At 47.4% G+C, this 57,671-nt stretch carries 39 protein-coding genes (2 of these 39 only partly in view); 25 read left to right on the forward strand and 14 right to left on the reverse strand.

Annotation, left to right across the window (positions count from 1 at the left end; translation table 11 throughout):
* The 4 genes in view from AC58VC_RS13050 to AC58VC_RS13065 are tightly spaced (at most 21 nt apart) and all read left to right on the forward strand, a layout consistent with a single transcriptional unit that may run on beyond the window.
* Nucleotides 1-370, forward strand: partial view of a response regulator gene (locus AC58VC_RS13050; RefSeq protein ID WP_497369200.1) — the final stretch only. The gene continues 1,250 nt to the left of window position 1, outside the view; 370 of the gene's 1,620 nt are visible here — the last part of the coding sequence; its start codon lies off the left edge, out of view; the stop codon is at nt 368-370.
* A gap of 21 nt (nt 371-391) precedes the next feature.
* Nucleotides 392-1,459 carry an NAD(P)-dependent alcohol dehydrogenase gene (locus AC58VC_RS13055; RefSeq protein WP_497369201.1) on the forward strand — a complete coding sequence of 356 codons (1,068 nt, stop codon included), beginning with the start codon at nt 392-394 and terminating at the stop codon, nt 1,457-1,459.
* A 21-nt stretch (nt 1,460-1,480) separates the two neighbouring features.
* Nucleotides 1,481-2,569: a Gfo/Idh/MocA family protein gene (locus AC58VC_RS13060; protein ID WP_497369202.1), complete on the forward strand. Its 1,089-nt coding sequence runs from the start codon at nt 1,481-1,483 to the stop codon at nt 2,567-2,569.
* Between the two features lie 16 nt (nt 2,570-2,585).
* A complete protein-coding gene (locus AC58VC_RS13065) occupies nt 2,586-4,793 on the forward strand; it encodes a glycoside hydrolase family 88/105 protein (RefSeq protein WP_497369203.1) in 2,208 nt (735 codons plus the stop codon).
* Here the strand turns inward: AC58VC_RS13065 and AC58VC_RS13070 are convergent.
* The 3 genes from AC58VC_RS13070 to AC58VC_RS13080 are packed head-to-tail and all read right to left on the reverse strand — an operon-like array spanning nt 4,777 to nt 8,085.
* Nucleotides 4,777-5,640, reverse strand: coding sequence for a transglutaminase family protein (locus tag AC58VC_RS13070; protein ID WP_497369204.1), 864 nt, complete (start codon nt 5,638-5,640; stop codon nt 4,777-4,779). The genes AC58VC_RS13065 and AC58VC_RS13070 overlap by 17 nt on opposite strands.
* Nucleotides 5,637-6,596: an alpha-E domain-containing protein gene (locus AC58VC_RS13075; RefSeq protein ID WP_497369205.1), complete on the reverse strand. Its 960-nt coding sequence runs from the start codon at nt 6,594-6,596 to the stop codon at nt 5,637-5,639. Before AC58VC_RS13075 ends, AC58VC_RS13070 begins: the two co-directional genes overlap by 4 nt.
* 31 nt (nt 6,597-6,627) lie before the next feature.
* Entirely contained in the window at nt 6,628-8,085 is a 1,458-nt protein-coding gene (locus AC58VC_RS13080; RefSeq protein WP_497369206.1) for a circularly permuted type 2 ATP-grasp protein, read from the reverse strand.
* Nucleotides 8,086-8,433: 348 nt separating this feature from the next.
* Between AC58VC_RS13080 and AC58VC_RS13085 the strand changes: the two genes are divergently transcribed.
* Together AC58VC_RS13085 and AC58VC_RS13090 are read left to right on the forward strand one after the other, a co-directional pair.
* Nucleotides 8,434-10,647 carry a methyl-accepting chemotaxis protein gene (locus tag AC58VC_RS13085; protein ID WP_497369207.1) on the forward strand — a complete coding sequence of 738 codons (2,214 nt, stop codon included), beginning with the start codon at nt 8,434-8,436 and terminating at the stop codon, nt 10,645-10,647.
* 134 nt (nt 10,648-10,781) lie between these two features.
* Nucleotides 10,782-11,312: a hemerythrin domain-containing protein gene (locus AC58VC_RS13090; protein WP_497369208.1), complete on the forward strand. Its 531-nt coding sequence runs from the start codon at nt 10,782-10,784 to the stop codon at nt 11,310-11,312.
* Between the two features lie 288 nt (nt 11,313-11,600).
* Here the strand turns inward: AC58VC_RS13090 and AC58VC_RS13095 are convergent, their stop codons facing one another.
* The 3 genes from AC58VC_RS13095 to AC58VC_RS13105 all read right to left on the reverse strand — a co-directional run bounded on the left by AC58VC_RS13095 (nt 11,601) and on the right by AC58VC_RS13105 (nt 17,136).
* Complete coding sequence (locus tag AC58VC_RS13095) at nt 11,601-12,266, reverse strand: DUF559 domain-containing protein (protein ID WP_497369209.1); 666 nt, start codon at nt 12,264-12,266, stop codon at nt 11,601-11,603.
* A 121-nt stretch (nt 12,267-12,387) separates the two neighbouring features.
* A complete protein-coding gene (gene trhO / locus AC58VC_RS13100) occupies nt 12,388-13,293 on the reverse strand; it encodes an oxygen-dependent tRNA uridine(34) hydroxylase TrhO (protein WP_497369210.1) in 906 nt (301 codons plus the stop codon).
* Nucleotides 13,294-13,377: 84 nt separating this feature from the next.
* Entirely contained in the window at nt 13,378-17,136 is a 3,759-nt protein-coding gene (locus tag AC58VC_RS13105; protein ID WP_497369211.1) for a response regulator, read from the reverse strand.
* Between the two features lie 163 nt (nt 17,137-17,299).
* Here AC58VC_RS13105 and AC58VC_RS13110 point away from each other — a divergent pair, with 163 nt between their 5' ends.
* The 9 genes from AC58VC_RS13110 to AC58VC_RS13150 all read left to right on the forward strand — a co-directional run bounded on the left by AC58VC_RS13110 (nt 17,300) and on the right by AC58VC_RS13150 (nt 27,606).
* Nucleotides 17,300-19,006, forward strand: coding sequence for a methyl-accepting chemotaxis protein (locus tag AC58VC_RS13110; RefSeq protein ID WP_497369212.1), 1,707 nt, complete (start codon nt 17,300-17,302; stop codon nt 19,004-19,006).
* Nucleotides 19,007-19,114: 108 nt separating this feature from the next.
* Nucleotides 19,115-20,233 (forward strand): stalk domain-containing protein, encoded by a 1,119-nt coding sequence (locus AC58VC_RS13115; RefSeq protein ID WP_497369213.1) that lies wholly within the window; start codon nt 19,115-19,117, stop codon nt 20,231-20,233.
* A 157-nt stretch (nt 20,234-20,390) separates the two neighbouring features.
* Nucleotides 20,391-20,717 (forward strand): SPW repeat domain-containing protein, encoded by a 327-nt coding sequence (locus AC58VC_RS13120; RefSeq protein WP_161408899.1) that lies wholly within the window; start codon nt 20,391-20,393, stop codon nt 20,715-20,717.
* Between the two features lie 57 nt (nt 20,718-20,774).
* The gene (locus AC58VC_RS13125; protein WP_497369214.1) at nt 20,775-22,847 is read left to right on the forward strand and encodes a class I SAM-dependent methyltransferase; all 2,073 of its coding nucleotides are present in this window, start codon (nt 20,775-20,777) and stop codon (nt 22,845-22,847) included.
* 113 nt (nt 22,848-22,960) lie between these two features.
* On the forward strand, nt 22,961-23,728 hold the full coding sequence (locus AC58VC_RS13130; protein WP_497369215.1) for an NUDIX domain-containing protein: 768 nt from the start codon (nt 22,961-22,963) through the stop codon (nt 23,726-23,728).
* Nucleotides 23,729-23,798: 70 nt separating this feature from the next.
* On the forward strand, nt 23,799-24,341 hold the full coding sequence (locus tag AC58VC_RS13135; RefSeq protein ID WP_497369216.1) for a cysteine hydrolase family protein: 543 nt from the start codon (nt 23,799-23,801) through the stop codon (nt 24,339-24,341).
* Nucleotides 24,342-24,404: 63 nt separating this feature from the next.
* Nucleotides 24,405-25,238, forward strand: a complete 834-nt coding sequence (gene nadE, locus AC58VC_RS13140; RefSeq protein ID WP_497369217.1) for an NAD(+) synthase — start codon at nt 24,405-24,407, stop codon at nt 25,236-25,238.
* Between the two features lie 6 nt (nt 25,239-25,244).
* Nucleotides 25,245-26,690, forward strand: a complete 1,446-nt coding sequence (locus AC58VC_RS13145; RefSeq protein WP_497369218.1) for a nicotinate phosphoribosyltransferase — start codon at nt 25,245-25,247, stop codon at nt 26,688-26,690.
* 85 nt (nt 26,691-26,775) lie between these two features.
* Nucleotides 26,776-27,606 (forward strand): aldo/keto reductase, encoded by an 831-nt coding sequence (locus tag AC58VC_RS13150; protein WP_497369219.1) that lies wholly within the window; start codon nt 26,776-26,778, stop codon nt 27,604-27,606.
* 510 nt (nt 27,607-28,116) lie between these two features.
* Here AC58VC_RS13150 and AC58VC_RS13155 read toward each other — a convergent pair.
* Together AC58VC_RS13155 and AC58VC_RS13160 are read right to left on the reverse strand one after the other, a co-directional pair.
* A complete protein-coding gene (locus AC58VC_RS13155) occupies nt 28,117-28,908 on the reverse strand; it encodes a hypothetical protein (protein WP_497369220.1) in 792 nt (263 codons plus the stop codon).
* 607 nt (nt 28,909-29,515) lie between these two features.
* Nucleotides 29,516-31,051 carry an FAD-dependent monooxygenase gene (locus AC58VC_RS13160; RefSeq protein WP_497369221.1) on the reverse strand — a complete coding sequence of 512 codons (1,536 nt, stop codon included), beginning with the start codon at nt 31,049-31,051 and terminating at the stop codon, nt 29,516-29,518.
* A 294-nt stretch (nt 31,052-31,345) separates the two neighbouring features.
* Here AC58VC_RS13160 and AC58VC_RS13165 point away from each other — a divergent pair, with 294 nt between their 5' ends.
* Entirely contained in the window at nt 31,346-31,576 is a 231-nt protein-coding gene (locus tag AC58VC_RS13165) for a hypothetical protein (protein ID WP_497369222.1), read from the forward strand.
* A 125-nt stretch (nt 31,577-31,701) separates the two neighbouring features.
* Here the strand turns inward: AC58VC_RS13165 and AC58VC_RS13170 are convergent, their stop codons facing one another.
* A complete protein-coding gene (locus tag AC58VC_RS13170) occupies nt 31,702-33,138 on the reverse strand; it encodes a SpoVR family protein (protein WP_497369223.1) in 1,437 nt (478 codons plus the stop codon).
* The gene (yhbH, locus tag AC58VC_RS13175) at nt 33,135-34,292 is read right to left on the reverse strand and encodes a sporulation protein YhbH (RefSeq protein WP_497369224.1); all 1,158 of its coding nucleotides are present in this window, start codon (nt 34,290-34,292) and stop codon (nt 33,135-33,137) included. The genes AC58VC_RS13170 and yhbH overlap by 4 nt, the downstream gene beginning before the upstream one ends.
* 276 nt (nt 34,293-34,568) lie before the next feature.
* Between yhbH and AC58VC_RS13180 the strand changes: the two genes are divergently transcribed.
* From AC58VC_RS13180 to AC58VC_RS13190, 3 genes are read left to right on the forward strand one after another with little or no spacing between them, the layout of a single operon-like run.
* Nucleotides 34,569-35,612 (forward strand): FecCD family ABC transporter permease, encoded by a 1,044-nt coding sequence (locus tag AC58VC_RS13180; protein WP_497369225.1) that lies wholly within the window; start codon nt 34,569-34,571, stop codon nt 35,610-35,612.
* Nucleotides 35,612-36,643, forward strand: coding sequence for a FecCD family ABC transporter permease (locus AC58VC_RS13185; RefSeq protein WP_497369226.1), 1,032 nt, complete (start codon nt 35,612-35,614; stop codon nt 36,641-36,643). Before AC58VC_RS13180 ends, AC58VC_RS13185 begins: the two co-directional genes overlap by 1 nt.
* Before the next feature lie 29 nt (nt 36,644-36,672).
* Nucleotides 36,673-37,530, forward strand: a complete 858-nt coding sequence (locus tag AC58VC_RS13190) for an ABC transporter ATP-binding protein (protein WP_497369227.1) — start codon at nt 36,673-36,675, stop codon at nt 37,528-37,530.
* A 51-nt stretch (nt 37,531-37,581) separates the two neighbouring features.
* Here the strand turns inward: AC58VC_RS13190 and AC58VC_RS13195 are convergent, their stop codons facing one another.
* Nucleotides 37,582-38,802, reverse strand: a complete 1,221-nt coding sequence (locus tag AC58VC_RS13195; RefSeq protein ID WP_497369228.1) for a HupE/UreJ family protein — start codon at nt 38,800-38,802, stop codon at nt 37,582-37,584.
* A gap of 316 nt (nt 38,803-39,118) precedes the next feature.
* On the opposite strand from AC58VC_RS13195, the gene AC58VC_RS13200 reads away from it, so the two are divergent.
* Nucleotides 39,119-45,364: an S-layer homology domain-containing protein gene (locus tag AC58VC_RS13200; RefSeq protein WP_497369229.1), complete on the forward strand. Its 6,246-nt coding sequence runs from the start codon at nt 39,119-39,121 to the stop codon at nt 45,362-45,364.
* A 185-nt stretch (nt 45,365-45,549) separates the two neighbouring features.
* Nucleotides 45,550-46,383 (forward strand): hypothetical protein, encoded by an 834-nt coding sequence (locus AC58VC_RS13205; protein ID WP_497369230.1) that lies wholly within the window; start codon nt 45,550-45,552, stop codon nt 46,381-46,383.
* 394 nt (nt 46,384-46,777) lie between these two features.
* Here the strand turns inward: AC58VC_RS13205 and AC58VC_RS13210 are convergent, their stop codons facing one another.
* From AC58VC_RS13210 to AC58VC_RS13220, 3 genes are read right to left on the reverse strand one after another with little or no spacing between them, the layout of a single operon-like run.
* Nucleotides 46,778-47,854 (reverse strand): aliphatic sulfonate ABC transporter substrate-binding protein, encoded by a 1,077-nt coding sequence (locus AC58VC_RS13210; RefSeq protein ID WP_497369231.1) that lies wholly within the window; start codon nt 47,852-47,854, stop codon nt 46,778-46,780.
* 32 nt (nt 47,855-47,886) lie between these two features.
* Nucleotides 47,887-49,362: an LLM class flavin-dependent oxidoreductase gene (locus tag AC58VC_RS13215; protein WP_497369232.1), complete on the reverse strand. Its 1,476-nt coding sequence runs from the start codon at nt 49,360-49,362 to the stop codon at nt 47,887-47,889.
* Nucleotides 49,363-49,400: 38 nt separating this feature from the next.
* Nucleotides 49,401-50,762 (reverse strand): LLM class flavin-dependent oxidoreductase, encoded by a 1,362-nt coding sequence (locus AC58VC_RS13220; protein WP_497369233.1) that lies wholly within the window; start codon nt 50,760-50,762, stop codon nt 49,401-49,403.
* 367 nt (nt 50,763-51,129) lie between these two features.
* On the opposite strand from AC58VC_RS13220, the gene AC58VC_RS13225 reads away from it, so the two are divergent.
* The 4 genes from AC58VC_RS13225 to AC58VC_RS13240 form a co-directional block, all read left to right on the forward strand.
* On the forward strand, nt 51,130-51,909 hold the full coding sequence (locus tag AC58VC_RS13225) for an ABC transporter ATP-binding protein (RefSeq protein WP_497369234.1): 780 nt from the start codon (nt 51,130-51,132) through the stop codon (nt 51,907-51,909).
* A gap of 69 nt (nt 51,910-51,978) precedes the next feature.
* Nucleotides 51,979-52,815 carry an ABC transporter permease gene (locus AC58VC_RS13230; RefSeq protein ID WP_497369795.1) on the forward strand — a complete coding sequence of 279 codons (837 nt, stop codon included), beginning with the start codon at nt 51,979-51,981 and terminating at the stop codon, nt 52,813-52,815.
* 217 nt (nt 52,816-53,032) lie between these two features.
* Nucleotides 53,033-55,363: a helix-turn-helix domain-containing protein gene (locus AC58VC_RS13235; protein ID WP_497369235.1), complete on the forward strand. Its 2,331-nt coding sequence runs from the start codon at nt 53,033-53,035 to the stop codon at nt 55,361-55,363.
* A 113-nt stretch (nt 55,364-55,476) separates the two neighbouring features.
* On the forward strand, nt 55,477-57,671 hold the 5' portion of the coding sequence (locus tag AC58VC_RS13240) for a glycoside hydrolase family 95 protein (protein ID WP_497369236.1). The gene runs 193 nt beyond the window's last position; the window shows 2,195 of its 2,388 coding nt (coding positions 1-2,195); its start codon is at nt 55,477-55,479; its stop codon lies off the right edge, out of view.

The raw sequence follows: 57,671 nt of genomic DNA on the forward strand, positions 1-57,671 counted from the left end.
GTTGACTGCCAAAATATCCATTATTTTCAGCAGCAGGCAATGGAAAGGTAACAGTAAACACAGACAAGCTGTTGATTTCATGACACAATATATTCATGAGCATTACGCGGATGATATGACGCTTGCTGATCTGTCGGATAAGGTGTATATCTCGCGAAATCATTTGTCGATCATTTTCAAAAATATGACCGGTGAAACGTTCAATACCTACTTAACGCGCGTGCGTATTGAAAAAGCTAGGGAACTGCTGCTCGAAAGGAATATGCTTGTTTATGAAGTGGCAGAGCGTGTGGGCTACAAAAACGTGCCCTATTTCAGCACACTTTTCAAAAAATTTACTGGCATGAATCCGACAGAACTGATTAAATAATGGTCGAGGGAGAGAGAAGAAATGGTTGGACAACTACCTGCAAAAATGAAAGCGGCTGTCATGACGAAGCCAGGAACAATCGTGATCGAGGAGCGTCCGGTCCCGCAAGTTGACGCGAGTGAAGTATTGGTCAAAGTGATGGCTGTTGGTGTTTGCGGTTCGGATGTTCATTATTTTGAAAATGGCAGAATTGGCCGCTATGTGGTCGAGAAGCCGATTATTCTTGGGCACGAATGTGCGGGCGTTATTGTGGCTGCAGGGGCTTCGGTGACTAACGTGAGCCTTGGCGACCGTGTTGCCATCGAGCCAGGCGTTACTTGCGGGCACTGCCAGGCTTGCAAGGAAGGCCGATATAATTTGTGTCCAGATGTGCAATTCCTGGCGACTCCGCCAGTGGATGGTGCCTTCGTTCAATATATGAAAATCCGCGCGGACATGGTATTTGCCATTCCGGAACATTTGTCCTTCGAGGCAGCGGCGCTCAATGAACCTTTCTCTGTTGGCATTCATGCGGCTAAGCGCTGCAATCTTCAGCCTGGCTCTACGGTTGCCATCATGGGCATGGGGCCGGTGGGCTTAATGGCCGTTGCTGCAGCTAAATCGTTCGGCGCGAGCCGTATTATCGTCACTGACTTGGAACAGGTGCGCTTGGATGCTGCCAAACGTATGGGCGCGACGGACGTCATCAATGTGAAGGAAACCGACGCTGTGCAGCGAATTAAGGAGCTGACGGATGGGTTTGGTGCGGATGCCGCTTGGGAGACAGCGGGCAATCCGAGAGCTTTGCAATCTGCGCTCTATTCCTTGCGCCGCGGCGGTAAGCTTGTGATCGTGGGCTTGCCGGCACAGGATGAAATTGCCCTTAACGTCCCATTCATCGCTGACAATGAGATTGATATTTATGGTGTTTTCCGGTATGCCAATACGTACCCGACAGGCATTAAATTTCTTGCCGGAGATGGGATTGATGCGTTGGCGCTCATTACAGACCGCTATCCGCTTGAGCAGACGCAAGATGCGTTGGAGCGAGCGATTCATAATAAAAGCGGAAGTTTAAAGGTCATGGTCTATCCGAACGAAATCCTATAAACGTAGAATGGGGAGGTAGTTATGATGAAACCAGTGAAATTCAGCTTGATCGGTGGTGCCGGCTTTCGCGCGCAATATTTTCTGCGAATTGCGCAGGCGCTTCCTGAGCGGTTTGAAATTAGCGGCATGGTTGTCAGAAGTGAAGAGAAAGGCAAGGAAATGGAAGTGAAGTGGGGGACAGCGACATATCGATCGCTTGAACAGCTTTTAGAAAACGAACATCCAGATTTTGTCGTCGTGTCCGTCTCTCCTTCACAAAGCTTAGACTACCTTCTGACGTTGGCGGAGCGGGGGATCCCCGCTTTGTTGGAAACGCCACCAGCCCCTGATTTGGGAGGACTTCAGCTACTGCATGAACGATTAACCCTTAAGGGTGCTCGTGTTCAGGTAGCGGAGCAGTACCACTTTCATCCAGCTCAGCAAGCGCGATTGGAACTTATTCGTACAGGGCAGTTGGGTAAGATTACGGAAACAACGGTTTCCATCTCACAAACGTACCATGCCGTCAGCTTAATTCGGAAAATGCTAGGGGTCAACTTCGAAGATGTTCGCATTAAGGCAATGCGTTTTCAGTCAGAATGGGTTCAAGGTCCAAATCGCAGCGGTCCGCCAACGGAAGATAAACTCATTCCTTTACAGAGAGATCTGGCTTGGCTGGATTTTGGCGATCGTCTAGGCATTTATGATTTTACGAAAGACCAGCACCGCTCATGGACACGTTCCAATCATTTGTCCGTTAGAGGAGAACGCGGGGAAATTTTCGATAATCGGGTTCTGATCCAGCAGGAATCATGTACAGAGCTTCGCATGGAGCTGCAGCGCATGAACAGAGGTGAGCTGGAAAATGCAGAAGGATATTACCTGAAAGGCATTCTCTGTGGTGATAAATGGGTCTACGAGAATCCGTTCGCGCCAGCAAGGTTATACGATGACGAAATTGCTATTGCGACATGCCTGCAGAAAATGGCCGAGTACGCCTTTGGCGGGCCTAGCTTCTATAGCCTTGAAGAGGCTTCGCAGGACCATTATCTCGGGATGATGATCGAGAAAGCTATTTCAAGCGGAGAAACAATCACGACAGAGCCCCAGTGTTGGGTGCCTAAATCATAAGTGAGGAGCAAGCTGGATGCCTACCTATTTCCCCTATGAAGCGAGCTTAGCTAACAAATTGAATGACAACATCCCGGAAGCGCTCGAGACGGTTGCTAATCGGTATATGGCGAATAATCCGGCTTATCCTTTTCAAATGAGAGCCTTTCATGAGAACGGTTTCATCCAAACGAAGAAAGGTTTGTATGATCTGGATTTGAATGCCAAATTCCCTGCTGCTAAGCTTGGGCAAATCGGATATGTCTATGCCATGTTATGGAGCGACGAAGAAGCAGAGTGTCATCTATCCATGCGTGTGGAGTCGCCAACAAGCCTTTATATCAATGGCAAGCAAAGCTATCGTTCGAGTATCGGGGAGGAAAGAGACAGCGGTCTCCGCACTACGTTAGTTACCCCCTTGCTGCAAGGCTGGAACAGCTTTCTTGTCAAAATAAGAAAGTCCCCGACAGGCTTCGGATGTAAGCTTGGATCGACCAGCAGCAAATGGGCGCCACTTCATTTCATGTCTCCTTTTGCCGGGAGACGAGGTCAAGCGGGTTGGATTTATTCGGATTTAAGTGATGTGGATGTGCTCTCTGAAGGAAACGAGCTCTCCCCTCTCCAAGCCGAGGAAAGCACGGGAATTAACTGGTATCCTACGCAAAATAACGGGCATACAGCTCTTCCTAATAATGATGGATGTACCCATCTTTTCGGGCGTGATTCAGGTAAGGTAGCTTACGCATGGACCAAGCTGATTATACGTGAAACTGGCGGAACAGTTTGCACGCTTAGAGGTAAGGCAGCCGGTGGAACTCGAATTTGGGTCAATGATCGTGAACTGCTGAGCCAGCTTGTAGAAGGTGATATTCATATTGAATGGCAAGCAGCCTATGGTTCTTATGATTTGGTAGTGGAGTCATGGGCCGGCGAACACCATTGGGGCTTTACGCTTGAGGCGCTTATGGGCGAAACACGTTGTGACTTAAGCCTTCCGTATCCTGTGCAAGGGGCTTCCGGCAAATGGATGTATCTTGGTCCATTTGAAGATTCCTTACTTACCGCCCCAAGCGAGATAACGGATCTGCAGAAACTATTTGCCAACCGTGAAGGCGGAGTGTATTGGAAGCTCGAAAGTGCGGGGTTATGCGTAAGGCCTTACTTGGAAAATAAGCTTTTCGGAAGATGGAACTATCATCTTGGCGTTACCTTAAACGGATTGCTGCGCACCAGCAAGCTGCTAGGACGTGAAGATATTCGGAAGTATGTCGCGAAGCATATCGATCAATGCGTAAATATGTACGAATACTCGCTTTTTGATCGTGATAAGTATGGGTATCAATCCCTCAACCAGCAGCTCGTCGAGTTGGATTCTTTGGACGATTGCGGTGCTTTTGGAGCTGCCATTCTGGAGTTATACAGCCAGACGCAGGACCGGGCCTACTTGCCACTGCTCAAAATCATTGCGGATTATATTGAAAATGAGCAAATGCGAAGAGAAGACGGGGCATTTTATCGCGGGGATGATACGATGTGGGCGGATGATTTGTACATGAGTACGCCTTTCCTAGCGGGCTATTACAAGCTTACCAGTGATCTCACATACATCGACGATGCAGCTAAGCAATTCCTTTTGTTCAAAAAGTATCTCTACATGCCGGAACTTCAAATTATGTCCCATGTGTACGATTTCAAACATGAGACACCGACGTATGTGCCATGGGGTCGTGGAAACGGGTGGGTGTTGTTCTCCCTTGCTGAGGTGCTCGAAGCATTGCCAGTTGATCATGTAGATCGGGAACCACTGCTTGTTTTCTACCGAGAACTATGCGAAGGTTACCTTCGTTTGCAGGGAGCTAATGGTTTATGGCACCAAGTGCTGACCGACGCTGAATCTTACGAGGAGACCTCTTGTACAGCCATGTTCATATATGGCTTTGCAAAAGGGGTGCGCCACGGTTGGCTGCTTGCGTCAGACCCCTACATAGCTGCTGTTCATCAGGCATGGCAGGGTCTAACCAGCCACAGTGTGGACGAGCTGGGCAACGTACACGGTGTATGCCGAGGATCGAACTTCTCATTCACGGAGGCTTACTACAAATACGATCTCCTCTGGGTCGAGAACGATACACATGGAACGGGGATCGTGATGCTAGCCGGAGATGAAGTGCGAAAAATGTTCGATCTTCTGGCAAAGGAAATCTATTCATCTCCTATTTCAGAGAAACTTACTCAATCAGTTTGACGTCTACAATGACTTCAAGGTCTTGCCCGCCGCCCCCACGATATACCCCTTTGACAGGAACAATATCATTGTAGTCGCGACCATGCCCTAACTTGATATAGCGCCAATTGACCTCGCAGTCGTTGGTGGGGTCATACCCAAACCAACCGCTGCCTGGGATCAGGCATTCAACCCAAGCATGGGAGGCTTGCGTAAATTCAGTGCTGCCTCCTTGCAAATCGCCGACAAAGTGATAGCCGCTCACATATCTTGCTGGTATGCCCTTATCCCGGCAAACGGCGATCATCAAATGCGAATAGTCCTGGCATACGCCTCGCCTAAGCTTCAACATTTCACCTACTGTGGTCTGTACGGACGTAGCAGAGGGATCATACGTGAAATCGCGATGAATCGTTGTATTGATGGTACTTAGCAAGTCATATAAGGAAATGTGTTGATCGTTAATGGCATCGGAATAGGTCTTGATTTCGTTTGTGAGCCCTGTATAACTTGTAGGCAGTAAGTATTCAGCATATTCATTTTGGAAATCATCACTGAGCCGCAGCGCCTTCTCCTCATAAGGAGAGAGTGCTGCACTCGGGATGTTATCGTTATCGTGCGTCACAACGGTAGATCTCATTTTGATGGTGAGATCACGATGGATTTTATTCACGGTGAAGGCATGCACCCGGTTATGGAAGTAATCCGAATACGTAAAAAAGGCAGATACAGGTTCGGTGGTAATACTGTGTTGATAGCAGGATTGCCGGTTGTCCGTCAGTGGTGTTAAACGAATTTCATTGACACTGTCCTGCGCCGTATCTCTGTAGGAATAACGTGTGATATGCGTAATCTCCAGCTTCTTCATGCGATGACCTCCTCCCTGGAGGGAAAAAAGACTTTGGACATCCGCATGCCCATCAGGTTGCACGATTCACGGAGAGCCTGTAAGGTCATTTCCAATTTACCGGATAAAATATCTTCCTCATCCATGCAGGCCAGGTTAGCTTTCACTTTACCTGCCAGCTTGGCTAGTTTGTGTACCGTCATGTTCAATTCGGGATCTTCGAGCTGGATGCTCTTTAAGGAACGTTCCAATGCTTGAAATGAGTAGCTGATTGATCTTGGAAAAGCCTCGTGCAGCATCAGGAATTTGATAATGTTGGTTAGGTTAACCGTATCCGCATACTCTCTACGGAACGATTCATAACCGCTGACTGATTTGAGAACAGAGAGCATAAGCGGGTAGGAGGACATTTCCTCTTTGGCATAATCCTGGCATAAGGATTGCAGCAAGCGAAGCAAATTTTCTGCACGCTCCAAATATCGTCCTGCTTCTATGAAATGCCATTCATTTTGGCGCGGCATGACAGAGGTGGCGGCCCCGTGAAACATCGATAAATTGTCACGGACAAATCGATAAAATAAATGCGGTGAATCACTCGTGATATCGCGGACATCTTTTTCTTTTAGCCACAAATATAACCCATTCATGATATCCCACAGCTCTGCTGGCATCTTCTCGCGAATATTGCGAAGATTGGTCCTCGCATGATTAGTGCAGGCGAGCAAAGAGTTCACATTATTTTTATCAAGTGTAATGTATTGAAGGACGTACTGCTCCGTGCAGCTGCTATATTGCTCGTTAAAAACAGCCCTATCGCCGATTGTATCGATTAACCGGCTCCAAATTTGACCGCTGCTGCTCTCCCGTTCTTCGCGGATATGATAATACACATCAATTAACCTCGCGTGATTCTCTGTTCTTTCCGTATACCGACCAATCCAGAATAAAGCTTCCGCTGTTCGTCCCATCATCACCATGCTTCGCTGGCCTCCCATCTAAATGTGGATTCTACGAATTCGTTACCCATGTGTCTTTGCAGCCTCCGCCTTGGGAGGAGTTCACAACGAGTGAACCTTCTTTAAGCGCTACCCGCGTAAGTCCGCCGGGAATGACCTGAATTGTTTCACCTGCGATAACGAAGGCTCGGAGATCAATATGCCGTGCAGCCATTTGGCTATCCATCATGACGGGTGCTCTCGACAGCTGAATGGTTGGTTGCGCGATATATCGATCAGGGTTCGCTATGATTTTCAGCCTGAAATCCGCCAGTTCACTGTCCGAAGCCGTTGGTCCGATGAGCATGCCATATCCGCCCGAGAGGGACGTTTCTTTGACGACCATTGTGCTGAGATGTTGGAGCACATGCTCACGTTCTTGTGGTCTGGAAAGAATGTACGTAGGTACGTTATTCAGAATGGGTTCCTCGTTCAAATAGTAGCGAATCATATCCGGAACGTAGGCATAAATGGCTTTGTCGTCCGCTACGCCAGTACCTGGAGCGTTCACTATGTTGATGTTGCCGGCACGGTAGGCATTCATGATGCCTGCAACGCCCAGTAGTGAACTTGGGTCAAAAGCAAGTGGATCAAGGAAATCATCGTCAATTCTACGATAAAGCACATCGATTTGGCGAAGTCCTTTGATGCTGCGAATGTACACCTTGTGATCGATGACGACAAGATCGTTTCCTTCTACAAGTTCAATCCCCATTTGCTGAGCAAGGAAGGTATGTTCGAAGTAAGCCGAATTATAACAACCTGGAGTAAGCAGGCCGATGACAGGATCTTTTTTCCCAGAGGGACTAAGTCTGCGCAAAGCGGATAGAAACACATTTAAACTTTGTTCAATATCTTGGATGGAATGGCTGAACACGAGCTCGGGGAATAAGTGCGTCATGATGGAACGGCTCTTATATAAGTAGGAAAATCCTGACGGCGACCGGAGATTGTCTTCGAGAACAAAGTATTCGCCGTGCTCGTCGCGGATTAAGTCGATGCCAGAAACGGTGACGTACACATCATTAGGAATGGAAAGACGCATCATTTCAGGCCGGAAATAGCAGTTCGAGAGAACCATTTTTCTTGGAATGATGCCATCCTTGAGGATGCATTGGTCATGGTAGATATCCTTAAGAAATAAATTCAGCGCCTTCACGCGTTGACTAAGCCCTTTTTCAAGCTTGAGCCACTCATCCCTTGGGATAATACGTGGAATTGGATCGAAAGGAATCGTGCGTTCGAGCGCCTCGGTCTGATCAGGACTGTAGAGAGTGAAGGTAATTCCTTCTTCCATCATCCGTTTCATGGTGGCTGTTTGGCGCTTGTTCAGATTGCCGGATTTCATCGTCATGAACTGCCGGAACACCGTTTGATAATGGGAACGGACCGAATAGGCGTTCATAAACATTTCATCATAAAAGGGATCGGGATCATAAGGTGTGGTGACCAGATTCTCAGGTTTTGACATCGCAGCTTCCTGGTTTCTTGACTATGCATTCGGAAGCTAAATGGAGATAAAGGCCCGAAGCAGAAACCAGGCCTCCTTTCTGATCTTCATTCTTAAATTGTGTTAGAGAATATAACGTAAATTGATGGCGAGGCCTACATTTTCTTATATTGTAAATTTTTCAGAAAATTATGTCAATATAGCTGACTTAAAATTAATATGACCGTTAATCCCTTATAGGTCAAAAGTATTAAAGAATTTCGAAAATTCCTATTTTTGTCTTGCGTTACGACAGAAACAACTATAAAATGTCGAATAAGGTAAATGTTAAAAAAATTCACACACTATGTGAATATAGGGGGATGGGGTATGTTTGATTGGCTAGGTTTTCGGAAAGGATTGCCGCTGTGGTGGTCATATCGGTTGAATCGTCACCTTAAGGAAGATGTGGAACATATTTTTGAAGGGATAGCTCAAACGCGGACAGACATATTGCGAAGTTGGGTGGAAACGTATTGGTCTCATCTGGACAGATTGCATGCGATGTTATCCGAGTCGGCTTCAAGTTCAGCTTCTTCGCAGATTTCTCAGGATTCAGCAGTTATACAGAAAATGCTCACTGCTGCGCTGAAGAGTGGGGCTGATTTTTCGGAAATTTTTATATTAAATGAAAGAGCTGGTGTGATTTTCTCTACTTACCCTGCTCATGTTGGGAAGACGTATGTAGCCGGAAGCGGACTTCTGAAGGGGCTAGAGGAGACACGCAGAGGGGAGAAATGTTTATTTGGGCCTTTTACTGACCCGCTAACCTTGCAAATCGGTCCAAGCACTTCGCCGTTTCATGATGCTATGACGATGGCTTTTATCTTACCTTTGGTGAAGAATGGCGAGTGGCAAGGGGCTATTTGCGGTCGTGTGCCTAACGATGTGCTCGGGGATTTGATTCAACGGGAATCCGGACATGTATATCCAGACTCAGGCGACAATTATTTGTTCATGGCGAAGCCGGTGTTGAACAAGCAGATTGCTCCAGGGACGGCATTGTCCCGAAGTCGGTTTGAGGATCTGACTTTTACGCATGGCGATAATTTAAAAGACGGCGTACGCACGGATTTCGGTATAGTCGGCGTTAAGGAGCATACGGAGCTGGAGCTGATCTTCACAGATCCTGCAACAGGACAGCTGCACCCGGGTGTTGCAGGGACCATTGCCAAAGGAGACAACCTGTTTGTAGAATTTCCGGGCTATTCGGATTACCGGCACATATCGGTTATAGGGAAAGGAGTCACGTTCCAACTGCCGCATTGCCCTGATATATGGGGGATGATGTGTGAAGGGGATCTGGAAGAGGTATACCGGATTCGCAGCATGGATTGGAAAATGTTCAGCTTACAAATTAGATTCATTGTAGGATTTATTTTGTTATCAGGTGGTGGCTTTTGGCTATTAAATGGCCATGTCTCAAGCGGGCTGGGCACGGCGATTACAGCTGCTGCGAGTGCTATATATGGTTGGATCGGCTCCAGTATGATCAGACGCAAAGGCAGCAAGCCGGTTGTCAAACAGCTTGCCCAGATTAATAAGTTCATCCGTTTAAACGCGGAAGGCAGCGGGGACTTGACACAACGCTTGCGCGTGCAGGAGTTTGCTGGGGATGAAACCCGGGAGCTGGCGAAATGGATCAATAATATGATCGATTCCCTCGAAGGTGTCATGTTGCAAGTGAAGCAAGCAGCGGCTGAGGTTCAAACCAGTCAAGATCGGCTTAATGAATCGACCGGCTCGACAGAGCAATCGACAGGCCGTATGAGCACCCAGATACATAATATGATTCGTTCTTTACGCGGACAACTTAAGGACATTGACGTGGCTAAGGATGTTACGCAAAATATGAGCGGCACCCTGCGCGAGTTGGAAGAAAAAGCATCGGATCAAATAGCGGTAGCCCAGGATGAAGTCGGCCGTATCGGAGACAAGATGGATCAGATTTCAGCTAAGGTAGCCGAAACGAATCAGACCATTCAGACGTTCTTGCTTACTACGCAAGAAATACCAACGCTTTTGAAAGTTATTGAGGAAATTTCAGCGCAGACGAATCTTCTCTCCCTGAATGCTTCAATTGAAGCAGCGCGAGTTGGCGAGCACGGCAAAGGTTTCGCCGTCGTTGCAGGCGAGATTCGTAAATTGGCCGAGCTGACGAAGAAGTCGACGACGCAGATCAATGAGACGATTGAACAGATCGAACGCCATGCGAATGAAGCCTTCATCTCGATGGAGGAAGGCACCAAGGTCGTATTGGAGGGGACGCAAATTGTTGCGGCGGCCTCCGAAATTCTAAGCAGCGCGAGCGCCCATGACACGATGAAAACACAAGTGGTGGAGGAAGTGGTAGCGCTGATGGAAAAGGTAGCGGGCGTGAGCAAGGAGAACCGCCAAATCTCCGCGGAGGTGGAGCAAACCGTGCAAGAGCTGCTGCAGGATATGCTGCACGTGCGCCAAACGACGGGAGATGTCGGGGCGATAACGCAATCACTGCTCCAGCTCATGAACCAATTCCAATTAACGGAAAGCCGTATTCGATAAATGTTCTAATCAATCCGTATTCCTTCGCATGATAGCTGACCCCACCTGCATAGAATGATAATGCAGAAAGGTCAGCTTTTTTGCGTTTGCTCACGAATAAAGTTTTCGGAAGAGAACTCAAAGGAGGATGTAGAATGAAAGACCGTTTGAGCATTCAAACGAATAGGGAGTATATTGCGGATCCGGGCTATTTTCCCATACTCGTAGAACGTCTGAAGGAGGAACACTTGCAGATGCGCGGGCAGCTTGCCGTAATCCGCACCATGGCTGCTTCCTTGTACTCCCTGGGGGATTGCTCAATAGGCATGTGTAAGCTGATTGAACTCCAAGATCTGATTCTTTCTCTGGTGGAAGAGCTGGAGCAGCATTCGGAATGGGAGGAAAGCGAGCTGTTTCCTCTCCTGCAATCGTATTTGCCTCAGACGACTGCGCTATCGGTTTCCCGTTCTGTTACAGTTCTAGAACAGGATCATGACTTGGCTAAAAGGGTTGTGCAAACTTTCGTAGACGGTGTGAATGCGATGAAAGTGCCGATAGATGAAGAGTTCCTGCATGTGATGGCGTCGGAGTTGATGACGGCCTGCTTAATCCTTCTCAGGCATTTCACCTTGGAGGAGGAACTTGTGTATCCGCTTGCCGATCGCATTGTGGAACAATTATCTTAAGTACATAGAAAAGGGTCTTTCTCAAGTTAAATGACTTGCAGATAGACCCTTTTTTTATGTTTGCAGTTCACTAAGCTAGTAAGGCAACCGAGGGTGCTTATTTATCCGAATAGCCCAGCTTATGCTTTCATAAGCAAGCTAGGCTTGTTTATTGTTTGCTAATGTGCCCAATTTGTAAGGTAGTACAGACATATAAGCGTATACTGTGGTCTTATCTCATGAGTTACCTCGAGAATAATAAGGATAAGGAATATTTGTTTGCTTATTTATTTATAGATGGATTAACCACTATTCGCAGTAGACTCGTTGTGTGTTAGACAGCTTGTAAGAGCGAATGCGTGTTGTACCGGAAACAGGCATTAATAGTCCCGCACGAGCAAGCCTGCGCAGAAGACTACCAGCATGGTTTCTACTGATGCTAAGCCTCTGTGAAATGATTTTTGGTAAGAGGGGGTCGTTGGTTTGTCCAGCGATTCTCAGAATTTCTTTTTCTTCCAATGTTAGCGACGGAGCGGCATGTTCCTCACCAAACCAACTTCCCATCATTTGCAGGATCAATTGCTGGCATTTACGCGGTTTTTCTTTTATTTCATCATAGGCGAAGCGTAGCACTTTCCACCCGTCAAGAATGAGATGGTTTTGACGAGTTAATTGATCAGCGAACTGCCAACGATTTATATCCTTATGATGTGCACTGTAACCATCAATTTCTATACAGACCAAATGTATTCCACGCGTATAAGCGAAGTCCAAATATCGAACACCGTCCTTAAAGTCCGAAATCTGATATTCGGCATGAAGAAAATCAAATCGACCGACAGCCGGAAACCAAACCTGCTTGAGGAACAACTTCTCAGCATGACCATGACCGTCCTGAAGTCGCTTTAGAGAATCACCTGACCTCGTCCGTAACTGCATTTGCAAAAAATTCTCATAGCAAGCGTCAAATAACATACCTATGCCCCCTATTTGTTCATAACATTTAAAGAAAAAACCGCCCATCTCCAATTTGGAGAGAGCGGTCCTTGTGCTTCACGACCATGATTCTATAATGAATATTTCACATGAAAGAGATTTAAGCCTCAAGTGAGCTAAGTGTCTTCTCTTCGCATTCCTTGGAGCAGAAGCTGTTGTGCTCCTCTTCGCAAGCCTCGCAGCATACATGCTTCAGATGGCACAAATCGTTCGCACAGTTGATGTAGCGATCCTCAGGCTTGCCGCAGTGGTAGCATTTGCCCACGACGATATCCTCATCCGTTCGGTTGATAGGGACCGAAATCCGCTCATCGAACACGTAGCATTTGCCATCAAAAAGGCGTCCCTGTACGTCTTCATCTTTCCCGTAGGAGACAATGCCGCCATCGAGTTGATAAACCTCTTTGAATCCTTCCTGAATAAGAAAGCCTGACAACTTCTCACAGCGGATTCCGCCAGTGCAATAAGTGAGAATCGGCTTGTCCTTAAATTCATGGAGATTGTTGCGAATCCATTCTGGGAATTCGCGAGTCGTTTCTACCTCAGGGCGAATAGCGCCACGGAAGTGACCAATTTCGTACTCGTAATGGTTGCGCCCATCGAGGACGATAACGTCATCTTGTTGAAGCTTTTCATAGAAATCCTTGGGCTTCAAATGCGTGCCAGTCAGCTCATTCGGATTCACATCTTCTTCGAGACGGAAGGTGACGAGCTCCTTTTTAGGACGAACGAACAGCTTTTTGAACGCATGTCCTTCGCTCTCATCAATCTTGTAGACCATATCTTTAAAAAGAGGCATTTGGTTCATCATAGCGATGTAAGCATCGGTTTGTTCCACGGTCCCTGATAGCGTACCATTGATGCCTTCTGGGGCAATCAGGATGCGGCCTTTGACGCCGAGCTTTTTGCAATAAGCCAAGTGCTCTTGAGCTAATGCTTCATGATCTATCACAGTGACGAATTTATAATACAACAAAATGCGGTATGGAGCGCTTTGTTCTGTCATGATATTAAACCACCTATACGTATAAAATGCATGCTCCTTACTGCGGGAGCCCTATGCCTATAGTGACATAAAACCGCACATTTTTCAATCAAGCAGCAATTTTTGGATCGTATGGAAAACCTCCTCCAAAGCAATCGCTAGGGATTGCAGCTGATTTTGGATCAGGATGTTTTTGGATTCATCCAGAGGAGTGGACTGCTTCAATGTTTCTTCGAGATCAGTTGCCGCGGCATACACACGATTGGCCGATAGGTTGCTTGATGACCCGCGCAGTGTATGCAGCAGATGCAAGGCTTCCTCATATTTGATTTGTTGAATGGCTGTAGTTAGCTCATCAATCACATCCCGAGACTGTGCATGAAATTTCCGCAGCATTTGGTGATAAATATTGGTTTTGCCAAGCAGTCGTCCCAGAGCTTTCTCCGTATCCAGGCCAGGCGCAGCCATTTTTCCGCTCAAGCTTAGGCTGGTACTCACGGCGGCGAACAAGCGGTCAGGAATGATCGGTTTGGAGATCACTTCATTCATGCCAGCGCGAATACAAGCTAATCGCTTCTCTAAAGTAGAGTCTGCGGTGACGGCAATAATCGGGATGTGCCGCCATTTGGGCTGAAGCCGAATACGCTTAGCGGTCTCAATTCCGTCAAGATCTGGCATATGAATATCCATCAGGATTAATTGATAATCTGAGGTTTCTAGTTGTTGTAGGGCTTCAAAACCATTAGATGCTACTTGAACGACACCATTCATACTTTCCAAAAGGGATCGAGCCACAGTTTGATTGATGTCATTATCCTCAACAAGCAGAATGCGTGGAAAGGATGACCAAGCTTCGTTGCTTTCATGCTTCCCGTCATGTGAAGTCTGGTCCGCAGTATCCGAAGCAAAGCTGCCTGTCATATTTTGCAGCGTTTGGTACAGAACACTTCGGGAAACCGGCTTGACTAAGATCGCATGCGGTGCGGCTTCTAGAGGTAGCTGCTCCAAAGCATCCCGGCCAGGCAAGGTCGTATAAATGATTGTTTTCAAGTTGTTCCGGTTGCATATCTCCAGCATATCTAACCACACTTCTTCCCCGTACATGTCGAAAGCCTCCATGTCGAGCAGAACCAAATCCAGTGGAATGAGATCGATAGCTTTCCTCGCTTCCTTCCAGGAATAAACACCCGCTGCTTCCGAACACATGGATTGCAGAGTTTGCAGCAGCACGCGGTGCAGCTCGGGGTGATCTTCCACGAGAAAAGCACGGAGCGGAAAGCGAGTATGCGACTTCGTCGTTTGCAAGGTTAAAGCAAATGGGATGCTGACGTGGAACACACTACCTACGCCATGTTGGCTTGAAGCTTCAATTGTGCCGCCCATATTATCGATGATGCTCTTGGAAATAACAAGTCCAAGCCCTGTTCCCCCGAATTTCCGGCTGGTGACTTCATCAGCCTGAACGAAGGGCTGGAACAGCTTGGCGAGCTGTTCATCACTAATGCCAATTCCTGTGTCGCTGATCGTGAAGCCAATAGACACTGTTTCTTCTTGAAGGTCCTGGACATGCACGCGAAGCGTGACGGTTCCTTGTTCTGTGAATTTAATAGCATTGCTGGTTAAATTGAGCAGTACCTGATACAGCCGCAAAGAATCACCAATAAGGCCAAGCGGCACCTGCTCCTCGATATCGCAAATAAAATCGACAGGCTTATGACCGAGCAGCACGCTAAGCGTTTCGCACACACGGTCGATTGTATCATCCAGCAGGAAGGCATGATGCTCAATGGCCAGCTTGTCCACCTCCAGCTTGGAGAAGTCCAGAATGTCGCTGATGATTTGCGACAGGGAGAGCGAGGACTTTGTGATCTTGGCCATATAATCCTTCTGCAACGGAGTCATCGCGGTTCGCTCCATCAAGTAGGATAACCCGACGATGCCGTTGAGCGGTGTTCGAATTTCATGACTCATCCGCGCAAGGAAAATGCCCTTGGTCAGATTGGCATCATCAGCTTCCTGCTTCGCCAGGATCAGCTCATCTTTCGCTTGCAACTGATCTGTAATATCCCGCGAAATGGCGGAGAAATAGCGTTCTCCTTTTTCGGCCGGCGTATGGGGCACAACCATAACGGAGATGAAAATCCGGCGCTGTTCTTTCGTTAACGCTTCAGCCTCGAATTCCCAGAACCCCTCGCGTATCGCGGTAAGAAGCCCCTCTTCGAGATCGACGTCGCTTCGGATATCCACGTACTCACTGAAGTGGTAATTCGTCGCTTGTTCATTGGCTTGGCCAATTAAGTTTTTACCTGCTTGATTCATATAGAAAATGTAGCCCTGCTGATCAAAAGAGAGGATGGCATCTTGCGCGCTTTCCACAATCGTAAGAAGCCGCATCTTCGTTTCATTACTCTCTTTAATGTCGCTGATGTCGCGGGCGATGAAGACGTAGCCTTTGAGATCGCCTCCCGGATGCGTAATAGCGCTGACACTCAATTGGACAAAAAGTCGGCTTCCGTCTCTGTGATGCCAAATCCACTCGCTATCTTCTTTCAGATGGCGAAGCGTACGGATGACAAGTGCTGTGCAATCGGGAGGAACGAATTCTCCGAGTTCAATCGTGTATTTGGCAGCTCTTTCAATTAGCTGGTCATGATCCAACCATATTAGTGGGGTAGCTTTTTTGTGTACATCTGTGAACGTATAGCCCAGCAGCTCGGTCGCCCGGCGATTCAGATGATTGATTGCAAAATGAGGGTCCGTGACGATCATCGCATATTGATTATGCTGAATAAAAGCTTCAAACGGTTCGAAAAGCTCACGCAGGTTTTCAATCATGCCATTCACGGAATGGGCAAGAGCGCCTAGCTCATCCTTGCTTTTGAACACCAACGGCTTGATATAGAAATCGCCGGCAGCCACAGATTCCGTGACACGAAGAATTTGTTGAACTCGTGAAATGATGAGTGAGTTCGCTGTTAAGCAAATAAGCAGAAACAAGATAGCGGCGGTTCCAACGATTAATACGACCGTCCACCAAAGAAGTGAACTGGCTGGTTCTTGGAATACAGTAACCGGCATGGAATAACCGAGATGCCAGTTTAAATTGGGCACACGGGCATAGAACCATTGCGCTTTTCGGCCGTTATCCAAATATTCGTCCAAATAACCAGCATCTTGCTGGAAGGCTTCTTCTAGAACATAAGTCAGTGAAGGGTTATTGGTGAAAATATTCTGTTTTAAAATTTTGCTGGTATCCGTATGGTACAAGATGGTTCCATCATGGTTAACGATGACGGTCTGAACTCCTTCAAGGGGGGGATGAAGATTATCGCGAAAGGTAGCTTCTGCGTCTAATGAAATATCCACGATACTTGTTACTTCTCTGTTTTCATCCCAAACAGGAGCAGTAATCGTAATGATATATTTGTTTGAAATTTCGCCGACATGAGGGTCTGAAATGTATGTTTTGCCAAGTAGAGCCTCTTCGAACCTCCGCTCCCCTTTGATATTCAGCCTTTGACCCGTGGTAAGAAGGAGATTCCCATCCGTATCCACGACGCCCATTGCCAAAAAGCGATTGTTGCCCGTTTGCAGCTCCTGGCTTAGGTAGTTCAGCCGTTCTTGAACCGTTCCCTTCTTCATGACACTAACACGGCTTACCATCTCAACTTCGGCTAGGCGAATGGACAGGAAGTCATATAAATTTTGCGCGGAATTAGAGACGGAAGTAATGGATTGCGCTTTTATTTGCCCAATTAATTTATCTTTCGAAAGCTTATAATTCGTAAAGCCTACAACTGTTAATGAAATGGTAGTAATTAGAACAAGAAGTGCAACTAGCTTGAAACGTAAAGAAAGTGACATCAGAAGCCTCCAAAAATCGTCAAAATGTTAGGAAAACTTACAATTTTAATAAGGGTACTACGTAATTCCTTTAACGTATACCCTTTATGATCGTAGGTAACAGGATGATTTGAGTATACATCATTGTTGGATCATTCATTCATTACTTGGAGGGATTTCATTCATGCGTTTTACGGTAAGAACAAAAATGATGGCTGTATTTACAATTATTTTTCTCATGGTCGGAGGGTTAAGTTTAACCGATATGACGCGAATGGGCGTGCTGAAAGACAATAGTTCGGAGATGGCTACGAATTGGATGCTGGGTGTACAACTTATTGATGAGATTCATTTTAACTCAGAACATATATTAACCCTCTACTACCAGAAAAAACTAGAGCCGGATTTGAAAAAGCATGAGCCTTTCGATACAGGTATTGCGCAAATGATGACAGGAATCGACAAATTGTTAGAAAACTATAAGGAAAGTCTATCCGGGGACGAAGATACCGCCAAGTTCAATGAACTTAACAAAAGTTGGGAAGAGTTCAAAGCTGCTTTCCTGATAAATAAACAACTTTCCGCTGATCCGGCGAAAGCGAAGGAAGCTGCGGAAAGCCTACAGGTGCTCGCAACGGCATTTGGCAAAGCGCAAAAAACGATGGCTGAGATGGTTACTTTTAACCAGGAAGGCGGAAAGCTGGCTGATCAGGAGAATAAAAACCTGTATCAAAGAAGTGTTATGATCTCGCTAATTGTACTAGGGATATTGGTTGTCTTCATGCTAGCTGCTTGTTATGTGCTCGTTAGGAACATCTCCACACCTGTTCGCAGAACGTCACAGGCTTTAAACCGTATTGCAAACGGCGATCTTACGGTGGAGCTGATTATCGTGAAAAATAAAGACGAAATCGGCGACTTAGCGAGCTCTGTGAACCAAATGGTCGACCACTTGCGCCATTCGGTTCATCACATGCTTCAAGCAGCGGGCAGCGTGGCAGCATCCTCTCAGCAGCTGTTTGCTAGCTCGGAGCAAAATACCTCGGCTTCCCAGCACGTGGCAGCAGCTGTACAGGATTTTGCAAACGGTGCGGATACCCAGGCACAAAGCTCGATGGAATGCGGCAGAGCCATGGAAGAGATGTCGGTTGGCATTCAAAGGATCGCCGAAACAACCTCTGATGTCTCAGAGCTATCCATTTCCGCTACGCAAATCGCGGAGGAAGGCACACACGCGATGGAGCGGGTGGTTCATAAAATGCAAGCAGTCAGCCATTCGGTTGATTCGGCGAATCAGGTGATTCAAGAGCTGGAGAGACACTCCCAGAGCATTGGGCAAATCTCGACGCTCATTGGAAATATTGCTTCCCAAACCAATTTGCTCGCATTGAATGCGGCGATTGAGGCGGCACGTGCTGGAGAGAGCGGTAAAGGATTTGCCGTAGTAGCCGGAGAGGTTCGCAAGCTGGCTTCCCAGACAGATGATTCCGTGCGTGACATCTCTGAACTCATCTCCAACATTCAAAGAGATTCTGTTCGCGCAGCAGGGGTTATGAACACGGGACTCATGGACGTTCAGGAAGGCTTGAAGGAAGTAGGCAGCGCCGAGATGGCCTTCGGTCAAATTGTAGCAGCTTCACAGGAAGTAGCGAGCAAGATTCAAGAAACCGCTGCAGCCACACAGCAGATGGCTGCTTCTACAGAGCAGATTGCCGCAACGGTGGCCAATGTCGGATCTGTCGCACAGCAAACATCAGGGACAGCACAGTCTGTAGCAGCTGCTACGGAAGAACAGTTGGCTTCCACAGAGGAGATTACATCCTCTGCGAGAAATCTGGCAACCATTGCTCAAGATTTGCACCAAGTTGTGACGGCCTTCCGAATTTCCTGAAAAATTAAAATGAATGCCCGACTTTTTCATTCGCTCGTGCGTCTTGTTATCGAGAAGGTTAGAACAACCATAGATGACAATATCATTACGAATGAGGAGTGACGTGAAATGAGAAAGAATCCTTTTAACATGTTGAAAATGGGTGTGCTCGGATGTGCGATGCTGGTTGGTATAAGCGGGGCTGTCCTGCCACTAGCAAACCACGTTTCTGCGGATACGGTTACGGCAGTGCCAATCGCGCCGGTTGCCGTCCAAGCCACAGCGGTTCAAATCAAAGAGGAAGTGCTTACGTCGAAGACGGAAAACTTGAAAACCAATGTCAAAGTCCCTCAGCTTACAGGGATGTTGGATGCGAAATATCAGGAGCAGTTGAACTATATTCTTATGTCCCATGCGAATGAAGATTTGACGAACTGGGAGAAAGAGGCGGATGACGCTGCAGCTGATGCCAAAACCAAAGGGTTTACTTATCGTCCTTATGAACTCACCATTATTTATGAGTTGAAGTCGGATGGCACGAATTTCCCGGCGGGGCTCGTCTCCCTGCAAATTACGACATACGGAGCCACTGGGGGAACGGGCATGCCGCGCGTAGACACCTACAATGTGTTAAACCGTGAAGAAGCACAGCGCGTGACCTTGCAGGATGTGCTCGGTGACACTTACAAGGAAACCGTGGATACTGGAGTCCGAGCGGCAATGGACGAACATCCGGAGAACTATTTCAAAGACGAATTTAAAGGCATTAGAGAGTCACAGGGCTTTTATGTGGAAAAAGGAGATGCTGTCGTCGTATTCCCGAAATATGCGATTGCACCGGGCGTGATGGGATCACCGGAATTTCGGATTCCATTAGCTGCGGATTTGAACATTCCTGTTAAAACGGAGCCGGCTCCCAAAGTGGCCTTGGATTTGGCGGCAGGTGACAGCATAACGAGTGCAGAAGGCGTAACATTCGTGCCATTCCGCAAGGTAGCAGAAGGACTTGGTTATGAAGTAACTTGGAATCAAGCCACGTATGCGGCAGAACTCCACAAGGGAGCGCAATCGACGCGTGTATCCGTAGGCAAAGACAGCTATTTTTATGCGAAAATGGCACCTGTCTCCCTGGGAGCAGCCCCGGTCATTCAGAATGATACCTTGTATGTACCGCTCAAGTTCGTTTCAGACATTCTGAAGGCTGAAGTAAAAACAGGCGATGCCGGCGTTTTACACATTGAACAGTAATTTATTCATAAACTCTTAACCATGAAGCCTCTAGTTCGCCCAAATAAATGGGTGAGTTGGGGGCTTTTCCATATCACATATTTGAAAGCGTTTGCGTATACTATTATATCTCGTAAAAGTTCATCTTTTACGTGCCAAAACTTGTAGGAGGTGGAAGATGACCATGTATTTAAAAAATGTATTGTCGGCGTGCATGGGACTCTGGTTTTTGGTCAGCCCCTGGGTGTTTGGATTTGAAGATCAGACGAATGCTTTTTTCGCTTGTGTGCTGCTTGGAAGCGTGCAATTCGTGGGATCTCTGCTGGCTCTGGGCAAAACAGGGAAGCAGGTCTGGCAGAATTGGCTGTGCCTGACGATTGGGGCCTTATTCATTCTCTTTCCGAATGTGTTCCACGTAGGGTTGATGGCTTATTTCTTATTTGTTGTACTTGGTTTCTTGACCATTCTCGTCAATTACGCGAATCTGTATGCCGACGAGCAATGATCGATTATACTGATGTTAAGCTAAGTACCAACTTCCCATAGGAGGAAACACATAGATATGCTCCGTTCACTAGAACTGATACACAACCATCGAACAGGGGACACCACAGCAGCTGCTGAGCATAAATGGCTAGCCTTTATGGTATCGGCAGAAGAGCGCATCGTGAATTTCGAGCGAATTCAGTCGATCCGTGAGCTGGCTCAGGCGAACCCTGTTCTTGATTATGCCCAGCGCACCTTGCTCAAATTGGACGAGCTTCCGCTTTCTTTTTGGAAGAAGGAAGTGTTGGAAGAAGTATTGATTTGGTCCGAGGTTGCCAAAGGCGGTACCTTGAGAGATCGCTTCAAGTGGCAGGATCAAGGGATTCATCTCTATGTACATAATCAAGGCTCAGCACAACTGTATAAGCTTCATGCCGGAAATCAAAGCGATAAATCGACTGTGATACATACGTTAATCTATACACATGGGCTCATTGGGCAGACGATTCGAGGAGAAGTTCCTCTGCGGGAACATACTCCGTTAACCCAATTAATTGCCGATCGCCTGCTTTCTGCAGATGAGTTAAGGGATTTACTCCTGGCACTGAATGAGTGCATCATTGCGGCGGTCTCTGAAGAGCTTTGGCATTCGGTTAGCGCTCAGGTGAAGTTGTTGATTGAGAAGATCTTACTAGGTGCATTGGAGCCTGAGATTTCTTTCAAAGACAGGCTGTCCAAATTGCGCGGCAACTCTATTCGAAAAGGCGAGAATTTCGAGCGCGACTATCAAAGGATTTTGGATGAAGCGCCAGAGCTATTAGATGGTTTAGGGGCATTCTTGGAAAGATCAACCTTGTGGTATGTAGAAGCGGCTTTCCAGGATTTTACGCTTAGGCAGATGGTAAGAGTGTTTCTGGTCATCCAAGCGTCTAGCCGTGAAGGGGATTCGGTCCGCCATATTAGCTTTGAGCCCTTCATGAATACCTTGTATTACGATTACAAAGGCAGCAAGAAAGTGAACGTTTACAAGAAACGGATGATTGAAAAATATGTGGATGAGATGACTTGGGAGGAAATCGCACAAGGAAAGTTAGCGTGGAGCAATGGCCACTTGAAGCACATTATTGAGCGGAAGCCTCAGCTTGCAGATACCGTGTTTTTTACATGCCAATTCTCCCCTGCTGCTGAGAAGTTAATTGAATTTTGCGTAGAAGCCGAGAAGTCCCCATTATATGAAAAGGCTGTCCTGCTGCTATTCGATCTATTTGAATTGCGAAGAGATGCCTACGACCGCTTTCATAATGAGGAAGACTACCTGGCCACGATGAACCAAACGGCGGATTATAAGAAGCTGATGCTGGACTACGTCGTTGGGAAGCGGGTGGTTGATATCGGGCCAGGCGGCGGCATTATGCTCGATCTTATTGAACAGTATTTGCCGGACAAGCACCCCATTGGCATCGATATTTCCTCGAATGTGATCGAAGCGCTGGAACGCAAGAAGCAGCTGGAGGGCCACCAATGGACTGTTCTAAAAGGGGACGCGCTTGATCTGAAGCAGTACGTGGAGCAAGGAACCATTGACACGGTGATCTTTTCTTCGATCCTTCATGAACTCTATTCCTACATCCCTTATGAAGGGAGGAAATTCAACCATGCGACCATTGCGGCGGCACTGCGCAGCGCTTATGATGTTCTCTCTCCAGGCGGAAGAATCGTGATTCGTGATGGGATTATGACTGAGCCCGCAGAACAAATGCGAACCATTCACTTTTTGCAGGAGGGGACAATGGCGTTTCTCGAGCGGTATGCGAAGGATTTTGCTGGACGAGAGATTAAGTATGAAGTTATTGAGGCGGATAAAGTGGTCATGCCAGTGAATGATGCGATGGAGTTTCTCTACACATATACATGGGGTGAGGAAGCGTATGTCCATGAAGTGCAGGAACAATTCGGCTATTTTACACCGAGTGACTACATAGCTTTTATCCATCGTACATTGGGACCTGAGGCCAAAATTATTGAGAACAGGCATTTCCTGCAAGAAGGATACACGGAAGCGCTGCAGGGTAAAGTAAAACTGTTGGATGAAAGTGGAACTGTGGTTGCGCTGCCGGACAGCACTTGTTTAATTGTCATTGAAAAATAGGCTATTAGGATTTGCAGCTTTGGAAAAAAACTATTGCATACATCATTTTATTATGTCATAATGAAATTATCAAAACGACAATATAATTATTCGCATCCAAGCAGGTGATCACCTTGAACACAGAAAATGAAAGCAATTACCAGGTAAGCAAATATCGTACGCCAGACGGTGCGCCTGCCGATATCGTGATCTTCACCATTACCGCCGAAGGAAAGGATTCCGTGAAGAAGTCGCTCCCGATCAGAGAACTGCAAGTGCTGCTCATTCAAAGAAAGCAGTGGCCGTTCGAAGGACAATGGGCGCTTCCAGGCGGATTCTCGTCCGAGCACGAAACGATTCATGAGAGCGCTCGGCGCGAACTGACGGAGGAAACGGGAGTTTCCGATGTCCACCTGGCCTATTTCAATGTGTACAGCACGCCAAAACGCGATCCTCGGGGGTGGATTATCTCTCACGCGTTCTTCGCGTTAGTGCACGAGCGCTTTCTGGAGAAGCGCCAAGCAGCGGATGATGCCGCAGATGTCCGGCTGTTTCCTGTGGAGGAAGCGCTCGCGATGGATCTGGCTTTTGACCACGAAATCATCATTCGCGATGCACTTGAACAGATTCAAACGAAGATGCTCACGACGACAATCGCCAAGGAGTTCTTGTCCGAGGAATTCACGATCAGCGAATTGTATCAAGTGATTCAGACGGTCGTCCCGACGTTCAACGAACGAAATTTTATCCGTAAAATTACGTCTACACAGAGCCGCAAAGGGATTATCGAAGAGGTGCTGGATCACAACGGGCAAGGAAAAATGTCAAACCGATATTCCCAACGTGCTGCCCAGCTCTACCGTTTCACGGATTATGTGCCTCAGCTGTCTATTTACAGCTAGGCCTCTCTTTTAATTTTTGATATTGTCTTATTAATAGTATCAAACATACTTAATCAAGGAGTTGGTTTGAATGAAAGCATTGATTATTATTGATTATACGGTCGATTTTGTTGATGGGAAGCTTCCTTGCGGGGAGCCTGGCATTGTCATAGAAACGCGGATGTGTGAAATCACAGAGGCATTCGTTGCCCAGCAGGACTTTGTGGTCATGGCAGTGGATCTACATGATGAACAGGACCCCTATCACCCGGAGACGAAGTTATTCCCGCCGCACAATATCAGGGGCACGACTGGACGCGATTTATACGGCCGGTTGAAAACCGTGCATGAGCAGCATGAGCGCGAAATTTATTGGATGGATAAAACGAGATATAGCGCCTTTTGCGGGACGGATTTGGAGCTGAAGCTCAGGGCTCGAGGCATCCAGGAACTTCATCTGATTGGCGTCTGCACAGATATTTGCGTGCTGCATACAGCCGTTGATGCTTACAATAAAGGCTTTGATATCGTGGTACACGAAGACGCGGTTGCCAGCTTTAACGATCAAGGCCATGCCTGGGCTTTGCAGCATTTTGAAAGCACACTTGGGGCTAAAGTTGTTCGTGGTTGGTAGTATGAAATAGCAGTATGAACAGGAATGCTAGGATAATCCAATATGATTAAGGAGATGACCCCTATGCCACAACCTACACAAGCTGAAATTCAAGCCATATTGCACGTACAAAGCGAGATTAACGTGGAGAGCGAAATAAAGCGCCGTACACAGTTTCTTAAAGATTATCTGCGATATACGGGAGCCAAAGGCTACGTGCTGGGCATGTCCGGAGGCCAAGACTCCACATTGGCAGGCAAGCTTGCTCAAATGGCGATTGATGAACTGAATGCAGAGAGCGGTAAGGATGCGTATCAGTTTATGGCGGTTAGACTGCCCTATGGTATCCAAAAAGATGAAGAAGACGCGCAGGCTGCCATTCAGTTTATTGCGGCAAACCGTGTTGTCACTGTCAATATCCAACCTGCGGTTGATGCCTCGGTGAAGCAATTTGCAGAAGCGACAGGCGACACGTTAAGTGATTTCCATAAAGGGAACGTCAAGGCTCGCGAGCGTATGAAGGTGCAGTATGATTTGGCTGCGCATTACGGACTTCTCGTGCTGGGGACGGATCATGCCGCCGAGGCTATTACGGGATTCTATACGAAGCATGGGGATGGCGCTTGCGATGTGGCCCCTATTTATGGGCTCGATAAGCGGCAAGGCAAGGAATTGCTGAAGCGACTGGGGTGTCCAGAGCATTTGTATTTGAAAAAGCCTACGGCTGACTTGGAAGATTTGAAACCGGGTCTTCCGGATGAAGAAGCACTTGGTGTTAGCTACGTGCAATTGGATGACTATTTGGAAGGCCGCCCCCTCCCTGCTGGTATTGCTGAGAAAATTGAGGAACGTTACACGATTACTGAGCATAAACGCAAAGGACCGGTAACCTGCTACGACACTTGGTGGAAAGGATGAGTCTATATGAATTACGAAAATTTGACGCTTCACACGGATAAATATCAAATCAATATGATGTACGCGCATTGGCTGAAAGGCACTTATCAAGAGAAAGCCGTTTTTGAGGTGTATTTCCGCAAGCTGCCTTTCGATGGCGGATACGCCGTATTCGCTGGCTTGGAGCGCCTCGTTCATTATATCCAGCACCTGCATTTCGGGGATGACGAAATTGCTTACCTGCGGGAGCAGGAAGAGCATTACCACGAAGACTTTCTTGAAGCGCTGCGCGCGTTCAAGTTCAGCGGGGATCTGCAATCCGTACCCGAAGGTACGCTAGTCTTCCCGAATGTGCCGCTCGTACGCGTAGTGGCTAGCATCTTTGAGGCCCAGTTTGTAGAGACGGCGATTCTCAACTTCGTGAACTACCAGACGCTCATCGCGACGAAAGCTTCGCGGATCAAACAGGTCGCCCCGAATGAGGTGCTGCTCGAGTTCGGGACCAGACGCGCCCAAGAGGCTGACGCCGCGATCTGGGGCGCAAGAGCCGCTTACGTCGCGGGATTCCACGCGACGTCGAACTTGCGAGCCGGGATGCTGTTCGGCATCCCGACCAAGGGCACCCACGCGCATGCATGGGTGCAGGCATTCGACACGGAAGAGGAAGCCTTCCGTGTGTATGCTGAGGCGCTGCCGGAGCAAGTGACGCTGCTCGTTGATACGTACGACACGCTGCGCAGCGGCGTGCCGAACGCTATTAAGATCGCGCGCATGCTGCAGCAGCAAGGCAAGCGTATGAACGCCATTCGCCTCGACAGCGGCGATTTGGCGTATTTATCCCAGCAGGCGAGGCACATGCTGGATGAGGCGGGCTTTCCCGAGGTGGCGATCGTCGCCTCGAACGATCTCGATGAGAATATCATCGAGGGGCTGAAAGCCCAAGGGGCCAAAATCGATGTCTGGGGCGTAGGCACCCAGCTCATAACTGCTGCCGACCAGCCTTCGCTCGGCGGGGTTTACAAGCTTGTTGCCCTGGAGAAGAACGGCGAGTTCGAGCCGGTCATCAAGATTTCGGGCAACCCCGAGAAGGTGTCCAATCCTGGCTTCAAGGAAGCCTACCGGATTATCAACAAAAAAACCGGCAAAGCGGAAGCTGATTACCTGGCCATGGAGCACGAAGTCGATATTCGGCGGGGCGAGCGAGTTAAGTTGTTCGATCCCACGCATACCTATATCTACAAGTATATTGAGGACTATGAAGCGGTTCCGCTGCTTCAGGCGATTTTTACGGGAGGCGAACTTGTCTATGAGCTGCCCACGTTGGATGAGATTCGGGCGTATCACCAGGAGCAAATTCGGACGTTTTGGCCGCAATATTTGCGCAAGCTCAATCCCGAAGGTTATCGCGTAAACTTAAGCACAGAGCTTTGGGAGCTGAAGATGAACCTGATTCATGCGCATACAATTATGTGATTGGATATCCCGAGTGGTATGATAGTGATTGTGCGTACTCTTCCAAGAGCCGTCATACCCTATTTACTGATGGAGGTATTATCCAATGTCGACACAAGCATTCACTCAAGGCGTTCAACTCAATAATGGCGTGCATATGCCATGGCTCGGATTAGGTGTTTGGAAAAGCAAAGAAGGCCAAGAAGTCATAAACGCTGTGAAAACGGCCCTTCAACAGGGGTACCGCAGCATTGATACGGCAGCGATCTATCAGAATGAAGAAGGTGTTGGTCAGGGACTGCGTGAAAGCGGCGTGGCGCGCGACGAAATTTTCGTCACCACCAAAGTGTGGAACTCGGATCAGGGCTATGAGTCCACCTTGCAAGCTTTTGAAGCAAGCCGCAAACGGCTCGGCCTCGAAACGATCGACCTGTATTTAGTTCACTGGGCTAAACCGGCGACATATCGAGAAACTTGGAAAGCGTTAGTTCATTTGTACAAAGAAGGACACGTCCGCGCTATTGGCGTTAGCAATTTTCAAATTCATCATTTGCAGCATGTGATTGAGGATACGGGTGTCGTGCCCGCGGTGAACCAAGTCGAGTACCATCCGCAGCTGGCGCAAAAAGAACTTCTCGCCTTCACTCGCGAGAATAACATTCAGCTGGAAGCTTGGAGCCCGCTGATGCAAGGGAATCTTGATCATCCGGTGCTGTCGCAGCTCGCGGCGAAGCATGGGAAATCGGCGGCACAAATTGTACTGCGTTGGGACATACAGAACGGTGTCGTCACGATTCCGAAATCGGTGACAGAGCATCGGATTCGCGAGAATGCGAATATTTTTGATTTTGAGTTGAGCGCTGAGGATATGGCTCTCGTGGATTCGTTGAACCAGAACAAGCGTATCGGGGCCGATCCGGACAACGTGCCGTTCTAAATGATAGAGGAATTTCCGCTGTTGTTGGCGGGAATTCTTTTTTTTGTCTCTCTCCTCAGCCAATAGCAGCAAACTAGTATAAAGTGCCATGAATCCCACCAATCGCAGCCACCCATCCCGCCAATAGCAACTCACCCACTAGCTACCCATACTACCAATAGCAGCTCAACCGTCAATCCTCTGAATCCCACCAATGGTAACTGAATCGTCAGTTCCGCTTGTAGCCACTGCTCTGTTACGGACTCAGAAGTCGTTATTCGGCCAATTCCGGCTGGGTTTGGGGTGCTATCGGACTGAGGTGACGTTATTTATGGATTTTGTCGCTGTTTACGTGTTTTTTGGACTTATAACGGCCCCTTAGTCCGTTAGATGCTTATCCTATCGCAAAATTAGCAAATAGAGTCATCTCAGTCCGTTAGCACACAGCTAATGCATTCGGTGGACTTGTCCGTGTCCTGTTATGTCCTGTCCACGTTTCAAGTTCCGCCGACTTACTCCCTCCGCCTCCACTTACTTCAGCAGAGTAATCATCTGGTACACTTCGCGATGATCGCCAGGCAGCAGGTAATCTGCAACCTTGAGCTGCGAGGATCCGTCGCCGTCCAGGAAAAGTCCGTCCACTAGCTGACCGCTCCCCACTTGCTCCAGGATGGCTGAACGGAATTGTTCACCCGTGCACGGCGTTGGCGCCACGACCATGTACACATTATTGTTCCTGTCATACACGATACCTGAGCGCATGCGCTTCTCGTCAATGACAGGCATCTCTTCCGAAACCGCTTGGGCGGCCCATCCGTCCGGATTCGTCAGCCCCATGCTGACTCCGCCCTGCGCCCAGTAATGATTGCGATCCATGACTTTCAGCTCATTGGCGTTTTCGACCACTTGTACGGTGAAGGTTTTCGCCTTTTCATCCCAGACCAACGTTCCCCGTTTGCGGTCGATATTGAACCAGCCGGAGCCGTAGTCGCCTGGTTGTCCTTTGACTGGGAGGTCGTTAATGACGGCGATGCTCAGCAGATAACCCTGCCAGAAGAAACCACCATTGATTCCATTGTCGCTGAGGTCCGTTATATTCGCAGTGATGGCCTTGAGCCCTATATTTTGCGGTGGAGTTCGGATGGTATGGAGGATAACGCCATTGCTTGCCTGATCGATGCGATATTCGGAAATGGGGAGATTCGGCGGTTTGACATGTCCATTAACCCCCCAGATGATGGTCCATATGAAACTAGTTATCATAATCAGGAGATAGATAAGTAGGGAGGCTGCTCTATTTTTGGCGAGAGGGATCGTATTCATAAGGCAACTCCTATCTCTTCAATCATTTCTTTTCTATAAGTCTATGAAACTCAAGAAAAATTTATGCTTAGTCGCACGAAAAAAGCCCATCCGTAAAGTGAATGAGTCACTCTAGCGAATAGGCTTTACTTGTATGTACAGATCCTATTAGAAAATTGGAATTCTCGCTTTATTTCCATCCTTTGCGTATAAAATGGCTTCTGAGCTAAATAAGTCAACGTGTTCTAAAGTATGACCAAGGTTCGTCGTAGTAAATTTGTTATAACGAAGAGCGTTGATCAGGGAGGGAATTAGTTTGTGGTCCGTGCCAATAAAGTTCACAGAAATTGGTCTCTTGTTAAATAAAATATTCATTCTCACTTTCAACTCATCTCCTGACATGATAATTATTATCAATTAACTGAGTTCTAATCGTAACATTACCCGAATAGGATGTCCGTCGATTATCGTTGTCGGAAAACCACTATTTTTGTCATTGGGAGATTGGACGCGAAGAGCAATGAAGGTCTGAAAACCAGAAGCAACCAGCAAGGCAAATTTTAGTTTGTCATGCTGATTTTCAGCGGATTTAGCGGGGGTGGCTTGCAGGAAGGTTATCGTTCAGCTGCTAGGGGGTAAACATTTTGACCACATTTTCGAAAGCTGTCTGCCAGTTGGCCGTGATGATGCTTCCGATGTAACCGTCAGGCCGGATTAAGACCATCGTGTCGCCTGTAATACCATAGATTCGGGTCAAATTGCCTGTGGTGTCATTCATATAATTGTCGTCGTTTTTACTCTCATTGCCTACAATATAGCAGCGGATTTCGGCACCAGCGGTCGGTAAGGTCAACTTGGGAAGCGCTTTGGCGGCCGCAGTTCCGAAGGCAAGCAGAGTAAAGTGGGCACCCTTGTAGATGTCAAAGAGTCGTCGTGCTCCGTTAGGACCCATACAAGGTGAGTCCGGTGCTCGGTCGCCCACATGTAGCGTCTTGGTAAAAGGTGAGACCTCAGGTGCAAGAGGACCGCAGTGGTACGTGATTCCGAGCTGTCGCTCCTCGTTTCCACGTTTGAGGCTGGAGAAGCGGAACTTCTTGAGCCCAGCATAAAGCTTGTTGGATTTATCTAGAACATGGGCGGCAATCGGCCGTCTTTCGGCCTCGTAGCTGTCAAGGAGGCTGTCAGGGGCGCCGGCGATAACCTGGCTGAGTTTCCAACCGAGGTTGTAAGCATCCTGAACGCCTGTGTTGAGTCCTTGTGCGCCAGCAGGAGTGTGGACGTGGGCAGCGTCACCAGCCAGGAATACTTTTCCTGCACGGTAGTGATCAGCGAGTCGGATGTTTGGGCGAAAAACCGATTTCCAGGTGATGTCATAGAGGTTGAAACCGGTGAGCTTATGAAAATTTGCAGAAAGTAGAGCTTCGTCGAGGTCTAGTGTCTCGTCTGGCGTCAGCTTGATCATGACTTGGAATTGGTCGGAGTGAGGCAGAGGGCAAGCAGCGACCGACTTACCGCTTGTTCGTGGCCACATATGCCACCGATTACGAGATAGTCCATCAATTGTACCATCAATGATGAGCATACGGTCGGAGTCATCGGTTTCTCCGACGAATCGAATACCTGAAGCTTTGCGGACATTACTCGAACCGCCATCTGCCCCGATCAGATATTTACAACGAACCTGCTCCCCGGAAGAGAGAGTAACCGTCACCCCGTCAGCATCCTGTATGAAGTTTTCTACCGCGGTATCAAACTCAATGCTTAGCCCTTGGCGATTTATTAGGCGGTGTAGAATGGCGTCGGTGTGATGTTGAGATAGCAACAGAATGTTTGGATAGGGCACGTCAAGTGTCTGTTTGCTCATCTTTTGCATCCTCCAAGGTACCGTAATCGGTCCGAAATGGAGTCCTGAAAGGGGGTAGGAGTCGCCTTCCTTATGCGCCTCACTCAGTATACCGAGGTCCTCAAAGACCTCCTGTGTTCGTGGTTGAACGCCTTTGGCACGGGAGCCCTTAAAAGAATGTGATGCTTTGTCAACTATACGAACGCGATGGCCGCGTCGGAGCAGGTCTGCAGCCAGTGTGGAGCCGGTTGGCCCTGCCCCAGCAATAAGAACGTCGATATTCTGTTGATTTTTTAATCCATCAGAGAGATTACTTGTCATTATTAAGCTTCCTTTCCGGAAAGAAATTTAATGTATGAGACCTTTAAGGTTAATTCTAAGATGTAATTGTTTGTATTATTGTTTCACTGAAACAATATGTTTCTAGGAAACAATGTTACGTTGGTTTTCTAGTTCTGTCAATATGGTTTCTGTTGAAACTTGAAGAATTAAGAATAGAAAATATATTAACTTAAAAAGAGTCAATTACAGCTAGTCCACTGCATGCCACAACTGAACTAGCTGTAGCTGCAGTTCTTAATATGATAGAATTCTTAGATAAAGGAGGCGAAGCTCATGCAATTCAGTCTTAAAGCTCCAGACGGCACAGTCATTGATTCCTATTTGAAAAACCATAAAGAGTTCATCCGCATTGAAGGCATGGAATATGAGGTCTACAGTCCTGTTGATGAGTTTGATTCCGATCTGGAAGTTAGACAAATGATTGAGGCTTCCGAAAAAGACTTGAAGCAAGAAGTTTATTCTACTGAAGAAATGGTTGAAGCTATAAAGCGTGGTGAACTGTAGTTGATCGTACTGTGGACCGAAACGGCGCGAAATCGGCGAATTATCATCTGTATGATTACCCTCCAGCAAAGAAACCCCCAAAGCGCATGGCTTGGAGGTTTGTTTGCTAAGCTATCCTGTGCGCACTACAGAAATCTGCGGTGATGCTTCTTACCGTCAAAAGAGAACAAAACCGGCTTCTCTTCCACAACCGTATGCATATGAATGGACTTGCCCCAGAGCTTGTAAATGTAGGGAAGCGTCCGCTCGACGTATTTAAGATCCAGTTCGACGCCTTCGTAACAATGCTTCAAATACAGCTCGCCATTACGCTGATAGTCGCCATCCTCCACGACAATATACGGGAAGCCCCCGTTGACACGAGACGCGAATAGCTGATCCCGCGTATTCTCCCACGTTTTATCCGTAATTTTCCACTCAGGGCCCTTCTTCTCAAAAACGTATAAATCCAGTTCCTCCACTAATGGTTTGTTCAAATAGTTCCGGATAAAGGAGGTATCGGATTCGTACTCGCGCACCTCGAACATTTTGTTCCGTCCTTCGCCTTTCTTACGGCCTTGCTTCCGGATTTCCTCTTCGGTTGGATTATCCCAGTGCTTCTCGATGTCTTCGAAAATTTTTACTCCCAAATAATACGGGTTCAGCGTATGACGGGAGGGAACAACGACAGATGAGTTGAGTTTGGAGTACTCAATCGTCTCCTCTTCGGTTAAATCCAGCTCGCGCAAAATGCGTTGGTGCCAGTAGGAAGCCCAGCCTTCATTCATGATTTTGGTCTCGAGCTGCGGCCAGAAATATAGCATTTCATCGCGCAGCATGGTCAAAATGTCCCGCTGCCATTCCTCCATATAGGGGGCATTCTCTTCAATAAAGAGGAGGATATCCTTCTCTGGTTTTGGCGGGAAGCGCTTGGCTTCCTCTTTGGCTTCGGCTGAAAGGACGGGTTTACTTTTAGAATCTAGACTCCATAAATCTTCATAACCGTAAGTCGCTTCCGATTTCGCTGCAGGGGTTGAGGCTTTGTTGGTCTCTTGGCGATTGCGTGTCTGCCTGTAAGAAAGGGTGAGCACAGGATCAATATGTTCCTGAATCGCGAGCACCGCGTCAATGAATTGCTCAACTTCGTCGATGCCGTGCTCGATTTCATATTGGCGAATACGTTCGGCTGTAGCGGACATGCTTTCGACCATGTTGCGGTTCGTTTTGGAGAAGCGGACATTGTTTTTGAAAAAATCACAGTGCGCCAGCACGTGAGCGACGATGAGCTTATTTTGAATGAGTGAGTTGCCATCCAGTAAAAAAGCATAGCAGGGGTCGGAGTTGATGACCAACTCGTAGATTTTGCTTAACCCCAGGTCGTATTGCGTCTTCATGCGGTGAAAATTTTTCCCGAAGCTCCAATGGCTATAACGGGTTGGCATCCCATAAGCCCCAAATGTATAAATAATTTCGGCGGGACAAATTTCGTACCTCATCGGATAGAAGTCGAGCCCAAACCCTTTGGCAATCTCCGTTATCTCATCAATGGCGTATTCAAGCTGCTGAATTTCGGATTTACTCACGGAACAGCCACTCCCTCCTGCTTGGTAAAAAAGGTTTTCAACGCTTTGTAAACTTCGCCTTTTTCGCGAATGACATAATGCAGAAATTTAGGATCGTGAATATGGCGAAAAGCGGACATCAGCGTGGAGCTGCGGTTATATTGGTTCACCTCTCCATATCCAAACATATTGCAGCGCTCCATCAATTGGGTGATGAGCTTCACACAGCGTTCATTATCCGACGTTAAGTTATCTCCATCGGAGAAATGGAACGGATAGATATTAAACTGAGAGGGCGGGTACCTTTTATCAATAATATCGATGGCAGTTTGGTACGCGGAGGAGCAGATCGTGCCGCCGCTTTCCCCTTTTGTGAAAAACTCTTCTTCCGTAACCTCTTTAGCCTCGGTATGATGCGCGATGAACACGATTTCTACGTTCTCGTACTTCGTGCGCAGGAAGCGTGTCATCCAGAAGAAGAAGCTGCGCGCAATGTACTTTTCGAAGGATCCCATGCTTCCTGACGTGTCCATCATCGCAATAATAAGTGCATTCGAATGCGGCTTCTCGATTTCTTCCCAGGTTTTGAAGCGAAGGTCATCCGGGCTGATGTGATGGATGCCAGGTGAAGTAGATCGGGAATTGCGACGCATATTTTCGAGGATCGTCCGTTTCTTGTCGATGTTGGACATGATGCCTTTTTTGCGTATGTCATTGAAAATCACTTCTGTAGTCGTCATGTTGCGCTTCTCTTTTTTCTGCAAATTCGGCAGCTCCAGCTCAGAGAAGAGCATCGCTTGCAGCTCCTCCATGCTGACTTCGGCCTCATAATAGTCTTCGCCAGCCTGATCGCCTGCACCCTCACCTTTGCCTGGTCCTTGAGCTGGCTGAGGGTCGGTTCCAAGCACATCCCCCACTTGCGAGTCGCCGTCTCCCTGTCCGACATGTTTCCCTTTGTTAAAGTTGTACCGAAAGCGGTATTCATCCAGACTCTTAATAGGTACCTTCACAACCTGCTTCCCGTTGGACATTACAATGCTTTCATCTGTAACCAAATCAGGGAGGTTCTGTTTAATGGCTTCTTTGACCTTCTCTTGGTGTCGGGTTTGATCTTGGTACCCTTTACGGTGCAATGACCAATCCTCACGGGAAACGGTAAATAGGGGTTCTGTCATGTTGACACCTCCTTGGGGGTGATCTTCCTAGGCAAGTAGCAGCTTACCCTTATCGTATGGCATGCACAAAGCAATGATTTAGATGTGAAAAAAAGCTTGTTACTAAATATATTCAAGAGCACGGGGGATATGTGATGAATGTGAAAAGGTCGGAGTAAATGATCCGTATCTGATATATAATGATAATCATTATCATCTGTGTTATAATGTTTTTCATGAGTAAGATGGAGCTTATTTCGTCTTGATTGGGGTACATATCGGAAGGAGATTTTGTTCATGAGTTTATCTGCAGCATCAACCGATGCTCCACATCCTAAGCTGCGAAGTCGACCGCTTGTAGCTTCATTTATTATTTTCGGAGGGCTGGCTGCTTTACTGCTTGGGCTCGCTGTTTCCATTTCGGTAGGAGCGGCTGATATTAAGCTGTCTACTGTATGGGAAGCACTGTTTCATTTCAACCCGAAATTGACCCAGCATCAAATCATTCAGGAGTTGAGACTGCCGCGGGCTTTGGCTGGAGCGCTGGTTGGCGTTGGATTTGCTGTTTCAGGCGCAATTATGCAAGGAATGACACGGAATCCGCTTGCTGATCCGGGTTTGCTCGGAATTAATGCTGGCGCAGGCTTTGTGCTTGCGTTGTGTTTTGCTTTTTTCCCGGGGCTGCCCTTTCATTATTTGATTTTATTCTCCTTTGCAGGAGCTGCTATCGGTACTGGGCTTGTGTATGGCGTAAGTTCCATGTCCAAAGGCGGATTATCACCCGTGCGGCTTGCCTTGGCGGGCGCGGCGGTAAGTGCCTTGCTTGTAGCGCTTAGCGAGGGGATTGCGATTTATTTTCACATTTCGCAGGATTTGGCGTTTTGGTATGCCGGAGGTGTAGCAGGAACGAAATGGCTGCAAATCAAAATCGTCTGGCCATGGATTCTCGGCGGCATCATCGGTGCGCTTGCCTTATCCAGATCGATTACGGTGCTGAGTCTCGGCGATGAAATTGCCGCAGGACTAGGGCAGCGCACAGGCTGGGTGAAGATAGCTGGCATGCTGCTATCTCTTGTGCTGGCAGGTACATCGGTATCGGCAGTTGGTGCTATTGGCTTCGTAGGGCTAGTCATCCCGCATGTGGCAAGGGCTTTAGTCGGCGTCGATTATCGCTGGATTATTCCCTGCTCAGGCATTCTTGGCGCGCTGCTCATGGTTACCGCCGATATTGGCGCGAGGATGATTAACCCGCCATTTGAGACGCCGATTGGGGCTTTAATCGCGCTCATCGGGGTACCGTTTTTCCTCTACTTGGCTCGTAAGGAAAGGAGAGAACTATAATGGCCTCTCTGGTAGAAATTTCAACGCGTAAGCGATCAGTCAAAGCATATACGATGTTAACTATTTTGATTGTGGCGATTGCGCTTGTTTTTATCATCAGCATGAATACAGGATTCATTCGCTTGTCTCCGATGGACGTGCTCCGGACGTTGTTCGGTCAAGGAACAGCTAAACAAGGGTTGATTCTATTTGAGTTCCGACTGCCTCGCATTATTATCTCAGTGCTGGTTGGTGCAGGACTCGCCTTGTCAGGAGCTATACTACAGGGGCTCTCGCGTAATGCGCTGGCAGATCCAGGGATTCTTGGCATCAACGCGGGCGCAGGACTTGCGGTTGTGCTGTTTATTTCGTTCTTCCCGGTCAAACAGGCGGCTCCCGTTTACATGATGCCACTTCTCGCCATGCTTGGAGCTGGGGCTGCAGCAGCACTGATTTATGTTCTAGCCTATAAAAAAGGCATCGGCATTTCGCCAACGAGACTTGTTCTGGTAGGTATTGCGGTAGCGGCTGGAATCAGCGCAGCGATGCTTGTACTTACAATCAAAATGGATCCTCAAAACTATCAGTTTGTTGCCATCTGGTTAGCAGGCAGCATTTGGGGAACTAACTGGAAGTTTGTAATGGCTCTGCTGCCATGGCTTATTATTTTGATCCCATATGTTCTATATAAAGCTCAGACTTTGAACGTGTTACATTTGGGAGATCAGCTCGCGAGTGGGCTTGGGACGTCTGTCGAACGGGAACGACTTGGTCTTCTTGCTGCAGCCGTTGCACTTGCAGGCGCTTGTGTTGCTGTCGGCGGTGGCATTGGTTTTGTAGGCTTAATTGGGCCTCATCTTGCCAAACAATTGGTTGGCCCGAAGCATCAATATTTGCTTCCGGCTTCGATGTTAACTGGAGGTCTCCTGCTAATTGTGGCAGATACGCTTGCCCGCTGGATTCTGCAGCCGAGTGAGATTCCAACCGGAATTGTCGTAGCAGTCATCGGCGCTCCCTATTTTTTATTTTTGCTTGCTAAATCCAAAGCTTAAGAAAGCTTATTTTGAGAGGAGACATCCCTATGACTCGTTTGTATACACAGCAAGTAGACATCGCTTACGACGATCGTTTGATTGTCAGCAACTTAAATTTATCCATCCCTGATGCCAAAATTACAGCACTTGTTGGCGCCAATGGCTCAGGCAAATCCACCATTTTAAAATCACTTGCGCGCATTATGAAAATAAAAGGCGGCCAGGTGTACCTCGACGGGAAATCTATCCACCAACGGACGACGAAGGAAGTCGCGCGGGAGCTGGCGATTTTGCCGCAGAATCCGACTGCGCCTGAAGGCTTGACGGTGAGCGAGTTGGTCTCCTACGGAAGATTCCCGCATCAGAAAGGCTTCGGCTCTATGACGAAGGAAGATAAGGAGACAATCAGCTGGGCGATTGAGGTTACGGGTATGATGCCATTTGCCGATCGTCCGGTGGATCAACTGTCTGGCGGTCAGCGTCAACGGGCGTGGATTGCGATGGCATTGGCGCAGCAGACCGACATCCTTTTCTTGGATGAGCCGACGACGTTCCTTGATATGGCGCATCAGCTTGAGGTATTGAAGCTGCTTAGGAAGCTGAATAAGGAAGAAGGACGGACCATCATTATGGTCGTTCATGACCTGAACCATGCGACTCATTATGCGCATCATATGGTCGCGATTGTGCAGGGCAAGGTAGTAAGCGAAGGGACGCCGGAGGAGGTTGTGACGCAGCCGGTGCTTCGCGAAGTTTTCGGCATTGAGGCGGATATCGTCAAGGATCCGCGCACGGGTGTGCCGCTTTGTATCCCATATGATCTAGTAGGTACAGAGAAATCGGAGAAATCGCAGCAGGAGCCGGAACTCGCTAGAGCCATGGTGGCAGTTGGCGAATCTCGCTAAAAATTGAAAAAGACCTTTCCTCGCTGAGCACGGGGAAGGGTCTTTTCTTATTTAAAAAAACATGCGCTCAACTAGCCATATACCACCTAATCCTGTGATCAAATAGGAAGCAATTTGTATGGCTGACTTAAAGTATGATTTTTTCTGTACAAAGATAAGAAAAGGAAGCAGAACAAGAACAAGGCATAATTGAATAAATTCAATCCCCACATTAAAGCTAATAAGATCCACGGCTAAATGACTTTTTGGTAGATTCATTTCACGTAATATATCTGAGAAGCCTATTCCATGAATAAGACCAAATAAGAAAGTTACAATCCACCGACTACGCAATTCTTTGCGGAAGATATTTTCCAACGCGACATAACAAATACTTAAGGCGATTACAGACTCAACAATACGTGAAGGAAGGCTGATAAAGCCAAGTACAGCGAGTGTTAATGTAATGCTGTGAGCAAGGGTGAAGGCAGTAATAATGGACGCGTATTGTTTGAAGCTTTGCTTGCGGAGCAGCAGCGCTAAAAGAAACAACATATGATCGTATCCAGTAAGAATATGGTTGATACCTAGCTTAAAAAAGGAAAACCAGGATGAATTTGAATTTGCCGGAACGTCAGATTTCTCCTGTGGAGAAGTCTGAGTTGGTTGCGCCGTTTGATTGGGCTGGGCGGTACCTGCGGATGTTGAAAGGGCAGGTTGTTGCTGCTGCTGTTCTTCTACAAGAAGTGTGGTCCACGTACGGTTCTTTCCTTGCAAAACGGCCTCACTTACTTGATTGCCATACTGTGAAGTGAGCAAATTCACATAGGCGGATGCCGAAGGCGCGGAATACAGTCCGTCAAGGATGCTGATCGTTTGTCCTGGCTCAAATGCAGGGTATGTCAGTTCCCATGTGAGGACTTCCTTGTCCCCTTTTTTGCCGAGCTTCATATCAGTAAGTTCCGCCGTTTGATCTCTCCCGTCTTTCTCAAGGACTAAACTATCGTCAATCCACTCTTCTAATCGATGTTTGTTCTTTTCCAGTTCATCAGCATCCAAGATACCATTATTGTTAGCATCTACATCCATACTTTCAATAACCGAGAGCACATCTAGTGAAAAGGTGAAGCTCGTTTTATCTTGCTCAAAATTAATGGTTGTATAGCTAGCACTCAGTGCATGAGCAGAGGCATTGGAACTGAAAGCATACAACAAGAAGGCAATGATTATAGTCAAGTTCAGAGAAAGACGGATAGCACGTTTAGATATCAAATGACAAGTTTGGGTTAACAAAAAAAGCTCCTCCTCGAAGTTATACATGAAGTTTTGGAAAGTAAAGTAACTTGTTACTAAATAATAATCGACAATCTTCTTCACAGTATTACGTTCATGTAAACTTCAAGTAAAAGCGTTTACAAATAATAAACCTCGGGTTAATAATACACGCATGATAAACGTGTAGTATCAATGGCGTGCGCTCATTATAAGTGAAGGGGACAATCATCGTAGAGAAAGAAAAGAGGAAGTGACAGGAATAAAGAATTATACGATGCAATTTAACCAAGTGCATGAAATTCAGGTATACATGAGAGAGAGAGGGACTGTATAAATGATCGCGTCGTTTACTAAATTGAAGAAATGGACAAGCGTTGGGTTAGCTTCTTGTTTGTTTGTTGGTTCGCTGCTTCCAATGAGTGGATTGTCGGTACCCAAGGCTTCCGCAGCTAGTGATCACATTGTGATCAGCCAGGTGAGTGGTGGGGGAGGCAACTCAGGGGCTACCTACAAAAACGATTTTATTGAACTGTATAATCCTACGGATTCTGAAGTAGATTTAAGTGGATATTCTGTTCAATATACATCCGCTGCGGGTACAAGCTGGGCGGCTACAACGCTTGGTGGAACAATTAAAGCACATAGTTTTTATTTGATTCAAGAAGCTGCTGGATCCGGTTCAATGCCAAATCTTCCAACCCCGGATGCAATTGGAACTCTTACCTTGTCCGCTTCTGATGGTAAAGTTGCGTTAGCTAATAAATCAACAGCAATTACTGGGAAAGCGGATCCCGCTGTGATTGATTTTGTCGGGTTTGGAAAAGCAAGTGAATTTGAAGGAACTGCTGCAACGGCAGTATTAAGCAATCCTACAAGCGCGCAGCGTAAATCGGAAGATGGCAGCAACTCGGCAGTCGGGAAAGGCGCTGGTTGGGATACCGATAATAACGGATCAGACTTCGTAGTTGGGCCAATTATTCCACCGAGAAACACAGCGACCCCGGCAGTAGTAGTCACTAAGAGCGCTCAGCCAATTTCACAGCAAATTCAGTTTACTAATCAAGGAACAGTGGGCAGAGTAGTGGGGGACGCAGCTTCTGTCACAGCATCCACCTATGTTTCTATGTATGTAAGTAATCCAGATACGACAAGCGTAGCTGTTACAGCAGCAGTATATGCGGATAGCAATGGTAAATTCAACCTTGCTTTCGATAATACGGCTAACAACTCACAAGTATATTTGACAACCAAAGATGCAAATAAATCAGAAAGCAGCTCTGTTATGATTAATTTAGCTGCAGCTAGTGCTGGACTTAACGCTGTCAAGCTGAGTTATTATGTTGATGCTAGCTTGGTTGGTAGAGTCGTAGGTGCTGCTGGAGCAGCGGCGGCAAACTCACAGGTTTATGTATATAACCTTGCTTCAGGAGGCAATCGCTTTCTATCATCATCGGATGGACAAGACCACGTTGTGGCAAGCGCTGACGGTTCCTTCACCTTTACATTCAACGCTGGAACAGACGATGTTTATGTTTCTCAATTAACTACCAGTGCGAATGGTGCCAGCTTGGAAGGCCCAACGACGAAGATTACCAAAGCTGACAATACGGTCGTAACACCGATCAGCAGCTTGCGGACAAATGACAGCGCTGGAAAGTCGGATAAAATTAATCAAGTCTTTACCATCCAAGGCGTTGTTATTGGCAATAACGAGGTAGCAGCAGCTAACACCTTCTATATGCAAGATAGCACGGGAGGCATCGCTGTATTCGGGGCACTTCCGCAAGGTGTTACGGTTGCCCAAGGTGATGTTGTCGCTGTGACAGGGGCTGTTCAATTCTATAACGGTCTAACAGAAATTACACCTACTACAGTAGTTAAAAAGGGGACAGATACGCTTCCTGCTCCTCAAGAATCCACGATTGTTGATTTAATCGACAATACGAAGGCTGAACCGCTGGAAGGCTCGTTGGTTAAATTTACAGGCAAGATTACCAATATCCCCGCTATCTCAGGTAACGGATATAATGTTACTGTAGCTGATGCAGCAGGTAAAACGATTACCCTCAGGGTAACGACGGCAAGCGGAATTAATACCACATCAGACATCCAAAAGGATGCGACATATACCTTCACTGGTATTTTTAGTCAATACGATTCCTCTACTCCGTATAACAGCGGGTATCAGGTATTCCCAAGATCGTTAACTGATGTTGTGGAGATTAAGGAACTAGGGCTAACCCATCAAGCGGTAACTCAAGCCTATATCAATACAGACATTAAGTTCGTGGCTAACGCCAAAAATGCAAGTTCGGTTACGCTCTATTACAGGGCAACTGGTGGTACTACTTATTCAGCTCTACCAATGACTTCATCAGATCAAACCTCGTATAGCGTAACCATGCCGGCAGCATCGGTGCCTGCTGGAAGCACTTTTGAATATTATATTGAAGCTAAGGATGCCACTACTTCAAAACAATCTGGTTCTCCGAATGCGCCTTATTCCATTTCCGTTGTAGCGGATACATTTGCGCCTCAGTTTCTAGATGAAACGCCGATTCAAGGTACCAAAACAGAGGATAGACAACCCTTAATCTCTGTTCAGTATGTTGAGCCAAGCGGCCTTGACTTAGCAACTATAGCTGTAACACTGGATGACCAACCTGTCCAAGCAACGGCAACAGCAGAGCAAATTCAGCTGCAAATCAATTCAGATCTGGCTATTGGTGATCATACCGTTACCGTAAATGTGAAGGATACAAAAGGAAATGCAGGCACGTATACGTGGAGCTTCAGTGTAGTTCCAGTGTTTACTGGTGGGACGCATTACCGGGGTACGACGCACAATCATACCAACATCTCTCACGATGCAGCAGGTACGCCGGAAGATGCTTTATTAGCAGCCGAAGCGCATAATTATGATTTCTTTGCTTTTTCTGACCATTCACATGACATTGATGCAGCGCTAGTGGGTCAAGATACAGTAGACCATAAAGGATCACCAGAGCGTACGGGTGGTGCTGATTGGCAGCTTACCAAGAATTTAGCAAACCAATATACAAAAAATGATAAATTTGTTGTATTTCCCGCTTTTGAGATGACTTCAACGACCTGGGGACATTCGAACGTTTTTGGCACGCAGAACTTCATTGACCGCAAACAAAATGCTGGCCAATATCAAGATTTAAGTAAATATTATGCATGGGTTCTGACTTACGACGATGTGGTCGCGCAGTTCAATCACCCGGATATGTCGGCTAATGCGTTCAATAATTTCATGCCATACGATCGCAATGTAGATAAATTGTTTACGATGTTTGAAGTTGGAAATGGTTCTGGTCATTACGCTTATGCGAATGCCGAGGCGAAGTTCTTTAAAGCGTTGGATCTTGGTTGGCACGTTGCTCCGACATATGGTGAAGATAATCATGACGGTACTTGGGGTCAAACGAACGCTAGAACCGTGATCGTAGCTAATGATCTATCGCAGGAGTCATTACTTCAATCCATGCGTAACATGCGGGTTTACATGAGTGAAGATCCGAACTTTAGCTTGGATTTCCTTGCCAATGGCAGCTACATGGGTGCAACTGTCAAGGGCAGTACATTGAACTTTACTGTTTCGGGTAAAGACGCTGTGGTAGAGGCTAAGACAATGCCTGAGTATAGCTACCTCAGCAACACTTACAAATCGGATGATCGCATTGCCAAAGTAGAATTGATTACGAACGGCAATAAAGTGATTAAATCCATGACTCCAATGACAACGGATTTCACATGGAATCCAACTGTGGATATCACTGGTGGTCAACAGTGGTTTGTTGTTAGAGTAACCCAAATGGATGGCGAACGTATTTATTCAGCTCCAATCTGGTCCGAAATCGTAACAACAGACGTAAAGATTAGCGGAATCAATGTGGTTGGGAATAGTTTAGTTGCAGGAAGCCCATCCGTATTGGAAGCAGGTCTTACCAACCTGGGATCGCAAGATCTTTCCAACTTAAATGTTCATTTTTACTATGATACGGTTGATGCTACACACTTGATTGGTGATGCTACAGTAGCTTCGATCACATCCAAAGGAACGGCTACAGCCAGAGCGACTTGGACGAATCCGTTGCAGGGAGATCATACGTTAATTGCTGTACTTGAAACTCCGTCAGGGGATTCGCCTGTCGACAACCAGTTTAATCAAGCTGTAACGATTAAGGCTTCATTAGGGATTAAAGTGATGATAGATGCTTCTCACAAAAATGAGAATACAACACAAGATGCTGGAACTTACAAAGATAATTTGAAAAGTTTCACGAATCAGCTGCAGCAGGAAGGTTACACGGTCGTTGAGAATACGTCTCCACTTACTTCTACATCGCTAAGTGATGTTAAAGTACTGATGTTTACTCATCCTAGCGTGGCGGTAACTGCGGATGAAAGCGCAGTGATAGCTGCATTCGTGCAAGCTGGAGGATCGCTTTTATTAACGGAGAAAAGTAATAACAGCACCAATCCAACCATTAGCAATAGCTTGCTCCAGCAGATGGGATCGACGATCCAAGTGAGCAATGATGGCATTTTCGATACAAGTTTAGACGGAAATTTTTGGACACCGCCGATTGGTACCAATACATTTACTGTTCGATTACATCCTGGAATTGTTAAGAACTATATTACGGATCGTTCCCTGACCCTAGAGTATTACAGTGGGGCAAGTCTGGAGAAAGTCGGTCATGAGGCACTGACAGATACCGATAAGGTGACGATTCTAGTTAAAGGAAACGAGACAACGTTTCAAGACAAAATTAGCAGCGGCGGATTCGTCTATGATACGACGGATGACGGAAGTGGTGGTTCCGCTATACCAGCGATTGCTTCTGAACAGGTCGGAAACGGAAGAATTATCGTCTCGGGAATGAATGCTTTTAATGACAAGCAAATGGACGAGTCGTATAATGCCAAAGGCAATAATGAGCTGGGCTTAAATGCAATTAATTGGTTGGCTCACCGTGACACTCGCATTGATTCCATTGCTAACGTCCGTTCAATGCCTGACGGAACTCCTGCAGTCGTTGAGGGTACCGTAGTGACAGGGTCCAACATTTTCTTCGATGCCTTCTATGTACAAGATGCTACCGGCGGGATTATGGCCTTTAAAGAATTGCCGGAGAATTCATTGGTTGAAGGCGATACCGTGAGAATTTACGGGCAGATGAAGACTTTTGAAAATAATAAAGAACTAGATTTTAATGCTTTTAATATAGATGTCATTAAAACAGGCCATACGAACCCAGTTACACCACTGAAAGTAACGACAAACGCAGCTACACTTGAGCAAAATCAAGGAATGCTGGTAAAAGTAAGTGGAAGAGTGGTTTCCAAATTTGATGATAATTCGTATGTTGTCGATGATGGAACTGGACCGGTTCTTGTTTTTACAGATGGATATATTGTGAACCAAAGTGGGCCAGTTCCGAGCCTGGTGGTCGGCGATACCCTTGAGGCTGTAGGCTTGGCAAGCAAGAATACAGAGGGAACCCGAATTCGTGTCCGTAACACGAAAGAATTGGTGAAGTTGACATCAACTTCTTCTAGAGAAGACAGCGGAGCTGGATTTACACCGAATACAGATATCATTTATGTGACCAATGGCGGTACAGTAACCCAAAATGGGGCTAAAATTGTCATACCATCCGGGGCTGTAAATAGTAACATCAGTAACTTCAAGGTCACTGTAAATAAAGTTACGGATACGTTGAGTTTACCGATGGATGCATCGTCGAAGCTCATTAGCGATGTTTTTGATATTAGCAAAGATTTCGCTGGTGAGTTCAGCAAACCGGTATCAATCACTTTGCCATTTGATAAAAACAAAGTTGACATGAGTCAATCATTAGTTGGTATTTATTGGTTGAATGAAGAAACTAAAAAATGGATTCCATTAGAAAATCCGCAGGTGGATAGCACGAATGCTACAGTAACTGGTTCAATTAATCATTTCACGAAGTTCGCGGTTCTAGCTACCGCTAAACCTGTTATCCCTGATATTCCTGTTATCAGTGTTGTATTCTCTGACATGAAGGGACACTGGGCGGAAAAAAGTATGATAGAGCTAGCTCAAAAGGGATCTATTAATGGATATTCAGATGGTACATTTAAACCGGATAATAACATTACAAGAGCTGAATTCGTTGCGATTATCGTAAAAGCTTTTAACCTCAAGGAGCAAGTTGGTAAGGTGTTCGCGGATACAAGTAGCCATTGGGCGAAAAATTTCATAGCTACAGCCGCATCACAGGGTATTGTTAATGGTTATAGCGATACGGCTTTTGGCCCTGATGACTACATTAGCCGCGAGCAAATGGCCACGATAATTGTTCGCGCCGCTCAAATCAGTTTGAAGGCAGAAGTCACCAGCTATACGGATAGTTCGGAGATTTCTAAATGGGCGAAAACAGCGATTTCTACAGCCAATTCAAGTGGATTATTGAATGGTTACGAGGATGGCACGTTAAGACCGAAAGGAAATACAACAAGAGCAGAAGCAGCAACTGTTATACTCAGGGCACTATCTTTTAAAAAATAAGTAATATCCAAAGTCTGTCCCAAACATCTGTAAAAAGATAATGGGGCAGGCTTTTTTAATTAGGAAAAAATCAGTAATGATAATCATTATCATGTATGATACAATGGTCTTTATGAATAGGATGGATGTTATCACATCATCCGAACAGGTAGCTGTTATCGGCGCTACACGAAGGAGGCCAGACAATGAGTTCATCTTTACAGCATGTTCTCGCGGAGCAGTTCGGGGTTACTACGGAGTTACATCTACAGCCGCTATTTGCAATAGCAGGCAGCCGTCTCTCTACAGAGGCTGGTATGCGGGAGCTAATTAGTGCTTATTCACCGCTCATGAAGGCGCTTGAGCCTGCGGCGGCTTGTGTGTATTTTATAAGTAGACTTGGTATGTTGAACATGGCTATGCATGGCATGGTGTTGAAGGATGAGTTGATCGATCTGGCTCCGGAACTTTGGACACTGCAAATCTACATGCACAAGCAAGGATATGCTGAATTCCGCTATGTGCTTCATGATATTCGGCAGCTGGAAGGACCGCGGGAGGGAGAGCGCAGCGCTTGGCGCAAAGAGCGCTTAAGCCACTGGTACGGGACTCACATTCGCCCGATTGTAGAAGCAGCTTCCTCTGCTGCGGATATGGATATCACACATTTGTGGAAGTTGTTTCCGACTCGAATGCGTTATATGTTCGACCGTTTGAAAGAACAAGCGGGTTCCGAGCAGGAGCAGCAGCGCATCGAGGAAGAATGGACGTTTGTTTCGAAAGAACTGAACGGCCAAGTTTTCGGACGTGCGGAAAATCCTCTGAACGTCAAGTTTATCTACCTTGATTACCCAGGCGCCCCCGGTGAGCCGGATACTCAGCTGCGGATGAAGTCGGGTTGTTGCATGTTTTACTGCACGGAAGGCGGCAGTTATTGTTATACATGCCCACGGCTAAAGCCGAGTGAACGCGAAGAACGCAAGGCGCAGATCAGGGAGAAGCTGGCACGGGAAGCTGCGTCTAAGGCAGCAGTGACATAACATCAATAGTAGAAGGCTATCTTATTTGGTCAGAGATGACTGGAGGAGATAGTCTTTTTCGTCTGTTAAGTGCAAGTAATCCATCTGTTTAACTGCCCGGTTGCAAGGGGGCGATCTGATTAGACGGTTCCTCAGCTGAAATAGCTGGAGAAACTCCCGTTAATCTATGCTGCTCGGTGGCAAAGAACGAAATAACGGCAGAAACTCCATCTAAATCGTCGGTAGCTGGCCGAAATCACCTAGATTTGCTGATATTAGCTGGAGAAATTCCAGTTATTTGAGAAAAAGTGGATCATTTGCGAGAATTAGCAGGAGTAATCGGCGTTAAGTGAAAGAAACAAAATAAAGAGCCACCCGCAAGTAGACGTATCTACTTTCGAGGCAGCCCCAGCGTTTACTTCTTCAACGCTTGATCAATGAATTTACTCTCAAGAACCTGTGACGTGTCCAGCTTTTTCGTAATAGCGCCGACAGATTGGAGGAAGTCAGCTTGCTCCTGGTGCGCTTTGGCGAATTCCGGTGTAATCGAGGAGAGAATCGGGAATGTGTTTTTCAAAACATCAACAATGATGGCTTTGTCCAGCTTCTGCGATTTGGACAGTTCATCCGCGATTTCATCCTGATGATCGACGTAGTACTTACGTGCTTCTTCGTAGGTTTTGAGGAAAAGCACAGTAAGATCCGGATGCTCCTGTGTAAATTTGGTTCGAGCTATCAGGAAGGATGGCGCGTTGATATTCAGATTTTCACCTGTGACTAAAATAGATGCTCCTGTTTGGTAAACGGCTGTAGTCGCGTAAGGCTCCCAAATGGACCAAGCGTCGATGGCGCCGCTGTCGAGAGCAGGTCTGGCTTCATCGGGCTGAAGCTGAATAACTTTGACGTCGTCGCCCTTTAATCCGGCCTTATCAATGGCCATATACAGGAAGTTATAGGCGCTGCTGCCTTTGGCTACGGCGACTTTTTTGCCTTTCAGATCTTTTAAATCCTTGATGGGACTGTTCTTCGGGACGATAATCATGTTGCCTTTTTTGCCGTCACTTGTCACAGCGATGCCTTTGAAATCAACTCCGCCGACTTGACCAGAAATCAGAGGCGTTCCGCCAGTAGCACCGAAATCGAGCCTTCCTGCCGCTATGGCCTCAAAATGTGGAGGACCGCTGGCAAACTCATTCCATTTGATTTCAGCGCCAACAGCCGTAAATGCCTTCTCGAAGTATCCCTTCTCACGAGCGAAGTTCAGGACGCCCGTTTTGCCTTGGATACCGATGTTCACAACGACCTTCTCTTTCGCCGCAGCCGCGGGAGTCGATGCTGTATTGCTGCTTTGCGTAGTGGAGGCACTGCTTTGAGCTGTAGTTCCGCCGTTTGTCGGAGCGCCAGCCGTTTTGGCACCGCATGCGGATAGCAGAACTAACGTGATAACGGCCAGGAACGATAAGCTTTTATTATAAAATGATTTCTGTTTCATACTGATGACCCCTCTCTTAGTAAAGCTAATGTTTAGTGAGCAAATGTTGCTGATGCTGGAGATGTTGTTGGTTCCGACTCTGTTGCTGGCTTTGAAAATGATGCCGCTTCTGCAGTTGTCGCTCCTACTCCCGATGCCGCTGCTGACTCCGCCACCGCCACCGCACGCTGAGCAAAGCGATTCGCAGGCTCAGCTAATCCAAGGTGGTCGCGCAGCGTGCGTCCCGAATACTCAGAACGGAATAAGCCGCGCCGCTGCAATTCCGGAATGACGAGATCGACGAACTCATCCAGCCCGCCTGGCAAATAAGGCGGCATGATGTTGAAGCCGTCGCAGGCTTCATTCACGAACCATTCCTCCAACTGGTCCGCAATTTGGACAGGCGTTCCAGCGATGGTTCGATGTCCGCGGGCACCGGTAACCCGGTGGATGAGCTGGCGAATCGTGAGATGTTCTCTGCGAGCCATATCAAGCAGCAGCTGGTAGCGGCTTTTGCCGCCATTAATGTCGGTAGCATCCGGCAACTCAGGCAGCGGTCCATCCAGTGGATAGCCGGAAAGATCGACTCTCAAGATGTTCTGCACCATCCCTAGCCCGACGGCAGGGAGGACAAGATTCTGGAATTCGGCTTCCTTCGCTTTGGCCTCTTCCTCTGTCGCGCCGATGAAAGGCAGCACTCCGGGTAATATTTTCAGCTCATCCGGCGAACGTCCATAAGCGGGAAGCTGGCCTTTGAGGGATGCATAGAAGCTTTGTGCTTCTTCCAATGTCTGCCAAGCGGTGAAAACAACCTCAGCCGTCTGAGCAGCAAAGGCTTGACCCGTCGTTGAAGAGCCCGCCTGCACGACAACAGGACGTCCCTGAACAGAACGATGGACATTCAAGGGACCGCGTACGGAAAAGTGTTCGCCAACATGATTGATCGCATGAACTTTATCCGGATCAGCGAATTGGCCGGTTGCTTTATCAATAATGAGCGCGCCTTCTTCCCAGCTGTCCCAGAGAGCTGTTACGACATCAACGAATTCCTTGGCTCGCTCGTAACGGAGGGAGTGATCTAAATGATGGTCGCGGCCGAAGTTTTTGGCTGTATTTTCCATACTGGTTGTGACGGCATTCCAGCCTGCCCGCCCGCCGCTCAAATGATCGAGGGAAGCGAATTTACGCGCCACATGAAAGGGCTCGCTATAGGTGGTCGATACGGTTCCGACTAGACCGATCTTCTTGGTGACCGAGGCCAGCGCAGATAGTAGGGTCAACGGTTCCGCCCGGACCGGGAGCGTATACTGGACGGCTCTGTTCAGCGGCTCCGGAAGTACGGGAATGTCTTCGATAAAAACGAGGTCGAACTTGCCGCGTTCCGCTGTTTGGGCAAATTTTTTGTAGAAATCAAGCTTCAAAAGTCCGCCTGTATCCGTCAAAGGATAGCGCCAAGCCGCAATATGATGGCCTACGCCAAATATGAAAGCCCCGAGATGAAGCTGTCTTTGTTGATGGTTAGTTCCCATTGATACATTCCCCCCAATTCTCAATGCTCACTTATCAATTAATATCCACTTACAGTTTCAGCCTTTTGAAAACGGCTTTGTGGTCTAGTCAGTCCTAAATGATCGCGCAAGGTGGTTCCTTCATACTCTGTGCGAAACAACCCTCTGCGTTGCAGCTCAGGAATGACGAGATCCACGAATTCTTCCAAACCGCCTGGCAAATAAGGCGGCATGATATTGAAGCCATCGCAAGCGCCGCCCTTGAACCATTCTTCAAGCTGATCGGCAATTTGGACCGGTGTGCCATAAATGGTGCGGTGACCACGAGCGCCTGTCACCCGGTACATCAATTGGCGAATCGTCAATCCTTCCCGGCGCGCCATATCGGAGACGAGCTGGAAGCGGCTTTTGCCGCCATTCACCTGCTGAAGCTCCGGAAGGTCAGGGAGGGGGCCATCAAGCGGATAGCCGGTCAAGTCGACATTCAACGATGCGGAGAGCATGGATAATCCGACGGCTGGCAGCACTTGGGACTGGAGAAGCGCTTCTTTCTCGCGCGCCTCTTCTTCGGTTGCTCCAATGACCGGGAAAATGCCCGGCATGATAAGGATGTCATTCGGCGATCTGCCGTAGGTGACAGCCAGGTCCTTGACGCTGCGGTAAAATAGCTGCGCTTCCTCCAGCGTTTGCCAAGCCGTGAAGACGACTTCTGCCGTCTGGGCGGCAAGGTGTTTCCCTGTTTCCGATGCCCCCGCTTGAATCACAACCGGTCTGCCTTGCGGTGAGCGAGGCAAGTTCAAAGGGCCACGTACGGCGAAAAATTCGCCGCGGTGATTCAGCTCATGCACTTTGCTTGGATCAGCGAATAGGCCGTTCTCCTTGTCAGCCACAATGGCGCCATCTTCCCAGCTATCCCAGAGGGAGGTGACGACATCAACGAATTCACGCGCTCGTTCATATCGTTTATCATGGGCGAGATGACGGCCTTGACTGAAATTATGGGCTTCTTCATCTCGGCCAGAGGTTACTACATTCCACGCTGCGCGCCCTCCGCTCAAGTGATCTAAGCAGGAGAATTCACGTGCTAAGTTGTACGGCTCATGATACGAAGTAGAAACGGTTGCTGCCAATCCAATATGTTCAGTAACACCTGCCAGATAGGAAAGCAGTGTAATGGGTTCGGGTCGAACGGTCACGGTATGCTTGATATTCGTCTTAAAACGATCAACGACTGCAAGCGTGTCTGCAAGGAAAATCATATCGAACTTGCCGCGTTCCGCCGTTTGGGCAAAATGCTCGTAAAACTCATGTTGTAGAATGCCTTGGGCATCAGTATCCGGATAACGCCAAGACGCTACGTGATGGCCCACTTGAAATAGAAATGCTCCTAGACGCAGTTGCCGCTGCTCTGGTGTACTCATCCTTCATCCCTCCAAAATATTGTCATTTCATATAAGCCCCCCGAGTATACAAAAAGGCTCTCACAAGCTTGCCGCTTTGAACGGTGCTTGGAGAGCCTTTGGTGGACCAATCGGCTGCATGTGTTATTGATTAGTTATGCTAGCATATTAATTCCGATAAAACAAGTGGGTTATGTAAGAATTAAGGGATTGACTTCCAATTTTTGTAGTGATATGATCGCTTTATATCCAAGTTAATCACTATGAATTGAAATTCAATTGAATCTTGTCGACCAGGTATCTGGAGACTTCCTGACTTCCCCGTAAAGGGGTTCGTATGGGGGTCTCTTTTTTTTGATTGAATAAATGGTTAAAGGGGGAGAGCTTGATGAGCGTACTATCAGTAGATATTGATTTACCGAGCAAATGGTTTCAGACGCCTCAAGGACACCGAGTTGAAGCACTTCATAACATTCAATTACAAATTAAAGAAGGTGAATTTATAACGATTATAGGTCCAAGTGGCTGCGGTAAAAGCACACTGCTCAAAATCATAGCTGGTCTGGATACTGAACATAACGGCAAGGTGCTTCTCGAACAAAAACAGGTAGAAAAGCCTGGTATTGATAAAGGATTTATTTTTCAGGAGCATCGCTTATTCCCTTGGTTGACTGTCGAGAAAAATATTGCCGCCGATCTTAACCTGAAAGATCCTGACGTCAGGGCACGTGTAGATCACCTGATTGAACTTGTGAGGCTGCAAGGCTTCGAGAAATCGTACCCGAGAGAGCTATCAGGAGGCATGTCCCAGCGGGTTGCCATTGCAAGAGCTTTGCTCCGTAATCCGAAGGTGCTCCTGTTGGATGAACCGTTTGGGGCGTTGGACGCCTTCACGCGTTCGCATTTGCAAGAGGTTGCGCTCGACATCTGGGAGAAGAACCGGACAACGATGATCCTTGTTACGCATGATATCGATGAGGCCGTGTTTCTGGCAACCCGAGTCGTCGTGATGGATGCGCGCCCAGGCACAATCCGTAACATCATTCAAGTCGATCTGCCCTATCCACGTAAAAAGACAACCGTTTCGTTCCAAGAACTGCGCAAGCTGGTGCTCAGCGAATTTGAACCCATCGATGAATTAGAGCTGATCGACAGCTCGGGTATTTAACTAAATGAGAATGAAAGTGAGGGAGCAGCGATGAGTCAAGCAGAAGTTATTGTTGGAAAAAATCAGCCCATTTCTCGGCCGAAGACAGCGGAACCACCCGTTTCGTCCGAACAGCCTAGCCTTTCAAAGCCGCAAAGGAAAGAAGCCAAATGGGAGCTTGTTGTGCGGGGGAGCATTTTGCCGCTGACCGTCTTAATTCTGTGGCAGATTTTCGGGTCGTTAGGGATCGTGTCCAAAACCCTGCTGCCCACGCCTTATGCGATATGGCAGGCCTTTTATGACTTACTCATTAGCGGTGAGCTCTTCATGCACGTGAGAATTAGTATTTGGCGTGCGGCCGTCGGCTTTCTGATTGGCGGAAGTTTAGGGCTAGCCTTTGGCCTGCTTGTCGGCCTGTTCCGCAAATTCGAGCAGACGCTTGATCCTTCCGTTCAGATGCTTCGGACAATACCGCATTTGGCGATCACACCGCTCTTTATTCTGTGGTTTGGTTTCGGCGAGTTCTCCAAAGTGCTTCTGATTGCGAAAGGAGCGTTCTTCCCGCTGTATGTGCAGACATTTCTAGGTATCAGGAACGTGGATTCTAAATTGTTCGATGTTGCTCGCGTGCTGGAATTCAGTAAGTTCAAACAAATCACGAAGTTGGTATTGCCTGCAGCGCTGCCTAATATTTTGCTTGGCTTGCGACTGTCAATCGGTGTTGCTTGGTTAGGCTTGGTTGTAGCTGAGCTCATGGGTTCAAGTGAAGGGGTTGGTTACTTGATCTTGGATGCCAGACAGTTCTCCCAGACAGCAATTGTGTTTGTTGGGATTTTGATTTTTGCTTTCGTAGGCAAAGGCTCCGATTCCTTGGTGCGTATATTAGAGAAGAAGCTGCTCAAATGGCGCGATAGCTTTAATGGGTAGATTCTCGCCGACTTGAAGGCAATGGTGAATGAGGGACGTTCATTGGATGACATCCAATGAACGTTTTATTTTTGCCGTGCAAGGAATGGTTGGCGCTATTTTAGCCCACCGCCTTATTTCGACAGACAAAATCCAGCTTTTATTTTATCATAGTAGGTATAAATGAAAACGCTTACTAAATTGGGATTGTACAAGTAGATGAGGTGAACAAGTTGTGATGAAGCTAACTAACAATCTGAAGCTGGAGCATTCCCCCATTTTCAGAAGTTTTCTAATTTCCTATGTGCTCATCCTGTTTATTCCCATGGTGACGGGTTTCATCTCCTATTATGTTTCCTCGGATATTATTAAGTCTAGCTCACTCGAGGCAAGCGCGATGATGCTGAACCAAAGTAAAGACGTTCTGGATCGCAGAATGGAAGAGGTTGAGAACATTACGAGACAGCTGTCGTTGGACCAGGAACTGAACTATGTGCTGAATCAGCAAGTGGATGTCGATCACTACGACGTATATGCTCTATGGAAATCATGGCGTAATACGGCAGCGTACAGCTTGACGAACACCTTTCTGGAGGATTTCTACATTTATCTAAACAATTATCATGCTATTTTTACGCCATCCGGTGTGTATGTGCGCCCTGATGATTTCTTCGACCTGTATCATTACGAGGATGTAAATCCGATCCAATGGAAACAGGACCTTTTAGGTAAAATTCATCGCAGGGAAACGTTGCCGTCAAAACCGTTTATCGGTAATGGTAAGAAAAGCAATGTCATCACTTATTTGCAGTCGATTCCGTTCGATAGTTTTCAGCATTCGCTCGGTACAGCTGTTATTTTGATTGATGAAAATGAAATAGCCAAAATGCTGGAACGCATTCCGAAGCAGTACGGGGGTTGGGCCTATATCAGTGACAAGGACGGTCATCCGATCGCCAGAGTTGGCATTGATGATGCCCAAATTCAAGCGATGAATATCCCTCATCTGATCAGTCAGCAGCCTGGTAACATTGTTGAAGGTGAAACGCTGCTTATTTCCTCGAAATCAACCTATAACGGCTGGATGTATGTTGTTGGCTTACCCAAAAGTGTCGTCTTGAAGCAGTCGGTTTTCATTGCAAAGGTGACTTGGACGATCACGATTTCAACGTTATTGCTGGGCATAGTGGCCGCATTATTATTTGCTTACAGGAACAGCGCCCCCATCAATCGGATTGTTTCGGTCTTTCGCGAGCAAATTGGTCAAGGCGGGTACAAAGGGAAAAATGCGTTCGATTTTCTGCAAGGAAATATTTCTGATTTGCTAGCCAGTCAGCGTTCTTTGGAAGAGGAGCTTAAGCGACAGCTGCCTTTATTGGAGGATGCTTTTGTGAAACGGCTATTGAAAGGGGAATTTGATTCTCTGCAGGAAGTCCAGACATTAATGCATTCATTGCCGAACATGAATTTGAAACGAGAAGCCGGTCATGTTGCGATCATTCGAATTAACGGCTACAGCGGCTTGGTCAGCCAAGAAATTATTCATGAGCTGAATGCGGCAAGGCTTTTGATCAAAAAAAGTCTGGTTGATTCGAGGAGTGTTTTCCAACTCAATGTAACGGATATCGACTCGGATAAAATCGGGATTCTTATGACGCTTAAGGAAGAAACTGTCCAATTGGAAGGGGAGGACATGACGGGTAACCTGTCTGGATTGTTTGAACACCTTAGAGAATATGTGAAAGAGGAGTACCGGATTCAAATGACGGTTGCCATTGGCGGCAGCTTCCAGTCACTATCCGATAGCAGTCGTTCGTTTGAGGAAGCGAGAGGCGCGCTTGATTATTCGGTTTTTATGGAAGAAGCGGAAACGGTCTGGTATCGGGATGTGATTAAGGAATCAACGACCTATTACTATCCGATTGATATGGAGCTGCGCATGTTGAATGCGGTTAAGATCGGCGAACTGCAAGAGGTTCACCGTATTTTTGAACAGCTGCTGGCACACAACTTTACAGAACGGCAGCTATCAGCGGAGATGGTTCAGCAATTATTTGGCGAATTGAAAGGGACTTTCTTTAGGCTGCTGCAGCATAGTCCTTTCACGGATCAAGCTGTGTCGCAAGGGCTGAAAGCGCGGATTGAGCATTTGCAGCTCTCAGCTAGCCTCGATCGCTTCCGCCATGACATTCTTGAGCTTCTTGAAGCATTTTGCAGTAGAGTGCTGAAGAAAAAAGAAGATAGTACGGGGGAAATGATCAACAAAATTGTGGATTTCCTGGATGCGCATTACTCAGATTCAGATTTAAACCTGTATAAGATATCGGTTGATGTCGAGCTGCCGGAGAAGTACATTTCGCAGTTATTTAAGGATCATACGGGTGAAAATTTATCGGATTATTTGGAGAAGATACGGATTAAAAAGGCTACGGATCTGCTGTTTAACAGTCAGCATACGATTGATGAAATTTCGCAATATGTCGGCTATAACAGCGCGCATGCGTTTCGGAGAGCTTTCAAACGCGTATCGGGTGTTTCCCCTAGCTTTTACCGAAAAACGGTCAATTAATGCTGTTTCCGTATAAGCGTACCCTAGTGTTAGAAGTGTACCTATACAGGAGGTTCGTATTGTGATTTATTGGGGTAGTTCATGATTCCATTCGTAAAAAGGAGCTGTTAACTTTGAAATTACGTTATCGAAGCTATGCAAAAGCTTGGACGGAAGCGCTTCCTATCGGGAATGGCCGTCTCGGGGCCATGGTTTTTGGCGATCCGGAAGCTGAGCATTTGCAGTTGAATGAAGATACGCTTTGGTCAGGCCGTGGGCCTGTTGACGGAAACAACCCGAATGCGAAGAACGTTCTGGCTGAAGTTCGCGGGCTTCTTGCAGAGGGCCTTTATGAGGATGCCGACAAGAAGAGCAAGGGCATGATGGGGCCATACAATCAATCCTATATGCCGCTTGGCGACCTTCATTTGAAGTTTCTCCATGGTGGAGTGGTTCGCGCGTATGAGCGTAGTCTGGATTTGACGAATGCCATCACTGGGGTGGAGTACCGCATTGGGGATATCGTGTATAAGCGAGAGATGTTTGCTTCATTTCCGGATCAAGTCATTGTGGTTCGGATTGAAGCAAGCGTTCCAGGCGCTTTGAATTTCACAGCACGACTGGATAGCCCGCATCCCTATCGAACAAACACGAGTGCAGAGCATCTCTTCCTGCAAGGCATCTGCCCGGAGCATGTCGATCCGAATTATTACAACCGGGATCAGCCCGTCCTGTATGGAGATCCTGAGACAACGGAAGCGATGCGCTTTGAAGGGCGACTTGGCGTTCGTCTGGAAGAGGGCACTTCTACCATTGATCATGACGGCTTACATATTAGAAGAGCTAGTGCAGTAACGCTGATATTCAGCGCGGAAACCAGCTTTCAAGGATACGATAAACCTCCTGCGAGGGGAATTGGCGAAATGGCTGCCGCTAATGAGGAGCGGCTGGAGCGAGCTCTGGGCAAATCCTATGAGCAATTGCGGCAAGCTCATATCGATGATTACACGGCGCTCTTTGGTCGTGTCGAGCTGAGTCTTGGCGCCTCTGAGGCACCCGAGGAGTTGCCAACCGACCGGCGAATCGAGCAGTATGGGGCGAAGGATGCCGGGCTGGTAGAGCTGCTATTTCAATATGGCAGGTATTTGTTAATTGCAAGCTCACGCGCCGGGTCGCAGCCAGCCAACCTCCAAGGGATATGGAACAAAGAAATAAGACCGCCATGGAGCAGTAATTTTACATTGAATATTAACACCGAGATGAACTACTGGCTTGCGGAAACATGCCATTTATCTGAATGCCACGAGCCACTCCTTGGGTACATACAGAATTTGTCCCACAATGGACGGAAAACGGCTGAAGTTAATTATGGCAGCCGTGGCTGGGTGGCGCATCATAACGGAGACATCTGGTGCCAATCTGCGCCAGTTGGGGATTATGGGCAAGGCGATCCGGTATGGGCACTGTGGCCGATGTCGGCTGCTTGGCTGTGTCAGCATCTGTGGGAGCATTATGCGTTCACCAAGGATGAGCATTATTTGCGTGAGCACGCCTATCCGATCATGAGAGAAGCAGCACTTTTCTGTCTAGACTTTCTTCATACGGACGAAGGCGGCCATCTAATCACGTCGCCGTCCACGTCGCCGGAGCACAAATTCGTGACGGCAGACGGACAGAAGGCTGGTGTGAGTCAGGCAACGACGATGGATATGTCGTTAATTTGGGATTTGTTTATAAATAGCATCGAGGCTGTCAATGTGCTGAAGCGAGCGGATGACGAGTCCTTTAGGGACGAGATGACAGCAGCATTAGAGAAGCTGAAGCCGATGCAAATCGGCAAACACGGCCAGCTTCAGGAATGGTCAGTGGATTGGGAGGATGAGGATGTCCATCATCGTCATGTGTCGCACTTGTTCGGTATCTACCCTGGACGTCAACTGACGGAGCAGGAAACGCCGGAGCTGTATCAGGCTGCGCGAAATTCCTTGGAGCGGCGCGGAGACGGCGGCACGGGGTGGAGCTTGGCTTGGAAAATCTGCTTATGGGCACGTTTCCAGGACGGGAATCGAACGCTGCAGCTAATCTCCAATTTGCTTCAACTGGTGGAGGAAGACGGGACGAACTATCATCGCGGTGGCGTTTATGCCAACTTGTTCGATGCGCATCCGCCTTTCCAAATTGACGGCAACTTCGGATTTACCGCTGGTGTGGCGGAAATGCTCGTCCAATCGCATGCTGGCGAAATTTCCTTGCTGCCTGCTTTGCCAGACGCATGGCCTACTGGCTATGTGAAAGGTCTCCGAGCAAGAGGAGCGATAGGTGTTAGCCT

This window comes from Paenibacillus sp. J22R67 (assembly GCF_059692175.1).

Bases quoted from the DNA above. Each gene is read 5' to 3' on its own strand.
- trhO (WP_497369210.1), bottom strand. From the start codon at position 13,293: ATGACAGAACAAAGCGCTCCATACCGCATTTTGTTGTATTATAAATTC.
- AC58VC_RS13055 (WP_497369201.1), top strand. From the start codon at position 392: ATGGTTGGACAACTACCTGCAAAAATGAAAGCGGCTGTCATGACGAAG.
- AC58VC_RS13135 (WP_497369216.1), top strand. From the start codon at position 23,799: ATGAAAGCATTGATTATTATTGATTATACGGTCGATTTTGTTGATGGG.
- AC58VC_RS13090 (WP_497369208.1), top strand. From the start codon at position 10,782: ATGAAAGACCGTTTGAGCATTCAAACGAATAGGGAGTATATTGCGGAT.
- AC58VC_RS13225 (WP_497369234.1), top strand. From the start codon at position 51,130: ATGAGCGTACTATCAGTAGATATTGATTTACCGAGCAAATGGTTTCAG.
- AC58VC_RS13125 (WP_497369214.1), top strand. From the start codon at position 20,775: ATGCTCCGTTCACTAGAACTGATACACAACCATCGAACAGGGGACACC.
- AC58VC_RS13150 (WP_497369219.1), top strand. From the start codon at position 26,776: ATGTCGACACAAGCATTCACTCAAGGCGTTCAACTCAATAATGGCGTG.
- AC58VC_RS13210 (WP_497369231.1), bottom strand. From the start codon at position 47,854: ATGAAACAGAAATCATTTTATAATAAAAGCTTATCGTTCCTGGCCGTT.
- AC58VC_RS13215 (WP_497369232.1), bottom strand. From the start codon at position 49,362: ATGGGAACTAACCATCAACAAAGACAGCTTCATCTCGGGGCTTTCATA.
- AC58VC_RS13165 (WP_497369222.1), top strand. From the start codon at position 31,346: ATGCAATTCAGTCTTAAAGCTCCAGACGGCACAGTCATTGATTCCTAT.
- AC58VC_RS13075 (WP_497369205.1), bottom strand. From the start codon at position 6,596: ATGGTGATGATGGGACGAACAGCGGAAGCTTTATTCTGGATTGGTCGG.
- AC58VC_RS13070 (WP_497369204.1), bottom strand. From the start codon at position 5,640: ATGAAGAAGCTGGAGATTACGCATATCACACGTTATTCCTACAGAGAT.
- AC58VC_RS13185 (WP_497369226.1), top strand. From the start codon at position 35,612: ATGGCCTCTCTGGTAGAAATTTCAACGCGTAAGCGATCAGTCAAAGCA.
- AC58VC_RS13065 (WP_497369203.1), top strand. From the start codon at position 2,586: ATGCCTACCTATTTCCCCTATGAAGCGAGCTTAGCTAACAAATTGAAT.
- AC58VC_RS13060 (WP_497369202.1), top strand. From the start codon at position 1,481: ATGATGAAACCAGTGAAATTCAGCTTGATCGGTGGTGCCGGCTTTCGC.
- AC58VC_RS13145 (WP_497369218.1), top strand. From the start codon at position 25,245: ATGAATTACGAAAATTTGACGCTTCACACGGATAAATATCAAATCAAT.
- AC58VC_RS13160 (WP_497369221.1), bottom strand. From the start codon at position 31,051: ATGACAAGTAATCTCTCTGATGGATTAAAAAATCAACAGAATATCGAC.
- AC58VC_RS13095 (WP_497369209.1), bottom strand. From the start codon at position 12,266: ATGTTATTTGACGCTTGCTATGAGAATTTTTTGCAAATGCAGTTACGG.
- AC58VC_RS13120 (WP_161408899.1), top strand. From the start codon at position 20,391: ATGACCATGTATTTAAAAAATGTATTGTCGGCGTGCATGGGACTCTGG.
- AC58VC_RS13180 (WP_497369225.1), top strand. From the start codon at position 34,569: ATGAGTTTATCTGCAGCATCAACCGATGCTCCACATCCTAAGCTGCGA.
- AC58VC_RS13110 (WP_497369212.1), top strand. From the start codon at position 17,300: ATGCGTTTTACGGTAAGAACAAAAATGATGGCTGTATTTACAATTATT.
- yhbH (WP_497369224.1), bottom strand. From the start codon at position 34,292: ATGACAGAACCCCTATTTACCGTTTCCCGTGAGGATTGGTCATTGCAC.
- AC58VC_RS13235 (WP_497369235.1), top strand. From the start codon at position 53,033: ATGAAGCTAACTAACAATCTGAAGCTGGAGCATTCCCCCATTTTCAGA.
- AC58VC_RS13085 (WP_497369207.1), top strand. From the start codon at position 8,434: ATGTTTGATTGGCTAGGTTTTCGGAAAGGATTGCCGCTGTGGTGGTCA.
- AC58VC_RS13190 (WP_497369227.1), top strand. From the start codon at position 36,673: ATGACTCGTTTGTATACACAGCAAGTAGACATCGCTTACGACGATCGT.
- nadE (WP_497369217.1), top strand. From the start codon at position 24,405: ATGCCACAACCTACACAAGCTGAAATTCAAGCCATATTGCACGTACAA.
- AC58VC_RS13205 (WP_497369230.1), top strand. From the start codon at position 45,550: ATGAGTTCATCTTTACAGCATGTTCTCGCGGAGCAGTTCGGGGTTACT.
- AC58VC_RS13220 (WP_497369233.1), bottom strand. From the start codon at position 50,762: ATGAGTACACCAGAGCAGCGGCAACTGCGTCTAGGAGCATTTCTATTT.
- AC58VC_RS13105 (WP_497369211.1), bottom strand. From the start codon at position 17,136: ATGTCACTTTCTTTACGTTTCAAGCTAGTTGCACTTCTTGTTCTAATT.
- AC58VC_RS13200 (WP_497369229.1), top strand. From the start codon at position 39,119: ATGATCGCGTCGTTTACTAAATTGAAGAAATGGACAAGCGTTGGGTTA.
- AC58VC_RS13115 (WP_497369213.1), top strand. From the start codon at position 19,115: ATGAGAAAGAATCCTTTTAACATGTTGAAAATGGGTGTGCTCGGATGT.
- AC58VC_RS13080 (WP_497369206.1), bottom strand. From the start codon at position 8,085: ATGTCAAAACCTGAGAATCTGGTCACCACACCTTATGATCCCGATCCC.
- AC58VC_RS13155 (WP_497369220.1), bottom strand. From the start codon at position 28,908: ATGAATACGATCCCTCTCGCCAAAAATAGAGCAGCCTCCCTACTTATC.